59 protein-coding genes and 4 pseudogenes (2 of these 63 only partly in view) are annotated in these 57,671 nt (G+C 40.9%); 48 read left to right on the top strand and 15 right to left on the bottom strand.

Translation table 11 applies throughout. The features are described from left to right. The 5 genes from CHJ_RS17850 to CHJ_RS17870 form a co-directional block, all read left to right on the top strand. Nucleotides 1–227, top strand: the end of a protein-coding gene (locus tag CHJ_RS17850; RefSeq protein ID WP_317918482.1) for a carbohydrate ABC transporter permease. It extends 937 nt beyond the left edge of the window; 227 of the gene's 1,164 nt are visible here — the last part of the coding sequence; the start codon falls outside the window, past its left edge; the stop codon is at nt 225–227. A 57-nt stretch (nt 228–284) separates the two neighbouring features. Continuing rightward, the gene (locus tag CHJ_RS17855) at nt 285–1,376 is read left to right on the top strand and encodes an ABC transporter ATP-binding protein (protein ID WP_317918483.1); all 1,092 of its coding nucleotides are present in this window, start codon (nt 285–287) and stop codon (nt 1,374–1,376) included. Nucleotides 1,377–1,409: 33 nt separating this feature from the next. Then, nucleotides 1,410–1,550 (top strand): hypothetical protein, encoded by a 141-nt coding sequence (locus CHJ_RS17860; protein ID WP_171753399.1) that lies wholly within the window; start codon nt 1,410–1,412, stop codon nt 1,548–1,550. After that, on the top strand, nt 1,551–1,949 hold the full coding sequence (locus CHJ_RS17865; protein ID WP_317918484.1) for an OsmC family protein: 399 nt from the start codon (nt 1,551–1,553) through the stop codon (nt 1,947–1,949). 151 nt (nt 1,950–2,100) lie between these two features. After that, nucleotides 2,101–2,610, top strand: a complete 510-nt coding sequence (locus tag CHJ_RS17870; protein WP_171753401.1) for a DUF2850 domain-containing protein — start codon at nt 2,101–2,103, stop codon at nt 2,608–2,610. Between the two features lie 20 nt (nt 2,611–2,630). Here the strand turns inward: CHJ_RS17870 and CHJ_RS17875 are convergent, their stop codons facing one another. Both CHJ_RS17875 and CHJ_RS17880 read right to left on the bottom strand, forming a co-directional pair. Then, nucleotides 2,631–3,524, bottom strand: a complete 894-nt coding sequence (locus CHJ_RS17875; RefSeq protein ID WP_317918485.1) for a cation diffusion facilitator family transporter — start codon at nt 3,522–3,524, stop codon at nt 2,631–2,633. 172 nt (nt 3,525–3,696) lie between these two features. Continuing rightward, nucleotides 3,697–4,575, bottom strand: a complete 879-nt coding sequence (locus CHJ_RS17880; protein ID WP_317919208.1) for a LysR family transcriptional regulator — start codon at nt 4,573–4,575, stop codon at nt 3,697–3,699. 459 nt (nt 4,576–5,034) lie between these two features. On the opposite strand from CHJ_RS17880, the gene CHJ_RS17885 reads away from it, so the two are divergent. Continuing rightward, entirely contained in the window at nt 5,035–6,222 is a 1,188-nt protein-coding gene (locus CHJ_RS17885; RefSeq protein ID WP_317918486.1) for a tyrosine-type recombinase/integrase, read from the top strand. A 128-nt stretch (nt 6,223–6,350) separates the two neighbouring features. On the opposite strand, the gene CHJ_RS17890 is transcribed toward CHJ_RS17885, so the two are convergent. Beyond that, nucleotides 6,351–6,926 carry an outer membrane beta-barrel protein gene (locus CHJ_RS17890; protein ID WP_317918487.1) on the bottom strand — a complete coding sequence of 192 codons (576 nt, stop codon included), beginning with the start codon at nt 6,924–6,926 and terminating at the stop codon, nt 6,351–6,353. A 115-nt stretch (nt 6,927–7,041) separates the two neighbouring features. Further along, nucleotides 7,042–7,650, bottom strand: coding sequence for a hypothetical protein (locus tag CHJ_RS17895; RefSeq protein WP_317918488.1), 609 nt, complete (start codon nt 7,648–7,650; stop codon nt 7,042–7,044). A gap of 325 nt (nt 7,651–7,975) precedes the next feature. On the opposite strand from CHJ_RS17895, the gene CHJ_RS17900 reads away from it, so the two are divergent. The 7 genes from CHJ_RS17900 (at nt 7,976) to CHJ_RS17930 (ending at nt 13,106) form a co-directional block, all read left to right on the top strand. After that, nucleotides 7,976–8,458: a tetratricopeptide repeat protein gene (locus tag CHJ_RS17900; protein ID WP_317918489.1), complete on the top strand. Its 483-nt coding sequence runs from the start codon at nt 7,976–7,978 to the stop codon at nt 8,456–8,458. Between the two features lie 137 nt (nt 8,459–8,595). After that, nucleotides 8,596–8,751 (top strand): hypothetical protein, encoded by a 156-nt coding sequence (locus tag CHJ_RS17905; protein ID WP_317918490.1) that lies wholly within the window; start codon nt 8,596–8,598, stop codon nt 8,749–8,751. A 17-nt stretch (nt 8,752–8,768) separates the two neighbouring features. After that, nucleotides 8,769–8,993 (top strand): hypothetical protein, encoded by a 225-nt coding sequence (locus CHJ_RS17910; RefSeq protein WP_317918491.1) that lies wholly within the window; start codon nt 8,769–8,771, stop codon nt 8,991–8,993. 625 nt (nt 8,994–9,618) lie between these two features. After that, a complete protein-coding gene (locus tag CHJ_RS17915; RefSeq protein WP_317918492.1) occupies nt 9,619–11,271 on the top strand; it encodes an SgrR family transcriptional regulator in 1,653 nt (550 codons plus the stop codon). A gap of 73 nt (nt 11,272–11,344) precedes the next feature. After that, the gene (locus CHJ_RS17920) at nt 11,345–11,971 is read left to right on the top strand and encodes a LysE family translocator (RefSeq protein ID WP_317918493.1); all 627 of its coding nucleotides are present in this window, start codon (nt 11,345–11,347) and stop codon (nt 11,969–11,971) included. 215 nt (nt 11,972–12,186) lie between these two features. Continuing rightward, entirely contained in the window at nt 12,187–12,675 is a 489-nt protein-coding gene (locus tag CHJ_RS17925; protein WP_317918494.1) for a GNAT family N-acetyltransferase, read from the top strand. A gap of 65 nt (nt 12,676–12,740) precedes the next feature. Next, nucleotides 12,741–13,106, top strand: a complete 366-nt coding sequence (locus CHJ_RS17930) for a hypothetical protein (protein WP_317918495.1) — start codon at nt 12,741–12,743, stop codon at nt 13,104–13,106. Nucleotides 13,107–13,153: 47 nt separating this feature from the next. Here the strand turns inward: CHJ_RS17930 and CHJ_RS24150 are convergent. The 10 genes and pseudogenes from CHJ_RS24150 to CHJ_RS17975 form a co-directional block, all read right to left on the bottom strand. Further along, nucleotides 13,154–13,219 (bottom strand): annotated as a pseudogene (locus tag CHJ_RS24150) (RNA-directed DNA polymerase); the annotation flags it as partial. 813 nt (nt 13,220–14,032) lie between these two features. Beyond that, entirely contained in the window at nt 14,033–14,257 is a 225-nt protein-coding gene (locus CHJ_RS17935) for a hypothetical protein (protein ID WP_317918496.1), read from the bottom strand. A 71-nt stretch (nt 14,258–14,328) separates the two neighbouring features. Further along, nucleotides 14,329–14,535, bottom strand: a complete 207-nt coding sequence (locus CHJ_RS17940) for a hypothetical protein (protein WP_317918497.1) — start codon at nt 14,533–14,535, stop codon at nt 14,329–14,331. 313 nt (nt 14,536–14,848) lie between these two features. Beyond that, on the bottom strand, nt 14,849–15,139 hold the full coding sequence (locus CHJ_RS17945; RefSeq protein ID WP_317918498.1) for a hypothetical protein: 291 nt from the start codon (nt 15,137–15,139) through the stop codon (nt 14,849–14,851). Nucleotides 15,140–15,212: 73 nt separating this feature from the next. Beyond that, complete coding sequence (gene yejK / locus CHJ_RS17950; protein ID WP_317918499.1) at nt 15,213–16,214, bottom strand: nucleoid-associated protein YejK; 1,002 nt, start codon at nt 16,212–16,214, stop codon at nt 15,213–15,215. A 238-nt stretch (nt 16,215–16,452) separates the two neighbouring features. After that, a complete protein-coding gene (locus tag CHJ_RS17955) occupies nt 16,453–16,710 on the bottom strand; it encodes a hypothetical protein (protein ID WP_317918500.1) in 258 nt (85 codons plus the stop codon). Further along, nucleotides 16,694–17,347 (bottom strand): AAA family ATPase, encoded by a 654-nt coding sequence (locus CHJ_RS17960; protein WP_317918501.1) that lies wholly within the window; start codon nt 17,345–17,347, stop codon nt 16,694–16,696. Before CHJ_RS17960 ends, CHJ_RS17955 begins: the two co-directional genes overlap by 17 nt. Then, complete coding sequence (locus tag CHJ_RS17965; protein ID WP_317918502.1) at nt 17,344–17,862, bottom strand: PadR family transcriptional regulator; 519 nt, start codon at nt 17,860–17,862, stop codon at nt 17,344–17,346. Before CHJ_RS17965 ends, CHJ_RS17960 begins: the two co-directional genes overlap by 4 nt. 94 nt (nt 17,863–17,956) lie before the next feature. Next, on the bottom strand, nt 17,957–18,466 hold the full coding sequence (locus CHJ_RS17970) for a hypothetical protein (RefSeq protein WP_317918503.1): 510 nt from the start codon (nt 18,464–18,466) through the stop codon (nt 17,957–17,959). A gap of 303 nt (nt 18,467–18,769) precedes the next feature. Beyond that, nucleotides 18,770–19,480, bottom strand: a complete 711-nt coding sequence (locus CHJ_RS17975) for a LexA family protein (RefSeq protein ID WP_171753417.1) — start codon at nt 19,478–19,480, stop codon at nt 18,770–18,772. Nucleotides 19,481–19,621: 141 nt separating this feature from the next. Here CHJ_RS17975 and CHJ_RS17980 point away from each other — a divergent pair, with 141 nt between their 5' ends. The 15 genes and pseudogenes from CHJ_RS17980 to CHJ_RS18050 all read left to right on the top strand — a co-directional run bounded on the left by CHJ_RS17980 (nt 19,622) and on the right by CHJ_RS18050 (nt 35,683). Next, on the top strand, nt 19,622–19,864 hold the full coding sequence (locus CHJ_RS17980; protein ID WP_317918504.1) for a YdaS family helix-turn-helix protein: 243 nt from the start codon (nt 19,622–19,624) through the stop codon (nt 19,862–19,864). A gap of 407 nt (nt 19,865–20,271) precedes the next feature. Further along, nucleotides 20,272–21,267: a helix-turn-helix domain-containing protein gene (locus CHJ_RS17985; RefSeq protein WP_317918505.1), complete on the top strand. Its 996-nt coding sequence runs from the start codon at nt 20,272–20,274 to the stop codon at nt 21,265–21,267. A gap of 117 nt (nt 21,268–21,384) precedes the next feature. Then, nucleotides 21,385–21,747, top strand: coding sequence for a hypothetical protein (locus CHJ_RS17990; RefSeq protein ID WP_317918506.1), 363 nt, complete (start codon nt 21,385–21,387; stop codon nt 21,745–21,747). A 9-nt stretch (nt 21,748–21,756) separates the two neighbouring features. Then, a complete protein-coding gene (locus tag CHJ_RS17995) occupies nt 21,757–22,782 on the top strand; it encodes a DUF968 domain-containing protein (RefSeq protein WP_317918507.1) in 1,026 nt (341 codons plus the stop codon). Then, entirely contained in the window at nt 22,779–23,249 is a 471-nt protein-coding gene (locus CHJ_RS18000; protein ID WP_317918508.1) for a VRR-NUC domain-containing protein, read from the top strand. The genes CHJ_RS17995 and CHJ_RS18000 overlap by 4 nt, the downstream gene beginning before the upstream one ends. Before the next feature lie 680 nt (nt 23,250–23,929). Further along, nucleotides 23,930–24,982 carry a spermidine/putrescine ABC transporter substrate-binding protein gene (locus CHJ_RS18005; RefSeq protein ID WP_317918509.1) on the top strand — a complete coding sequence of 351 codons (1,053 nt, stop codon included), beginning with the start codon at nt 23,930–23,932 and terminating at the stop codon, nt 24,980–24,982. Then, a pseudogene (locus CHJ_RS18010) lies at nt 24,979–26,565 on the top strand (diguanylate cyclase domain-containing protein); the annotation flags it as partial. The gene CHJ_RS18005 and the pseudogene CHJ_RS18010, both read left to right, overlap by 4 nt. Nucleotides 26,566–26,786: 221 nt before the next feature. Further along, nucleotides 26,787–27,581, top strand: coding sequence for a TIGR02642 family protein (locus CHJ_RS18015; protein ID WP_317918510.1), 795 nt, complete (start codon nt 26,787–26,789; stop codon nt 27,579–27,581). A 329-nt stretch (nt 27,582–27,910) separates the two neighbouring features. Continuing rightward, a complete protein-coding gene (locus tag CHJ_RS18020) occupies nt 27,911–29,578 on the top strand; it encodes a methyl-accepting chemotaxis protein (protein ID WP_317918511.1) in 1,668 nt (555 codons plus the stop codon). 181 nt (nt 29,579–29,759) lie between these two features. Continuing rightward, nucleotides 29,760–29,972: an HP1 family phage holin gene (locus CHJ_RS18025; protein WP_171753431.1), complete on the top strand. Its 213-nt coding sequence runs from the start codon at nt 29,760–29,762 to the stop codon at nt 29,970–29,972. After that, a complete protein-coding gene (locus CHJ_RS18030; RefSeq protein ID WP_317918512.1) occupies nt 29,953–30,486 on the top strand; it encodes a lysozyme in 534 nt (177 codons plus the stop codon). The genes CHJ_RS18025 and CHJ_RS18030 overlap by 20 nt, the downstream gene beginning before the upstream one ends. Then, nucleotides 30,486–30,890, top strand: coding sequence for a hypothetical protein (locus CHJ_RS18035; protein WP_317918513.1), 405 nt, complete (start codon nt 30,486–30,488; stop codon nt 30,888–30,890). Before CHJ_RS18030 ends, CHJ_RS18035 begins: the two co-directional genes overlap by 1 nt. 216 nt (nt 30,891–31,106) lie before the next feature. After that, on the top strand, nt 31,107–31,865 hold the full coding sequence (locus tag CHJ_RS18040) for a hypothetical protein (RefSeq protein WP_317918514.1): 759 nt from the start codon (nt 31,107–31,109) through the stop codon (nt 31,863–31,865). Nucleotides 31,866–32,056: 191 nt separating this feature from the next. Then, nucleotides 32,057–33,466 carry a TerL gene (locus CHJ_RS18045; protein ID WP_317918515.1) on the top strand — a complete coding sequence of 470 codons (1,410 nt, stop codon included), beginning with the start codon at nt 32,057–32,059 and terminating at the stop codon, nt 33,464–33,466. A 3-nt stretch (nt 33,467–33,469) separates the two neighbouring features. Next, on the top strand, nt 33,470–35,683 hold the full coding sequence (locus CHJ_RS18050) for a hypothetical protein (RefSeq protein WP_317918516.1): 2,214 nt from the start codon (nt 33,470–33,472) through the stop codon (nt 35,681–35,683). Between the two features lie 125 nt (nt 35,684–35,808). On the opposite strand, the gene CHJ_RS18055 is transcribed toward CHJ_RS18050, so the two are convergent. Further along, entirely contained in the window at nt 35,809–36,180 is a 372-nt protein-coding gene (locus tag CHJ_RS18055) for a hypothetical protein (RefSeq protein WP_171753436.1), read from the bottom strand. Nucleotides 36,181–36,360: 180 nt separating this feature from the next. Here CHJ_RS18055 and CHJ_RS18060 point away from each other — a divergent pair, with 180 nt between their 5' ends. The 20 genes and pseudogenes from CHJ_RS18060 to CHJ_RS18155 all read left to right on the top strand — a co-directional run. Next, entirely contained in the window at nt 36,361–36,606 is a 246-nt protein-coding gene (locus CHJ_RS18060; RefSeq protein WP_317918517.1) for a hypothetical protein, read from the top strand. Nucleotides 36,607–36,785: 179 nt separating this feature from the next. Continuing rightward, nucleotides 36,786–38,654: a methyl-accepting chemotaxis protein gene (locus CHJ_RS18065; RefSeq protein ID WP_317918518.1), complete on the top strand. Its 1,869-nt coding sequence runs from the start codon at nt 36,786–36,788 to the stop codon at nt 38,652–38,654. A gap of 144 nt (nt 38,655–38,798) precedes the next feature. Further along, entirely contained in the window at nt 38,799–39,257 is a 459-nt protein-coding gene (locus CHJ_RS18070) for an MW1434 family type I TA system toxin (RefSeq protein WP_317918519.1), read from the top strand. Next, nucleotides 39,254–39,466 carry a hypothetical protein gene (locus CHJ_RS18075; RefSeq protein ID WP_317918520.1) on the top strand — a complete coding sequence of 71 codons (213 nt, stop codon included), beginning with the start codon at nt 39,254–39,256 and terminating at the stop codon, nt 39,464–39,466. The genes CHJ_RS18070 and CHJ_RS18075 overlap by 4 nt, the downstream gene beginning before the upstream one ends. Next, nucleotides 39,457–39,624: a hypothetical protein gene (locus CHJ_RS18080; protein WP_317918521.1), complete on the top strand. Its 168-nt coding sequence runs from the start codon at nt 39,457–39,459 to the stop codon at nt 39,622–39,624. Before CHJ_RS18075 ends, CHJ_RS18080 begins: the two co-directional genes overlap by 10 nt. Before the next feature lie 117 nt (nt 39,625–39,741). Then, the gene (locus CHJ_RS18085) at nt 39,742–40,614 is read left to right on the top strand and encodes a hypothetical protein (protein WP_317918522.1); all 873 of its coding nucleotides are present in this window, start codon (nt 39,742–39,744) and stop codon (nt 40,612–40,614) included. 21 nt (nt 40,615–40,635) lie between these two features. Further along, a complete protein-coding gene (locus tag CHJ_RS18090) occupies nt 40,636–41,637 on the top strand; it encodes a N4-gp56 family major capsid protein (RefSeq protein ID WP_317918523.1) in 1,002 nt (333 codons plus the stop codon). Nucleotides 41,638–41,706: 69 nt separating this feature from the next. Next, nucleotides 41,707–42,225 carry a hypothetical protein gene (locus CHJ_RS18095; RefSeq protein WP_171753446.1) on the top strand — a complete coding sequence of 173 codons (519 nt, stop codon included), beginning with the start codon at nt 41,707–41,709 and terminating at the stop codon, nt 42,223–42,225. A 6-nt stretch (nt 42,226–42,231) separates the two neighbouring features. Next, nucleotides 42,232–42,675 (top strand): hypothetical protein, encoded by a 444-nt coding sequence (locus CHJ_RS18100; protein ID WP_317918524.1) that lies wholly within the window; start codon nt 42,232–42,234, stop codon nt 42,673–42,675. After that, entirely contained in the window at nt 42,672–44,687 is a 2,016-nt protein-coding gene (locus CHJ_RS18105) for a hypothetical protein (protein ID WP_317918525.1), read from the top strand. Before CHJ_RS18100 ends, CHJ_RS18105 begins: the two co-directional genes overlap by 4 nt. Next, nucleotides 44,680–46,008, top strand: a complete 1,329-nt coding sequence (locus CHJ_RS18110; protein WP_317918526.1) for a phage tail protein — start codon at nt 44,680–44,682, stop codon at nt 46,006–46,008. Before CHJ_RS18105 ends, CHJ_RS18110 begins: the two co-directional genes overlap by 8 nt. Nucleotide 46,009: 1 nt before the next feature. Beyond that, complete coding sequence (locus tag CHJ_RS18115; RefSeq protein ID WP_317918527.1) at nt 46,010–47,047, top strand: DUF4376 domain-containing protein; 1,038 nt, start codon at nt 46,010–46,012, stop codon at nt 47,045–47,047. Between the two features lie 56 nt (nt 47,048–47,103). Beyond that, nucleotides 47,104–47,709 carry a hypothetical protein gene (locus CHJ_RS18120; RefSeq protein WP_317918528.1) on the top strand — a complete coding sequence of 202 codons (606 nt, stop codon included), beginning with the start codon at nt 47,104–47,106 and terminating at the stop codon, nt 47,707–47,709. Between the two features lie 10 nt (nt 47,710–47,719). Then, the gene (locus CHJ_RS18125) at nt 47,720–48,046 is read left to right on the top strand and encodes a hypothetical protein (RefSeq protein ID WP_317918529.1); all 327 of its coding nucleotides are present in this window, start codon (nt 47,720–47,722) and stop codon (nt 48,044–48,046) included. 1 nt (nt 48,047) lies between these two features. Beyond that, nucleotides 48,048–49,070 carry a hypothetical protein gene (locus tag CHJ_RS18130; protein WP_317918530.1) on the top strand — a complete coding sequence of 341 codons (1,023 nt, stop codon included), beginning with the start codon at nt 48,048–48,050 and terminating at the stop codon, nt 49,068–49,070. After that, nucleotides 49,071–49,514: a hypothetical protein gene (locus tag CHJ_RS18135; protein WP_317918531.1), complete on the top strand. Its 444-nt coding sequence runs from the start codon at nt 49,071–49,073 to the stop codon at nt 49,512–49,514. A 2-nt stretch (nt 49,515–49,516) separates the two neighbouring features. Continuing rightward, on the top strand, nt 49,517–50,287 hold the full coding sequence (locus tag CHJ_RS18140) for a hypothetical protein (protein ID WP_317918532.1): 771 nt from the start codon (nt 49,517–49,519) through the stop codon (nt 50,285–50,287). 42 nt (nt 50,288–50,329) lie between these two features. Continuing rightward, a complete protein-coding gene (locus tag CHJ_RS18145) occupies nt 50,330–50,530 on the top strand; it encodes a hypothetical protein (protein WP_171753455.1) in 201 nt (66 codons plus the stop codon). 3,255 nt (nt 50,531–53,785) lie between these two features. Continuing rightward, nucleotides 53,786–56,116, top strand: a pseudogene (locus CHJ_RS18150) (LPD5 domain-containing protein); the annotation flags it as partial. A 216-nt stretch (nt 56,117–56,332) separates the two neighbouring features. Beyond that, nucleotides 56,333–57,671, top strand: a pseudogene (locus CHJ_RS18155) (PLxRFG domain-containing protein); its annotated part runs 1,460 nt beyond the window's last position; the annotation flags it as partial.

A 57,671-nucleotide genomic window follows, 5' to 3' on the forward strand; every position in this document is an offset into this window, starting at 1 on the left:
AGTTCCTTTGGGTTTGGAATGATTTATTGGTGGCAACCGTGTTCTTAGGTAATGGTGAAAGCGAGTTGGTGCTTACCGGACGACTTAGAGAACTGCTTGGTTCTCGAGGAGGAAACTGGGAGATATTGACGGCCTCAGCGTTTGTCTCTATTGCCGTTCCGCTAGGGGTATTTTTTAGCCTTCAACGTTATTTAGTGCGTGGATTGCTTTCTGGCTCAGTTAAGTAAGCGGGTTGAGTTAAGTAATCTGGTGCAATGAAACAATTTGATAAAGAGAAGAATTCGATGACTGGTTTAAAATTAACAAATATTAAAAAAGCCTACGGCGACACTGAAGTACTGCATGGTATTGATTTAGATATCGATATTGGTGAGTTTATTGTTTTTGTTGGTCCGTCAGGTTGCGGAAAATCGACTCTGCTTCGTATGATCGCAGGGTTAGAAGATATCACCAGTGGGGAGTTAGAAATTGAAGGGGCAGTCGTTAACGATATGCCTGCCGCCATGCGTGGTATTGCTATGGTGTTCCAAACTTACGCGCTATACCCGCATATGACCGTATATGACAATATGGCCTTTGCTATGCGCATTGCAAAGGAATCAAAAGAAGAGATCGACAAACGGGTAACACAGGCGGCAGAGATGCTGCAATTGACGCCTTATCTTGGTCGGTTACCTAAAGCACTCTCTGGTGGACAACGTCAACGTGTGGCCATTGGTCGAGCCATTGTCCGGGATCCTAAAGTATTCTTGTTTGATGAGCCATTGTCTAATTTGGATGCGGCTCTTCGAGTGCAGACCCGAATAGAAATTGCCAACTTGAAAGAGAAGATGGATAAGACCACCATGATATATGTTACCCATGATCAGGTGGAAGCGATGACATTGGCGGACAGAATTGTGGTGTTGTCGGCGGGTAAAATTGAGCAAGTAGGTTCGCCATTGGAGCTATATACCAACCCGGCAAACATATTTGTGGCGAGATTCATCGGCTCGCCAGCAATGAATATTTTGCCTGCGGAGTTAGTCGCTGCAGGAGAGAGTGGCACGGTTAAATTTAGTAATGGTAACCATGCTGTCTTCCCGCATTCGTGTCCAGAGACGTTATTGAATCAGCAATTACAGGTGGGTATTCGCCCTGAAGATTTTGAACTGGCAACAGAAGAAGAGTCGTTCGTTACAGGTCAGGTGCTGTTTGTGGAGTCGCTTGGTGAAGTAACGCTATTGCATATTGAAGTTGAGGGGCAGGAAGAACCTATCGTCGCGAAGTTGCCGGGTATTATCAACCAAAGTAAAGGACAGACCATTCATCTTAAAGCATCGTCAGACACGCTTCACTTGTTTGATAACAATGATATTTCAGTCAAGCACTTGTAATTAATCGTTAAAGTTATTTCGGCGGGAGGCATTATGCCTCCCTTTTTTATGCCAGTATTGACCAGTTACTCAATGGAAATATTTACCGTACAGGTAGGTTATGCCATAGTGGGTTACGATTTGAGCAAAAACAGAAGATGCTTGAACTTAATGACAGAATTTAAAGGTAAATAGATGCAAGCTGAAGTGAAATGGGTTGAAGAGTTTAAATTTGTTGGACATTCACAGTCGGGACATCAAGTTGCGATGGATGGTAATGGTGGTGAAACTGCACCAAGTCCTATGGAAATGGTATTGATCGCCGCTGGCGGTTGTAGCTCGGTGGATGTAGTTGACGGACTGAAAGAGCAAGGCCAAAAGGTAACGAGTTGCACTGCTAAACTAACGACCGAAAGACGAGAAACCGCGCCACGATTTTTTACCGCCATCAACATTCATTTTGAAGTGTCTGGCGAAGATCTTGATCAGGATTTGGTTGAAAAGGTTACTGCAGATTCGTTAGAAAAATATTGTTCAGTCTGTTTGATGCTAGCAAAAGGGGTAAAAATGACCCATAGCTTGGCTATAATTTAACCATAACTATGTGTGGTTTGTTCAAGAATGAAGCCAAAGGTCATAGAGTATCGACCAACAGTATGTATGATAAAACGCGTTTTATGACGGCACAGTATATGTGACGGTAAAATATGTAATTGACCTCAACAAACAGGATTGAGAGACGTTTATGGCACGATTAGTTAACAACAGACAAGCCGTTAACAGTAACCAATCAATGAATATGGGATTGGCCTCTAAATGCCGAGGAATGTCGACGGTCATGACGGTGTGGTTATCATTTGTGGTGGTGGTGGCCATTTTGGCCGGATATGTAGGTTTTGTTACTTATCAGCAGCATATCGACCCGAATCGAGTCTATGGTAAATGGACTGAAATTGGTGGTCCAGAATGGGCGGCGGATCAGTTCTATCTAAGTGAAAATGGTGTTAAGAAAAACAATCGCTATTTGGCGACGTTTTTCTTGTTTGATGGAAAGATCGTGACCTATCAGAGTGGCGACAAAACCGTAGAGTTACAGATTTTTGGTAAAAGTGATGAGAGACTACGCCGTATTACGGGCGGTGGTCATGCGACCTCATTTATCAAAGAAGGCTTTGAACATACCTTACCTAAACAAGATAACGTGGGGCCAGCACGTAGAGTCTCATTAGCGGAGCATTTTCAAAGTAAGAAGTGACCAAGCGTAGCCGAGAGAGGCTAAGCTAGTTTCAAGTTTAACCGAAGATCCAGTGGTAAATCTGCCAAATGACCAGCCAAAGCGCAGCGTGTGTGTTCTATCTCTTTAGGTAGAATCGCTGTGTTTGGTCGGGTTTTAATCGTGACATCTACCCGTAGTTCTCTACCAATTTTGGTTAAACCTATCAGTTCAATATCGTGCTCTCTGACTCTAGATACCGCACGCATACCTTCATCAACCTTAGTGCAGATCTCTTCGCTAGGCCTCATCATAAGCAGTTCACGTAGCGCATCTTTTAACATCAGCAGAGGTACTTTAATAAAGTAAACAGATATCAAGCACATCATGACAGGGTCGGCGTAGACAGCGTACTGAGATGAAGAAGAGTGGCTTATTATCCATGCAACAATAAAACCTAATGTGACTGCGATACTTAATACGGTATCCATTTTCCATTGTTTTACTTCAGCATCTATCAACCCACAGGCTAAACGTTGGTTTTTCTTTTGTAGATACCACCAAGTAAAGCCACAACCGATAACGTTAATAACGCCAAAAAGTACGGCAATGGTGGACTCTATTGCTCTGCCACCATTAAAAAGATCAATCGTTGCATTGTAAAGTGAGACGGCAACTACAGAGAGTATTACCATACCTTTAATCGCAATGACTGCCGGCTCTAACATTGCTTTACCAAAGGGAAAACTGGATTTTGAAGGCTGTTGGATATATCTGGCGACCGCCAGTGATAAGAGCGTTAAAAGTAGACTGATTAACGAGTAAAAACCGTCAAAAAGAATCACTAAAGAGTCTGCAATAAGCCCTAATACCAGCCCCCCTAGAGCGAATGCTGACGCAAATAGAGCGGAAAGTATCAGTACTCTGTTCTGTTGATTGGTTGATAAAAATGACATTGCTACTCTCGGTTAAAAACCTGTCATTAATATTGACAATCTAACGGAAAGTTACAATGAGTGATTAAAACTCCCACATCGAATAATGAAAGGGGTGATAATTACTTGAATAAAAACAGTAAGATAGGTGGTTATTTGCCTGTCAAATAAACTGACACTCACTGCTGTGCGGTTAAAAATCAAATAAGAAGTCGCTGAGTTTGTCGGTTAACCAAAGCATACCAGGATCGTCTCCCATACCTGCGGCAGTAAACATGCAGTAATCTTCTTGGGTTAACCCGTAGGTGTGTTTAATGACGGCCAACTGCTCTTGGCGTAAATGGTGTCGTATAAGAGGTTCAGGAAGTACTCCCCACGCCTCTTCAGACAATATGGTGTTCAACATATAATCAAAACTGGAAAAACCAATGTAGCGTAGAGAGAATGGCTGTAATTCTGGGTTATCTTTCTCGTTCAGATAGGCCATGGATGCTTGCATATGCTTTCTTAGCTCGTCGTCAGAAACACGGCGCATTTTGCTAAGGGGATGCTCTTTTTTACACACCGACATCATACGGATCTTTCCCAATGGCTGGTAAATGACTCGTGGGTCATCATTTCGCTCATAATCCACACCAAATGCAAAGTCCACTTGCTTTGTCTCAACCAGATTTGCCAAGTCGCCACTGGATGCGAGTACAATATTGAAGGATGTCGCGGGAAAGTTGTTGTTGAGTTGGTGAGCGAGATCTTGCCACAAGTCATCTGGTAATGCGTCATCACGAGCAATCCATACTTCTGCGCTAAACTCGGCAGATGCATGGCTACAAGTTTGTTTAATTCGGGCATAGGTAATAAGCAAATTTTCACAATCTTTGTAGATCGCTTTACCAGCTTCTGATAACTCTACGTGATTGCCGCTACGAGTAAATAATGAAACATCGAGATCTTTTTCCAATGCTTTGATTGCCATACTAAGCTTAGTTCTATTGCAGTTTAATTGTCGTGCCGCTTCAGAAACAGATCCTAGATCGGCGACTTTGCAAAATGCTTCAATATGTGACAAATTCATCATTACTCCTTGATTGCCAGCTAAACGGATGACTTACAATGCGTAAATGTGCATTCGATAGCTTTTGAGTGAGTCAAGGGTAACTAATTTGCTTCACTTTTCCCACGTATTAGGTGAACAATGTTGCTTCTATTGAAAAAAAGTAAAAAAGATCGACATTTTGGCGTGAAGCGAATAAGTAATTTGTTTACCATACGTAAGCAGATCTAAAGGATGTATACGGAGGCCAAATGGCTCATAACTGGGATAGTTGAGTATAACCCTTTCTCCATTAATCATCGTTTTCTTTTTATGTTCCCATATCTTTATTTCAACTCAATCAAAACAATGGATTGAATTGATTTCGTATTGTATCTTATCTTTGGATTTTATGTTTTTTCTTACTTTTACATTTGAATTTGCGTCCAATTATGCGTCCAAATTTTAATGTAAGTGCGTCCAATTATAAGAGATCTTATTGTGAGTATTACCGACAAGCAGCTAAAAGCAATTGTTAGATATGACACCTATACTGGGCCATCAGAACTAAGTGACGGTGAAGGTTTTATTGCCAGAGTGTCACCTAAGGCAAGAATTATATTTCAATATAGGTGCCGGTTCAATGGTAAGAATCAGCGATTTAAGATAGGTAAATATCCGATAGTTAGCCTTAAAGAGGCAAGGCAAATTCATAAAAGAATGCTAGAGCATAAAGAAGCGGGACGAAGTCCTGAAATAGCATTAACTTGTGAAACCGAATTTATTACTTTGGATGACTGCCTGAATTATTGGTTTGAAAATAAAGTATCTACTTTGAAAGAAGGTACTCAGGTTCTATATAAATCGGTTGCCGATAATCATTTCTATGGTGAGTTCCCTGAAATAAATGTAGCAAGTATTACCGCTCGAGAATGGGTGGTATGGTTGGATAAAATCGCAGAGAAGAATCCCAAAGTGGCAAACTCAGCGTTTGCTAGGATGAGAGCGTGTTTAAATTTTTGTAAAAGTAAGTTCCTTATTGATGGTACTCATCTTGATAAGATTAGACAGCAAGATATAGGTGCTCCCTCAGATGTTGGAGATAGAGTACTTACTTGGAGTGAATTGGCAAAAATCTGGATAGCGATAGAGCGAAGCCAAGCGGCCACTCCGACGAAGAACCTTCATCTTATTACATTGCTATGGGGAAACCGGATATCAGAGCTTAGATTAGCAAGGCGAGAACATTTTGATATGAAGGCGGGGATATGGACGGTACCTGCAGAGTTGAGCAAAACTAAAAAGCCAATTCGACGTCCAATACCGGAGAAGGTAAGACCTATCTTAGAGAGAGAAATGCAAATTTATGATGATGTGCTTTTCCCTGGCGCTAAATTAGATATTCCACTATCTATTGCTTCTGCAAATCGATACATTCGTAGGTTAAGAGCTGGTATCGATATTCCAATCTGGAGAACTCATGATTTTAGGCGTTCAATATCAACGGGAGCCTCTGAGCTTGGTGTCATGCCGCATGTGGTTGAAAAGATGTTAGGGCATGAACTAGGTGGTGTTTTGGCTATCTATAACAAACATGATTGGTTGGACGAACAACTGGTGGCTTATAACTTGTATGCAAATAAGATCTTAGAACATGTTGCACAATTGCGATGTTATTTATTAAGTTAGTTTTATATTTTTAAGTGACAAGGTTTCTGTGTCTATGAAATTTATTTTTAACAAGTATTTCTATAGTGGCATAGATAAACATATATGCCGATACTTAGATAAAGTACTTTAGTATCGGCATATGTATTTTAGAAGTTAAATGCAAGCCCTGCGAACAAAGTATTTGTGTCAGATTCAATGACTCTATATCCTCCTTTTATCGAAAGCTGGTCGGTAATTAACATGCCGAGCTCTCCACCAAAGGTGAACCCTGAATCCACTTTATCGGCGAGATTGGAGCTCGTTGTGTTGCCGTTAACAGTATAGCTTGCTTTACCTGAAGCAGATAAATTGGCATACCCCACTTGTCCTCCAATGAAAAAACGGCCTAAGTAGAACCTCGGTTTGTAACTTAGGTTTATTGCTGTTAATTCCAGTTCTCCAGAACCTTTGATACCAAGTGCTGTGTCATCAAAATTATATTTTGCAGTTCCTAGGTTTATGTATTCAACTTCAAATGCATTGGTCCAGCTACTAGATGATGGAAGTTGATAACCAAGCTGTATTGCATACCCTGAACCGTCTTTCTTAGAGGCTGATGGGATTTCTGGAAAATTAGAATGTACATAATCGAGTCCAACATAAAAATTGGACTGGTCATTAGCCGCCAAGGCAGAACCAGAAGTGAAAACTGCGATGGATAGTATAGTGAATAATTTATTCATATGATATTTGTCTAAATTTAACATTTTTTAGTGGATTAAAAAGACTGCTTACGAGAGTGCAGGCTAAATAATCGTTCTAATTCATTGGTATAAAAAAGTTTTTTTTGAAGATCAATTAGTGAAAAGAAAATTGAATACCTAGGTTTATTCCAATTTCTCTTTCTTCTCTTTTTGCGAACTCAAGACCAGCAATTAGCCCAAATGTGGAGCCAAACTGAAATACATTCTTTACTTCTATAGCATCGCGAGCTGTGCCAAGAAAGTCCCGCTGATAGGAGATATGGGCCATCCAGTGATTAGCAATTTGACTCTTTATGCCTCCTTTACAATATAATCCTTCTTCAGTATTATTTTCGGCATAATCACTTTCTGTTCTGAAATTAACAACACCACAAGAAAAAGGTGTTGAAAATATAGGGTTTCTAAAAGCAATATAACCAGCTCCTGCCTCCCACTTATCAACGTCAGTACTAAATCGAGTATTAAAGGCAGAGTAACCTTCAATAAAAAAATCGCCCACAATGTTCGCACTTAAATCTAGATATAAACCACCCAGTGTCTTATCTTCTTTATTCTCATATTTGTCGTTCGTATAAGGCTTTAATGCACCAGAACTATATTTAATACTAGTGTAACCAAAACCGAGATGAGAGTAATTTTCTGCAATATTACTATCCGCAATAGCTGGTAGAGAAAGTAGGGCTAAAAGGAGTGTTTTTCTCATTGTAATTTCCTTCATTATAACTTAACGCAACTCGTCTTTACATTTTTGTAACTTAACGGGGATCTATTTTACATTTTGATGGGTAAACTAAAGATATTAGTTAACATGTTTATATTATTTATTTGTATTTTGCAATTGGTATATTGATTTTATGAATGCATCTAACATATTCAATGTGCATGACATTAATGCGTTCTATTGAGTTTATAGTACTATAGCTGTTAGGTACGAGTTGGTTATAGATTTAAGTACGATCGGTGGGTGAAGAGTATAATACGAGCCTACGGGTCTAAGATGATCTTTGTTATAAACTTGGAGAAGAAAAGTGGAAACTGTTATTAATCAAGCGATTGTATTGAGGAAAGAGGAAAAATACCAAGAGTCTAGGGCTTTGTTAACAACGTTATTAGATGATAATAGTTATTCAGCGATAGCTCATTTACATATAGCGTGGTCATATGACAATGAAGGTAAGGAACAAAAAGCTATTGAACACTACCTATCATCTTTATCAGGCATACTTCCTTCGATAGAGAGGTTTGATGCTTTGTTTGGTTTGGCGAGTACTTATCGAAGTCTTGGGAAATACTCCGAGGCACTAAACTATTTTGAGCAAGTTATAAATGAGTATCCTAGTTTTATCGAAGTTCAGCCTTTTTATGCTATGTGTCTCTACAACTTAGGCCGCAACAAAGAAGCAACTTCGTTGTTGCTTAATCTTATAGTGTCAACAACAAATAGTGATGCAATTAAAGAGTACCAGCGAGCCATTTCATTATACGCACAAGATTTAGATAGAACTTGGTAAAGTGGAGTGTATTTGGCTACTTGATAACAAGCTTTGCGGTACAGGAAACAACAGGTGGTATATTAATCTTCTCATATTATGTAACTTTCTATATTAAAATACACTTTGTATTTTTATGGGCTTTTAAAGGATTCTATATGAATATAAGACCAATAATTTTGATTATCGTTATTGCTATTTTTTCATTTTGGTTGGGGCTTCTAGCTAATGAGTTTTATTATGATGATATATGCTTAGATTTAGGCGGTGGAAAGAACCCAGGAGACTATCCTATTTGTATCATTGAAAAATAAAAAATTAAGGGATTTCTATGAAAGACAAATTATTTATTGTTAGTACAATCATGCTAGTTTCATCTGCGCTGTTTGGATTGTTAGAGACTAGATTTTATGGTGATATTGGTCCTGATGGTGTGCTCCAAGAAAGCTTGTTCCTTCCTTTGGCATTTATTTTCTTTGCACTGGCAATAGTTCTTTATCTTTTATTACTAATACAGTGGATAATAACAAAGATAAGAGTTAATAAAATTAACTAAAATCTTATTTATAGAATAAAAATGATTTTATTAAAATTAAGTGTTAGGTTTGTTATTATAGAGTAACTGAAAGGATTCGGAGTCATGTGTTCCTAATGATAATTTTAGGAGCCTAATGAGGGCTACAAATGGCGTATTAGGCATGAGGGTAGACAACAACGAAGGAAAATTTTCTAGCAGCTGTCACCATGCTTGGTCAAAATTTATTCAAGCATAGTTGGGTATTGGGAAAATTATGAGGGATTTCTCAGAGCAAAGCGACGAATTCAAGATACGAATTAAAAGATGAACTATTTATTTTAAAGAGAACATTATTACTTCCGGTTTGTTCCTTGATAATCCCCTATAGAGTCATTGCTATGGGAATCAAAATGAATCCACTCGATTACACTTTCTACACTCTAAATGCAAAGCGCTACTTAGTTGAACCAGAACAACCAATGGCCGTCGTACGAAATAGGTCTTATACAAAAGTATATGGGGTGTTTTTCTTGGTTGGCTTTCTGGTCGGTCAGATTGTCCATTTTTAGCAAACTTACTAAGTAATCTCAAAACGATAATTTAAGCTTAAAGGTATAATTTTGAAAGAGTCAGCGTATTTAATGAACATAACTCTGAGGTAAACATGGTAGGTTTTCAGTCGATATCCACTGGTCATTTGCAACGTTTAAAGCAGTTGGAGAAACACTTTTCTCTCAATGAAACTTATGATGTTGATATTGCGGTTCTTGCTGACATTCTGGTTTGCTCTGAAAGGTATGTTAGCAAGTTAATGGCTTCTTTTGACAGTTTTGGAATTATTCGTTGGGCTTCAGGTAAGGGACGCGGCCATCGTTCGAAATTGACGCTTCTTCAAGGCTTTGAACCATCATTGCTTACACAGTTAGAGCGAATGGTTTGCTCTGGCAATATTAATCAGGCATATCGAATTGCTACTCAGTTTGGTGAGGTTCGTCTATTCCAAGACCACTTGCCTCATTGGCTAGGGGAAGTGCAGCAAGAGTTGAAAAAACAAAATACTTTGATGTACTTAGTGCCTTATTTATTACCGGAATGGCGACCATTTATGGCGCAGTCCTCGCGCTCAATTTTATTGATTGATAGCATTTTTGAAACGCTACTTAGATATCAACCGGAACAACAGAAAATTATTCCTCACCTTGCACATCAGTTCCATTACAGTGGCAAGCAAGTTCGCTTGAGAATCCGCAATGATGTAGTGATGCACAATGGTGAACTCCTTACTCCGGAGCTTATCAAATCAAATATCGAGATGCGCCGCGATACACCGCATCCATATCAGGTTTTGTTTCGCCATATAGAACATATTGAGATAGATAAACAGTGGGTCATTATTTATATGGGTCAGTGTGATCCGGTATTTTTGCACTTGTTAGCCGATTCTCACAGTGCGATCTTTGACTATAAGTTATCAACGCCGATTGGGTGCGGGGCTTATCAAGTGAAAAAGCTAGAACAACAGTGTTGGAGTCTAGTTCGCAATAGCCGCTACTTTGGTTTGGGAGGACATATTGAACGCGTAGAGTTTTGGAGCAGTGATGCCGAACCTCAAGCTTCTATGCACGTGGTGGAACAACTCTATTCTGAGTCCCAACTAAGTCTGCCCCAACAAATCGACCATAGTGGGTGTACTGTTCTACAGTTCCACCATCATGAGAAAGGTCTATCAGCACAAGAAAGAGCTTGGATCGTACATCATAGCCGACAATTCACACATGGCAGCTCAAAAGAACTGGCAAATAGTGTGATTAACTGCCATCAAGATAAAGGGTTTCACTTATTCAATAACGAAATGAAAGCACCAGCTCGTCCCGTAAGAATTGAAGTGGCAGAGAGTCATATTGCAGAGTTAAAGCCTTTGCTTGATGCGTTGTCTAAAAAAGGGGTCGTTTGGCGGGTAAGTACCCGAGGGGAACCTAATGTCACCTCTGATGTATCTTATGATTGTTACGTATTTGGCGACGATCTTGCTTATCAGTATTATGAATGGATGCTTTGTGGTAATGTTTTCAGGCAATGTTTACCTGATAGAGGAAAGCAGAGCTTGTTGACATTTATTGACATGTTAATGCAGGAAAGCAACAACAGTCAGGAGTTTCTGAATAAGCTGTATCGAGCGGAAGATTGGCTGATTCAGAACTACTATTATTGCCCACTATGGTGGAATCACTTTACTGTTACTCGTGCGGACAATCTGTACGGAACGGAAACAAATAATATGGGCGTAATGTCGCTAGTGAACATGTGGTTTGAGTGATCGTCTCATTTGAGAACGATAGAGAACATCGGAAAGTTAGTATAAGTCAGTGATGGTATATTGAGGATAAACAATGGAATTGCACGTTTGGTTTGGCTTTGTTATAGCATCACTAATTCTTACTGCTACACCTGGACCTAGCGTGTTTTTAGGTATTACACATGCGCTAATGTATGGTCATAAACGCGTGTTCTACACGGCACTTGGTGATATTTCTGCTAACTTGATTCAAATGTTATTGGTTGCTTTGGGTTTAGGAGTGATTATCACGAGTTCGGAATTTGCATTTAACCTCATCAAGGTTTTTGGCGTTGTTACATTATGTTATATGGGGATAAAAATGTTACTAGCCTCTCCCAAGCAGGTAAGTTGCTCTACGTCGAATGAACAGAACTTGCGTGCTTCTAACGTGAAACTGTTCTGCTCGGGCTTTTTAGTAGCAGCCGGCAACCCTAAGGCGATCATTTTCTTTTCCGCGTTTCTCCCACAATTTATTCGTGTGGATTCGCCTGTTCTACCTCAATTAATGATTATGTGCCCAACTATGGCGTTTCTGGATTTCAGTTTAGTTATGCTCTATGCGTTTTCTGCTAGACGAATTGTCGATGCAAGCAGTATATCTCTTGCATTGGTAAACAAAGGAAGTGGTATCTTGATGCTAGGAGCCGCTGGTATTCTAGCTTTGAAGAGTCAAAAGTAACATTAATATATGACCTTTGGTTTAATCAGTCGAGTTTGAAAAGCATAGGAAATATTAATTTACGCTTATCGCTAGCAAATAATAATCTTTTGCTCACTTACTGCATTCTAAAGCAAATGTGATACATAAGGCGTACAGTAGAATGCTGCTTAAGGGGCTGCGCTCTATATGTGCTTTTGGATAGATTAACGGATCGATAATAAAGAGTAACACTAATGATTATAAAAAAAGCGACAACAAAAGAAGCAGACTTATTGGTTCACTTTATTAAGAAGTTAGCTGACTATGAGCAGTTCCCATATGACGTAACGGTTACTAGTGATGATCTTCGGGAAAACTTATTATCTGCGTCCTCGACGGCGGAGGCGATACTTTTATATGAAGAAGGTCAACCATGTGGTTTTGCTGTTTATTATTATACATTCTCGACTACAACCGGAAAGAAAGGTATGCACCTAGATGATTTGTTTATCGAGCCAAAATATCACGGACAGGGGTTTGGTAAGCAGGTTCTTGCGTATTTGTCGAAATTAGCACGAAAAAATAATTGTGCACGCTTTGAGTGGTGGGCTTTAAAAACTAATATATCGGCAATACAATTCTATGAACGAGTTGGTGCATGCCAGTTGGAAGAATTGGTTATTTTTCGACTGAATGAAAAAGAAATTTCGGATCTAGTTAATATTGAGCTGCTAGTTTCTTGAGGCTAATAACTATGAAATACAATGGGCTAAAGATAAAGTTTAAGCACTTCGTAATAGCAATGTGTATGAGCTCGAAATTATTTGCTTCACCTCAATACAAAATAGAAGTGTCGGTTGAAAGCAATCACCAGACTTTATATTTTGAGCCGTTTTATGTTTCTGAAGGATTTTGGGGTAAGACAGAAGCTCGTTATTGCGTATATCGTGGGCAAATTACTCAGCAAGATAGTGGTCTACTGCTTGAAAGTAAAATGGATTGCCGTGAGGGTACGAGCCAATCTCACTATGAAATGCCTATCTTTGTTGTAGAACAATCAGGTGGTGATGTTAGTATTACTTATGAAGATGAAGATGAAGATGAAGATGAAGATGAAGATGAAGATGGAGATGGGTTTTGGAAGTATTCGGCGAAGATTCTTACAACAGAATAGGGCCTCGTGCTACTAAATAAAGTTAAAAACTTGAAATTTTATTAATTGGCTTGATACGCTTTTCTGCTCAATTGATTGACTGCTTTCATGCGGTGCGTATCCGTGTTCCGTATGTCGCGCAATGTCAGTTTAGATGCCCGCTATAGGGCGGAGAGTTCAACGATTACGAAAGAGCATGGGGCAATCTTTTTCCGACTCTCGTGCTTTTTGGCTACAGTGTATTAACCACTTCCGCTGCTCATCGATTAACGCACCTTACGCGGATTCACTTATGTCCATCATGCTGACTATCTAGCACTTACCCAATTTTGTAGTTATCAGGAGGATCGTTTTCTCACGATTTAGATCCCGATTGGTGCATGACCAATCTTCGTTACATTGTCAGACTCGCTACTATATTCAGAGTCCTAGGTTCATCTGGTGATACAGATGGTTCACTCGTTGGGCGGTGAACAGCGCTTCATACGACTTCACGTCGTACGCCCCATTTCAATTCAGGATATTTTTCCATCAAACTTTACGAAAGGTCTTTTGACCTATGTTTTCTAATCAGTGTGATGTCTACGCTTTTGGGATCCTACTAATTTTGAGAACACTGTTTTAAGATTCAGTTGTTGGATTCGCGGTTGCCGAAAAACAAAACTGCATATTATGTGGAACCAAAGCAAAAAAAGGCTCTGAAGATAATTAATTTCAAAGCCTTTTATTATATGTGAGGCTAGTAGCTATAGCGTCCCGGGATCTAGGGCAAACAATCTAAACGTATCACCGACAGATCCTTTACATATTTCAGCCGCTCTTAGATCGCTTGTGTTGGCACCTCAAAAACCCTCCCAAGGAGTCGTTAGAGTATCTGAATAATGGTTAATATTGCACTCAAAAGAACTACCAGTCCCAAATTTGTATGCATATGCGGCAACACAAAGTTAGTCATTCTCACACGCTGCTTGGCACTCATTGCCTAATGTTGCAGAAAAGTCAAACTGACGAACTACAAATGAATCTTTGATACTCCAATATGCAAAGTTACCATCTATTCGAATTGCAACTAAATCGCTTTGAGTTGACTCTAATTGACTTGGGTCATTATTAATGTCTGCAAAATTCTCACCAGACTTCCAGTAGGCAGTGAGGGTGCAGCGGAAGGACACCCATCGGGGTATTGCCCAACATTTGCGAATGCGTCACAAAAACTTTTGAAGTTGAAGCTAGCCTCTGGGTGCTATACAACACTTACGGTAGGGGTGTTTGACTGACAGTCATCGACAGAAAAAATCCCATCTCTATTTGTGTTCTTATTAGGGTTATTTATGCCATTTTGGTTTGTATCCCAACAGTTAATACCCGCTGCTCTTTCTGTACCATCTGAGGGGCATCCTGTTAAGGCAACCACGGATAAAAAGATAATGGCTGCTATTTTCAATTTCATAAATTCATCCTTGAACTAAAGTTACATCTCATTAACAAACTATCAGGCATCTAAAAAGTGTCAAGCACTATTTTTTTGTTAATTAATTCATTAGATTGAGTTTATTTTCCATATTTGTACGAGAGTTTAAATTTTTGATACAACAAACAATTTTTCCATAACTTGGGTAACTACTCTAAGAAGCTTTTGTCCAAAAGTGAGCTAGCAGTATCTGATTCCAATTGTGATTCCAATTTTTTCTACAAATCACTACAGCCGACATTCCCGCAACAAGAGAGCCTTACTATCTGAGATAGTTAGTCACAGCGCCAAATTAATTAACATTAAACCCACCCACATGCACCTGCCAAGCATTGATGCTTTCACGAAGAAAGCGCTGTGGATTACTAGATATAGGGTTAGGAAAGTTGCGATGGTGACGCCAACTGATTATTGCACCGCGCTTAACACCAAAAGTATCCATTACTTCCTGAAGGCACATGAGATTGTTTGAGGAGTCAGGATATTTTTCTGCGTCATATAGAATACTAGTGGGGTGAGCCTTCTCTTCTTTCGGCTCTAGGAATGCTGGTGGAGTGTAGTTAAAGCTGTTTATATGTTGCATGGTGGCACCTGTAAATAACAGGCTATTACCGTAATAGCGTATTAAGGTAATAGCCTAATAGAATATTAACTTATTACTTTACTCGAATAAGCTGATCTTTAAGGTTCGGCGGTGTGCCTTTAACGGTAAGCGTATCGGTTTCGGGGTCATAGAAAACACGTTCCCCAAGCAGCGTTGAATCAAAGCTGATGTTTAAGCCTCCTCCTGTCCCCACGTACTTAGTCAGTTTTCTAATAACTGTGCGATCTGCTGGAAAGCTTTCTTCAAGTTCGTAACTTTTATCCTGTGTGTAGTTGTAAAGGCTGGTACCGTCTTCGCTTAAAGGGACTTCTGATGAAAGCTCTTTAACCACAATTTCTTCGTTTGAATTGAGCTGTTCATTACAATAATCATGGACCTGTTTTTTGTAGCTGGTGGTTTCTTCCTTATCTAATTGGCCATCGCTACAGAAATCTTCGACTGCCTGCATCAGTACCTGGTTTTGTTGCTTAGTATCAAAACCAGTATCGACTTGCAAAAAATCCAAAAAGAAATCGGAAACTTTTCGACCAACACGGCCTTTCAAGAAACTGACATAACGATTGCTGTCCTTGTCGAACTCCATCGTTGTGAGATCAATACGAGCAGCAACAGTCATGCCGGTGACATTGAGGTGATCTGTTGCGCCTACATCAAGGTGGCTATCTACTTTAAGGCTCTCTATGGAAGGAAGAATGGCAATAAAGAGGTAATCAGTAGCTAGGCTTTGGTACTGAGCAAATATAAGAACGCCAGTATCAGCGAATGGATACTTCGTTAATTCGTTTTTCAGCCGTTCTGCTGAACGTTTAGAAAACTCGTAGTATTCGATATCTTTGCTTTTCTGTTTGGCAAGCCAGGTACTAAACTCGCTGTGCTCTAGAAAGCTACCGAATCCTTTACCTGCCTTTGCGTTATATACTCGATGTAGTTCTGCAACAAGTTGGTAGGCCGAAGCATTAAGATCGAGTAGGTTATCTCGGTAATTGACGACTAATTCATCCTGGTCATTCATCTCTAACTGATGAAGGGCGATGTGAGAAATGGTTAGGCTCATAATTGTGCTTCCGTATTGGGTTAAGGATGGCAAATAGCCGGAGAAGTGTTGTGGTAACCAAATGTTCTGCAGTAGTCATGCACCTGCGATTTCGGCACAGTTTTCAGAAATTTGCGCAAGAGCTCGTAACTCGCTATAGTTAGGTCGTTCATAACTATTCCTTATGTTGGTAGGTTGTGAAACAAAGACCCTGAACGTTGGTAGCGGAGCAGGGTCTTTTGCTATCTGGAGTATGCCTTTATAGGCGTTTTTTCTTTGCTAACTTAGCCATATCATCAATGCTGTTTTGCTTAAAAAACTGAGCAAGAGCCATTTCAACAACTTCAGAAACAGAAGCATCTTTAATACGGTGGCTAAATGTCAGTTCATCGACCCAGTGGTTAAGTTTGTCTATCTGTTCGATTGGTAGGCTGACACTTTGGCCCTTCTTTTTTGCCTTACTAGGCTTGGTGAATGAGGGGGAGGTAATAGCATCTTTGCTAACCGGCATCTTCATATCCCAGCACCTCTTTTAGTTCATGAAACAGTTCTAAGAAGTTATCTCGAGCTTTCTTACCTTTATCGCCCATTTCCAGAACACTTAGGCCGTGGGGAACGGAGCCAGAGAATGCTTTGTTGATGTAAATACGCGTATCAAGTAAATCTACATCGTCAAAATGCTTCAGTGTCTCTGCAGTGCCAATGGCATCATCCATATTATAAAGTGGCTGGCACCGGCTAAGGAAGAAACGGGATTTAAGCTCTTTATTGGACCATCTGGCTTTTTCAATAATCTTAAGAAAGTCGGGTAGGGTATTTACATCAAGCTGGCTTGGTTCCATAGGGCAAAGAACGAGGTCGGCAACTTCTAATGAAGAAAGCAGCTCCTGAGTAATGCCGCCCTCAAGGTCTACAATCACGTAATGGTATTTACTGTCTAGGTTACGAAGCCCTTGGCCAATGTCTCCCCTTAAGGAATAGCAATGAATGTCAGGTTTAGTTTCTCTTAGGTAGTTCCATTTGGTGACAGACTGCAGGTCATCAGCATCAACCAACACAACGTCATAGCCTTTTTGCATCAATGCCACTGTTAGGTTAAATGCAGTGGTACTTTTGCCTGGTCCACCTTTAGCCGTTCCTATGGGGATAATCATGAAGCCTCCGCAATACTGAGAGTATCGAGCGCTTCTTTTGCCCAGTTAATATCTGCTTCCACTTTGAAGAGTTGCTTTTTGATAATCAGGCCGTAAATTTTGCTGACACCTGAATCCACTGACTCCGCGAGTAGTGCCGCTTGTTTTGCTTCACATTGCGTTAGAAAAGCATGAATTTTGTCTGAGGCGACTTCATCGCTATTGGAGGCAAACAGGAGAACCGCTAATTTGTCTCGAGTCACTTCCAACTGCAGTTCTTCATGCCGAAGTTCTGCTAGGTGTTTTTTGCCTGCAGGTGTCAGTGAATATTTAATGCGGTCGGGCTTTCCTGATTGAGGCTCTATTTGAGTGGTAGCAAAACCAATTTGCTCAAGTTTGCTTAAATCTCGATATACCTGCTGATGGCTAGCGGACCAAAACGAGTGCCATTTTTCCTTTATCATTTTGGTAATGTCATAGCCAGTTAGACCGTCGTTCTCTTCAATAGCGGCAAGGATAAGTGTTGGTAGGTTCATAGGTTATTTCTCTATTCGGTTAATAAGGTAATTGGGTGTTAGGCTAATAGCGTAATAAAGTAATACGTTGGTAGCGGAGTAAGGTATTACGCTATTAGCGTATTGGGGTAATACACTCAGAGTGCGCTTGAGAAGCGGTAGCTAAAAGAATCTTTTTAACTCGGCTAAACACTTGCTTGGTAAAAGGTTGGTCAGTGATTTTGGAAACCGCGCCAAGCTTGAGTACTTTATCCAACGTTTCAAGGTGTGTATCTCTGGCTTCGATAATCATGGATATCAGTAATTCATCCATACTTTCAGCACGAAAAGGTCGTTGGATAGATTTAGAGAACCTGGCGCTGCTTAACTCAATACCAATCTTCTCGAAGAACAGACTATCAACCAGTGAGAGGGGTTCTTTTCTGGTTTCGGATAGCTCCATGAGCAGTGTTGTATCGTCCTGGTACTTTTGCATCTCAGTAGAAAAGTCATCTTCAAAGGACTCAACAACGATGCTGCGGTATTGTTTAAATAGGTTTATGTAAAACTCGGCTGGTAGCCTCAACTGTTTATTTGCAACATAGGCGCAGAGCTTATCGGTTGAGCGTTCATAGATTTTTTCCATAACAGTTCCTTGTAATCAAAACTCACTGGATCAGTAAGCTTTGATAAAAGCTGTATTCCTGTTCGTGTCCGTAACAGTCATCGCCCAGCTTTGGCGATTCGATTTTTGGGTTAACCTGCCCGGGCGCTTCTTCGCCCTTTCAGTAATGTTGGGTAACGGATAAGTATTACCCGATGCATATTAGCTTACTTATTAGTAACGCTTCGTGTCAATTACTTTTTGGTAACGCATGCTTTTGGGGTACAAAAAAACCGCTCGAATAAGCGGTTTTGGGAGGTGTTGGTTTGTTTGGTGTTTGAGGAGTTACCTTAGCTTCCACTTTGCATCGATAACAACGCCAACTATTTTACAATCACCATTAATAGGGATTGGCTTATACATTGGATCTGGATTGAGAGGTTTCAGAAACTTTTGCCCAACATCAATAACGAGCTGTTTAAATGTTGCCTCATTCACACTTTTTAGCTTTGCGACCACATAGCTTTGATTGATTGCTTCAACTTCTGGGTCGATCAGGATGTACATCCCATCAGGAAAGCTGATTCCGGATAGTGTGGACATAGAGTCCCCTACAACTTTGAGCCAAAATGCATTATCACTCGCTTTTTCTGTTGTAAGTAAATACTCATCTATTTCATGACGTTGGTATGGTTCCACCGCTTCAGCCCAAGTACCTGCGGTTACGGCACTGATTACGGGGTACTTGTTTTTGATTTCTATTGATTCAGGTACTTCAGATACATTGCTAAAATCGAATTCAGGTGGAGGTGCGATACTGTTTGGATCAAAATCTGGATGATCAAATGCTCCTTGCGGTAATCTAAAACCAGTATTAATAAGCTCTACCATTTTCTCTGAAATAGGTTTTTTCCCTGGATTACCAGCAGACATAAGCATTCGTGAAACATACGATGGGCTGCGATCAATTCTTCTTGCTACTTCTGCAATTTTCCCACCACATAACTCATCTTTTAATTTAATTAGATTTAATCTACGAACTTCATATCTATCCATAACTACCTGTTTTAATTCGGCTTATCTTTTATGTACTTGATAATTTTACCACTTATTACCAATAGGTAAATGTTCTAAGGGGAACGTTAATGGTTGATTTAATGCTTACCAATAAGTAACATCAAATGAGAGGTAACGATTATGATTGCATTAAGAAACTACTTAAAAACACTACCATCAGATGAAAAACATGAATTTAGTGACAAATGCGGAACAACAACTAACTACTTGAGAAAGGCTGTTTCTATTAATCAGCTTCTTAATCCGATCGTTTGCTCTCTAATAGAAACCCACTCATGTGGGGCGGTAACAAGAGAGCAGTTACGGCCTGATGACTGGCATATTATTTGGCCAGAACTTAAGGGCCGAACATCGATTAATTAATTCAGTTACTTAAAAGATAGCTGCACTGATTATGCAGTGCAATTGATTTGCTAGGTAATTTTGATCAATGAGGGCGTGTTGCACCCACGCGAAACAATAACCTGCGAGCACCTGGAGAACGAATGATGATTACGTAAATGCTGGTAGATAACGGTACATTTTGGAGACAAGAAAAAACCGCACCCGAGGGCGCGGCCAGTCTCGCTCGTCCAAAAAAAACTGTTAGCACCAGTTTTGGACTGACGACCTCAATTCATCCGTTTAAGCGGGAGGGCGCTTTGCGTCCTGAGAACCGAGGTTATTCACTAAGGAACCCTGTAAGTATATGCATTACTGGGGTAGGAGACAAATTATGATGAAAATTATCGCTGGTGGAGGTGGTTTTTGCTTAACCATAAGGAGGCCGCATGAGCAGAGTTGCAAATGACTGGGCGTGGGGCATCAATATTAAGCCAGCAAGTCTCAAGTTGCTCCTTTTAGCTATGGCTGATAGGGCTGATGAATACCATTGCTGTTATCCCAGTATAAAGCGATTAGAAGTGGATACAGGCTTAGATAAGAAAACGATCGCTTCTCATATTTCTAAGCTTGTAGAGCAAGGAATCATTGCTGATACGGGAGAGCGAAAAGGCATTACAAAGCGGGTAAAAGTGTATCGCCTAGTTGGTATTAGTTCAGGTATTGATGAAATAGATATTCGGTCAAGTTCGAATGTACCCGAAAACGGGGGTATTAGTAATACACCCAAAAACGGGGCTGTTGATAACTTATCTAATAGATCCGAAAACGGATCATTGAATACACCCAAAAACGGATCATTGAATAGATCCGAAAACGGATCACAGAACCAGTCATTAGAACCACCCATAGAACCAAGTAATAAAAAATATATAAAAAAGGATTTCGACAAAGATTATCTCGAGCGGGCTTATCTGACATTTTGGCAGGCAGGGTTAAACCAAACCAATACGGTTCAAGCCGAAAAACTGTTCCATCAACTTTGGCAAGATTTGGATAAAGAACCAATGGAGTTTGCTCAGTTTCTCAGAGAGGACATCGAGAAGCGGCTTAGTCTAAATCAATATGGTTTTGAACGGCTTCACCCTGCAACGTATCTCAAGAACAAACGTTGGCTTGATGAGTACATAGTATTTCGAAAGGGGCGAAAGGTGAGCCTGACACCGCTTCAGCTTCAGATTGATTCTACGCAAGAGCGCCTTTGTCAGTTGCAAGCCAGGCGTAAATCGGAACAACAGAGTTTGGAGCTCCATGAGCGAGGAGGTACAGCATCGCTGGTGGCTTTGGATTCTTTTCGAAACAGCATCAAAAACATTGATAACCAGATTGTTGGTATCGAGCAGCAGTTGAGTCGTTTGAGAACCGACAGTGGAGGTGGCTCATGAATTCACTAGATTTTAATCGAATATTTGACTTTGTGCTGGTGGATCATTTTTTTGAAGTGGCCGCTGCGCTGTTGATTATCGTAGGTATTTGGTGGTGGTGATATGGGAGTATCAGGTATGACAAGAACAGAACAATTAATTGAAACGCTGGAAGCGAATTTTCCAGAAGGCTCCCCACGTAGAACTGTTGGGCGAATCTTGATAACCAGTGACAAGCGAGTATCTATTAGAAACATGGTTGATATTACAGGTTTATCGACAGGGTCAGTAACCAGTGCTGTAGAGGCTCTACGGCGTATATTTGTTGTCAGTACGGTAGTCGTTGATAAGTTACAGCACCATACTATCCCGACATCGGACAGTGCGGATTCAATTGATATTCCAGATTTAGTAAATAAATCCCTAATGTCTAGTACACCGGATGGGTACAACCCTAACGGTTATTTCAAGGGCATTGGTTATGGTTCAATTCAGTTGTAGGTGATGGGTTTGTTAATCGCTAAAGCGCAACCGCTAATTGACATGGGAGTGACTGTTCTACAGACAGGCCCTAATACCCGAAAGACGCATGAGCTGGTGAAAGAAGGCCGTGTATTACTGCAGGTAATTCCAGATGATTTAAATGATGTACCGGATGGATTTCTTACTAACGTTCAGATTGATAGGCCGAAGGTAAAACATCCACTGAAGGCTGACTTGTCGTTGGTACCGTTCTTTAGCCATGCGGATGTTGCTAGCAAGTTTGGTGATATAGAACATTTGGTTAGTTTTGTTGGTCGGTGCCAGGCTCATGATGGGGACTATTGCCACCAGCAGTTAGTCACAACCAAAGTAGGAATAAGCGCAGTTCGTCTTTGTTGGCATCATGACAACAAGCTCAAACCAGAGCAGTTGGAAAAGACGGCGAATAAAAATCTTGTCGCAATTAGGGTAGGGATAATTGGTAGTCAGTTGGGCTTTGATAAGAATCACGCACTCACCTATGCAGAGCTTTGCTGGTGGGCGGTTAGAAATGATGTTTACCAGCACTTGCCTAGCTCTATTCTTGATGCACAGTTTGGAGTGGAAGAAACCAGAAAAAGAAATGGCGTTAATGGCCATAAAGAAACGAACGCCAGATACAGCAATGCGGACCCACTGGAAGAGCTTAAGCGATTATCTAAGCCGGTATTAAAACTGGAAGTGAATGATGACCCTCCATTGGCGTATATGCGTAGCCCAAAACCAATGACCTGGCATTGTGAGAAGTACTTAGCATTTGTTAGGACGCTACCGTGTGTTGTAACTGGAGAGAAAACATCTGAAATGGTCACAGTATGTGCTCATCACCTAATAGGTCATGGTGAAGGTAAAATGGCAGGCAAGGCCCATGATTTGTTTGTATTTCCAATTAGAACTGATGAGCACACAAAACTACATGACAACCCTAAGCAATGGGAACGTAGATACGGCAGTCAGCTGCTGCACGTTAAAAATACGATTAGTAAGGCTTTAATGTTGGGGGCAATTGAATGAGTTCAGTTTTTGATTCTGCGTTAGATGCACTGATACAAAGTAAATCGTCCAAAAGAGGGCTGAAGTACAGTAAAGCGGATTCTTCACCAACAAGAGTAGAACGTGAAGCTCCTGAGCAAAAAGCGCTGGTGGATTGGGCCAATGTCACCACAATCGCGGGTTATCGGATAGGTGAGTACCTTACCCATGTTCCCAACGAAGGAAAGCGAGGTCCATTAGCTCAAAAGCAGTTCAAAGAATTAGGAGGCAAGGCAGGTTATCCAGACCTAATACTTGATATACCAACAGAGAGGTATCACGGCCTACGTATTGAGATGAAGCCACCACGTCAATACCGAAGCAAGTTATCGCCAGCTCAAAAAGAATGGCAGGAACGCTTGAATAAAGTTGGGTACCTGGTTGTGGTTTGTTATGGGTTTGAGGAGGCTAGGTGTGTGATAGGAGACTACATATTACATAGGTTCTAGTAGTAAACCCTTCGAATTAATATTGAACATTATTGTAAATTATGTGATTTTCATGTTTGGTATTGAATTCTGTGGAAAGGAGGAGCTTGAAGCTTTCGTCAAGGAAGCAGCCAAAGGAATTAAAAAAACTGAAAACTTAATTTAGTTCATCCAAATGTTTAGGAAAACTATTGTAGAGGTTGTACTTAATGTGGGAATTTATGAACATCTTGGCTATGAAAGATATCAACTCGCTAAGTTGAATAATAGTCATAATGGAAAGAGCAGTAAACGTGTAAAACTGAAGATGGAGAATTTAGCTCGATGCTACTCAGGATCGTCTTGGCTGGTTTGACCCCAAGTTAGTAAACTGAACCCCAATCACGATTTACCTCTATGGATGACAATATCTTGTGATTCAATGCTCAAGGAATGAGTATACGCGACATTGCGGTTTCTTTCTTTTCCATATGGATCACATTTAGTTTTTTTGAGCTAATATGAAAAGTTCAACTTGGCGACGTTTTACATTTTCAACTATTTATATAGGTAGAGGTTTTCATAAATCAATTATTTTCCCTAAATTCAATATAAATCTCAGCACAATATCGAATAAGGAGGTAAAATCTAGTTTATAATTAATAAAAATAAAATTAACGTCATGGGTAAACTTCATCAAATTCATTAATAATAGGTATCTGATGCGTTTTTTAACTTGTTTTTCTTTAACTTGTTCCATTTTTTTCTCAACACAAAGTATTGCTGAATCGCTCAAAATTTTCATTTGGGAAGACTATATCTCGGATACTCTGATAGAGGAGTTTGAAGAGCAGTATGGCCATACCGTTTCTCAGGTTTATTTTGAAAGTGAAGAGCTGCGTAGTCTGGTGGTGTACTCTGGTAAAGCCTTAAACTATGATTTATTTATCATTGATGGGTTAACGCTCGATGAACTGGGAACTGAAGGCCTTTTAGGGGATTTATCCAATACTTTAGAGGATCGTAATTCAAGCTTCACCGATGTATCTCGCAGAGTATGTGAACCATATGGCATCCCGTATGCCAATGGTACCATGGGTGTCGCATTTCGCTCTTCAAAGGTCACTGAAGGCATAACCTCTTGGATGGACGTTTTCGACTACGCATTAGAACACCCTTTGACCGTTGTGATTCCTGATGATGATGTGGATACTGTTGCAATCGCATTATTGGCGTTAGGGTTTGATCCCATGACTGAAAATGAAGCTGAACTAGCACAAGCATACAAACTATTGATGAAGGTCCGAGAGCAGTTATTAGTAATAAGAATGGGTGTTAGTTATGCTAGAGATAAAAAATTAGGTTCTAAAATGGAAGTTGCTGTTATCTACTCAGGAGAAAAAGAACAAATAGCGTCGTATACAGAACAAGATGATTGGACTTACACAATTCCTCAAGAAGGCACCTTGATGTGGCATGAATGCTTTAGTGTCAATAGAGAGAAGCCTATTAGCAAGGCGTCAATTGAGTTTCTTAACTTTATTAACACTCCTGAGAGATCGGTAATAAATGCTGAAGAGATGTGGTTCGCAAGCTCGAACAAACACGTATTGAATATCGCAAGTGATGATTATCTGCTAGATGATGAGTTGTTTCCAATGGGATTAGATAGTAATTTATCGTTTAACTATAAGAGATTGAGTAAAGAAGCTTTAGATTTGAGAAGCCGAATACTTACTGTTATTCATAACAAAAAAGAAAAGACAGAAAAATGAAACTGTCGCTAAAGATTAATTATATTCTGCTTCCTGTTATGATTGTGATCTTCTCCATCGCCGGAGTGTTTTTGTATTTCAGTCAAAAAATGCAACTGAACTTGTCGTTATCGGGAAAAATACAAAATGAACTTAGTTATATCTCTAATGACCTTAATGAAGGACTTAGAGAGTTAGATTCTGCTATCAGAATGAGTCTAGATAGCTATCATATTAAAAAGCATTTCATTGAAATAAATGATGACACATTTCAGTATTACATGAAGAATGAAATAGAAAGGTATATTAATCAATTACAGCTTAATCACAGTATGATCGAGAGTTTTGCTCTGGTGGATATTAACGGCGAAGAGCTTATTTACTTAGACATGTCGGAGCCATTAACAAAATACGTTGCTGATACGGTTGTGACAGATCACCTTGCTGCGATTCAACTAGCATTAGATGTGAAAGGTGTGGCTCGCGTAAACTCCTCTACCTACAAACTAGACGATGGCGTTAAAGACCCTGAATTTCTAGTCGTAAAGACATTTACATTTGAGCAGAGTTACACTGTCTCAACCTTTTCTCGTGGGCAGATGCTATTAACTGCAGTGGTTCGCTCTAAACTTAAGCACTACGATAAATTTCAAAAGTCGATAAAAAGTAAGCTTGGTCTGGATGCTCAATTGATGCTTAGACCTAATGCAACCTCGCATTCGCTGTCGAACGAAGAACAATTAGAAAAAATTACCCTGCCAGACCATGAATTTGGTTTTCAGTTGATGCATGACATTTGGTTTATCAAGATTTGTTTCTCTGAAGAGTACCTCAATGAATTGTATAAACCCTTTCAGCTTCTTAATATTATTATTGTTTTGTTAGTAACTTCGGTCACTTTTTTACTATTAAAGTGGCTTATAGTAAAACAGGTTATTAAGCCAGTAGAGAGGCTTACTGAGCAAGTAGAGTCCGTAAATTATGATGATTTAATCTACTTAGAACGTTCGAAAAGTAACGACGAAATCTCCATCCTTAACAATAAATACATTGATTTGGTCACTGAACTTGATGATCTGGCAAAAAGAGACATTCTTACGGGCTTACCAAATAGGAAAAAATTCAACCTAGATATCACGCGCATCATGGATAACTGCACCCAAAAAGATAAAAAATGCGCCGTTATCTACTTTGATATCGATAACTTTAAACATGTGAATGACAATTATGGACATCATGTTGGAGACCACTTACTCGAAGTATTTGCAAAACGCCTTGTCGAGAGTTTTGTAGATTATGAGTGGGAAACTCTAATTGTCTCTGAGTTTGAATTCTTCAGATTATCTGGTGATGAATTTGCAATCATAGTGGGAGAGTTGGACGATTTAGATATACTTAACGAGTTTTCTCATCGAATTCTTTCTCTCTTCGAGGACGGTTTCGAAATGGATGATATTCAATTTGATATTGGGGTTAGCGTGGGTATTTCTGTTTACCCTGATGATGCTAAATCTGTTACCGAATTGGTCCACAACGCTGATTTAGCGATGTATGCCTGTAAAAATATCGCGGGAAGAAATCATTATCAGTTCTATTCAAAGGAGACTTTGGGTGATAGCTTTGAATAGAGGTTTATTCGTAAACAGTAATTGGCTATAGCTATAAATGGCTACCACTCTTGTCACATTTTCCTTAATTTCAATTCTGTAGCATCTGGTTTCTACATGAAATCGGGTGCTCGCAATTACTCATTTCATTAAGTCTACCTGTGCAAGGGTAGGCTCTTCCTTTAAGCGATACTCTTGAATACGTAAGGAAAACGGAAATGGGGATTTCGATAGAGCTTCTTACTCGTTTGCATTCAGCAAAAAACGTCAACTGGGAAAGTGTTTCTGGCCGCAGTAGTTTAACTGCCGATGTAATAAACGGAGCCATTGCATTAGCTGAGAAGAACAACACGATTGGTTCTTATATTGTTAAAGCCAAATATCTAGATGATATTCAGGCATTGCAAAAACTTAATGCGATATTAAATAAGCTGGTGGACTATGAAACCATTCCACCTAGAATCCGTCCTGCACTGTCTGATTTGATTTATCGTGTACTTTTGGAGAAGCCGTTAAAGCCACAGTATCGCCGAGTAATTTCAGCTTGGAGTCGATATGGTAATCGCGCTAATCGCTCTCAGAAAATCATCTCTGATTATCAAAAAGCAATTAAGTCACTAAAAAATGCCAAGAAGATTAAGGCAACAGAAAAAGAGCGCGAACAAGTACAGGTACAGATTGATTTACTAAAAAGAAGAGCTGATTCAGAGCGAAATCAATTGAGAAAATACGCTGAAGAAAAAGCACTGTCGACGATTGCTTGCCCTAGATGTCGAGCGGTAGGTTCTCATCGTGGTGGAAGATGCGGTACTTGTGATGGAAAAGGAATGTTCAAACAAACATCAGAACATATGTTTAATCATTTCCGTCATTGTGATGTCAGAGTGTCCAAGTCTCAATTTATTGAAGATGTTTACCCTATGATTGAGCGTACGCTGAATGAGTTGTTTAGCCTAGAGTCCGATTTAATCAAAGCAATTGATAATAACTTAGCAGTTGAAAGAGTGATTTAGTATGAGTATAAATAGATGTCTAATACGTAATTAATTAATAAAAGACTCAAGCAGCTAGATTTCACGCTTCCATATAACTGATTGTTATATGTGTCCTTTGGTTGTTTTTTTAAGCAGAAAAAGTGAAAGCTATAAGAATTTACTATTTAAATTAACAATAGCTAATGTTTTTTTCCGCATTCTGTTGACCTATAATCTAATTATGTCATATTTGTGGTATATGATGTTAGCGTTTATATAGAAATTTCGTTAAGCTTTCATCTATAAATTAACATAATAATAACAATTTTTTTGCGTCTGATTGGTTTCTTATTTTAAAGGAGCTGACTATGTCTACATTATCAATTAAAACTCGCCTATATTTATTATCAATTATTCCGCTGTTATTTCTAGCCGCAGGCATGATGACTGAAACTTATCTAAAGATGACAGAGTTAAATGACTCCCAGATAAAGATGGTTCGTACGCACATGCTGGAAATGCAAAGAAATACCCTTCATGCATACGTTGAGATAGTCGATTCTACAATTTCTCCTCTTAAGGAAAAAGGAGCATCAGTAGATGAAGTCGTAGAGGCATTATCTAAAGTAAAGTACGGAAAATCAGGATATTTTTTTGGTTATACTAGTGATGGAATTAGAGTCTTTAGTGGAGAAAGTTCAAACGGAGTTGGAGATTCATTTTGGAGCAGCCAAGACTCTAATGGAAATCGGTTTGTACAAAGTATAATAAAAGATGCAAAAAGTGGTAAAGGCTTTACCTCTTATTATTTTCCAAAGGCAGGACAAACTACACCGCTAGAAAAAATGAGTTTTTCGGTGTATGAATCTCAATGGGATCTTATTATAGGAACAGGTTTTTATCTTGATGACGTAGATGAAACTGTAGGTAAAATGAGTGCCATGACAAAAGCTCAGACTGAAGACGGTTTTACAACAATAGTTATAATTGGTGTCTTGACGGTATTTTTGTCAGCAATTTTAGCGTTTTTGGTTTCAAGAACCATTCTAAAGCCTCTCCATCAATTTGATTCGTCAATTGCTGATTTTGCAAATGGGCAGGGCGACTTAACTGCTCGTATAGATCAATTTAGCGTTCCAGAATTTGCTAAGTTAAGTGATAACTTCAATATATTTGTATCAAACCTTCAATCCATTATAAAGAATGTAACTCATGTGAGTGTTGATATTGGCGAAGAGACAACGAATATGAGAGGGCGAGCAGATAGAGTCGATTCCTTATCTGCTCAGCAGAGAGAAGAGACGGAGCAAGTTGCTACTGCTATGACAGAGATGACATCGACAGCTCAAGAAATTTCTAGTAACGCTGTTAGCGCGGCAGAAGCAGCTCATATCGCAGATGATAAAGCACAAGAAGCCGTCTCAACGGTTGATACTGCGGTTGTATCTGTTGAGTCTTTAGCAAAACTTATTACAGACGCTGCTATTTCTATGGGGAAATTGGAAAGTAATGTAGAAAATATCTCTACTTCTCTTAATGTCATTGAAGAGATCGCCGAGCAAACAAATTTATTAGCGTTGAACGCTGCGATTGAAGCTGCAAGAGCAGGTGAGCAAGGAAGAGGGTTTGCTGTGGTTGCAGATGAAGTCAGACAGCTAGCGAGTAGAACGCAGCAGAGTACTCGGGATATAAGTGATGTTATTGATGTACTGAAAGTATCAACAACAGAAGCAGTTAAAGCGATGAACAATAGTAACAGCCAAAGTGAGGTCACAGTTGAGCAGGCCACGCAAGCTGGTAGTGCATTGCAAGAAATATTGGCTGCTGTATCTACAATAATGGATATGAACGCCTTAATAGCGACAGCTACTGAAGAGCAAAGTCAAGTAGGTATGGAGATTTCAGAAAGAGTCGTCATTATTTCTGATACTAGTAGTGAAACTGCAGATGTTGCTAACATGAATAGAAAAGCAAGTGGCGAACTAAATTCGAAAGCAAAAGATTTAAGCTCATTAGTAAGTCAATTTGTAGTGTGATTAAGTATAGAAACACTACATCTGGGATCTTTTTTTTGTGTTCTAGTCTTGAGTGATGCATTTGCGATAATCCCATAACTGGGGTAAATTTACCTCAAGATGGAAAGCTGACTTTAACGAGTCGGCTTTTTTTGTGCCTCACCTTTTTAGGTGGGGCTTTTTCGTTTTAGGGGTAATAACAATGCCAGACAAGGCTAACTCATATTTATCTTATTCAAGTGCTTGGATATTTACCGGGTTTGGTGCGCTGACTTTACAAGATTGGGTAAGCATTATCGGCCTGATATTTGTGGGGCTCACGTATTTCAATAATCGGCAACATAAAAAGAAAGTATTGAAAGAGTTAAAGAGACAAGGCTTAGCGGAAGAGAACTATGAAAAAATTAGCAGTTAAAACTGTATGTTCAGTGGCCGCAGTACTGGCCGTTGTATTTGGTATGAATGCTGACGTTGTTACTAGTCAGCGTGGGTTAGAGCATATCGCCAACCTAGAAGGGTGCAGAACACAAGCTTATCAGTGCAGTGCTAATAAATGGACCAATGGACTGGGCCATACTTCAGGCGTTTCAGAGGGTGATACGGTAACCATTGAAGAGGTAGCAACTAACTATGTAGAGGATGTGAAAGCTGCTGAACAGGTTGTGATATCCAATCTTAAGGTAGATGTCACCAATGCTCAGTTTGATGTACTAGTAAGCTTTGTTTTTAATCTTGGCCAGGGGAACTTTAAACGTTCTACATTGCTGAAGAAGTTTAATAATGGCGATGCTACCGGCGCTTGTCAGGAGTTTACTCGTTGGGTGTACGTTAATGGCAAAGATTGTCGCATCGACACGAGTAATTGTTCAGGAATAGTAAAACGTCGAGCAATAGAGCTGGATGTCTGTTTGAACGGGTGGCCACAGTAATGATGTTTCTAAGTAAGATAAAAACATTCTTTGTCATCGGCTTTATTGTCCTACTCGGCATTAGTTTGCTTGGGAACTGGTACGTTGTTGGCCAACTAGAAACGGAGAAGAAAAGGAGCGCGACTCTTTCTGCTGATCTACTAACTGCTAATACTGCAGCAACAAATCTTGCATCAACAATTGAAACGTTAGAGAAGGAAAAAATAGCGGCTCAAAATAGAGCTGACGACTTTGCGCGTATGCGAAGTGAAAATGAAAAAGCGCAAGCTAATGTGATTACTGTATTTAAAGATAGGATTCAATATGAACCGTGTGCTAATACTCCTTTGCCTGATGATATTGACTGGTTGTGGAACAACTCCGAAACAAACGACGATAGTTCAGTATCAAGACCGCGAGATTAAACCATCTGCATCTCTACTTACTGAATGCCAACGCCCTTTTGACTCAAAACCCTTAACCTATGGTGAAGCAGCAAGTCGTGATCAAGTATGGTTGTGTGCTTGGGAACGCTGCGCCTGGCGAATAATGACATTAAGAAAGCAGTACGGTTATTCCGTGGACTATCAACCTCTTTGTGTTCTAGAGTCTGAGCAGACTAAGTAGTATCCGGTTAATACATGTCAAAACGAAAAGTGTATGACTGGGTGGCTCTTCAACAGGAGTATATTCAGGCATTCAATGAAACATCAATAACTCTCTCAAAGTGGTGTCGTCAAAAAGGCATCAACCCTAACTCGGCAAGAAAACACATCCGATCCCAAAAAAACGAAACTGATCCGAAATGTGATCCGAAAGTAGCGGGAGGCGAGAGAGAGCAAGGCGTTGAGGCGGATAGAACGTGTTCGGATCGGGTGGTGGAAAATGTTCCTATGATGGCTGTTGGTGATGGGGCAATTGTTACTCCTTTTGTGGTTGGGAATAAGTACGCTGAGAAGCATGGTGGGTACAGTGAGATTATCGATGCACAGCATTTTGCTAAGGCGTTGGATATACCGGTTAATAGTCTAGAAGCTGAGATTGTTTTTATGCGGTCGAAGTTGTTTCAAATATTTGAAAGTAAAGTATCGGTTCAGAAACGATTAGCTGAGGTTATTGGCACTGACAAAACCGATGCTCTTGAGTCGTTGATGAATATGCAAACTGCTTTGGATGAATCTGAAGAACGAATTACCGCTCGCATAGAGTCATTACAAAGAACGGCAAAGAACAATGAGTCTATGACGATGTTGGACCCACTTAAGGCAGTCAAACTACAAACTTCAGCTGAGAAAGATAAAGCTCAGACAGATGCGGCCAAAGTAATGATTCGTGAGAAGAGTCAACGACTGGATATCCAAGAGAAAGGAGGGCAGGTTGTTTATGAAATTAATTGGTAGTAGCCAATTAGTCGATATTGCCGTGTCTAATTTTCTCTTAAGTATATAGATTCATCATGCGAATAAAATACTTAGCCTCACCAACATTTAAGACAAAGGTGCATAGGCTTAGACCACTTGTGACTGCAATTCGTGGTCCTATTGGCTCTGGCAAATCTGTAGGGTGCGTAATGCACATGAAGAGGATTGCCATGGAACAGGAGCCAAATGAGGATGGTGTTCGTAAAACTCGTTGGGTGTGTATTCGTAATACCTACCCTGACTTAAAAGGTACGGTGATTAAAACCTTTCAGGATTGGTTGCCGCAAAGTATCTGCCCCATTGTCTACGATGCCCCCATACGGGCCATGTGGAAACAACATCACCCAGACGGAAAGACTCGCATTGAATGCGAGTTTTTCTTTTTGAGCCTAGATAAACCTAAAGACATTTCAAAACTCATGTCCTTGGAATGTACCGGTGTTTGGATTAACGAAGCGCAGTTTATGCCTAAGGCTATTGTGCTTGAAGCGTTATCTAGAGCAGGACGTTATCCATCTATGCGAGATGGTGGCCCTACCTGGTATGGCATGATTATGGATACCAACTCACCTGATGATGATCATTGGTGGTATGACTTTGAAGAAGGTATCGATGAAGAAACAGGTAAGCGATTATGTCCCGATAACTGGGAGTTTGTTGTTCAGCCTGCAGGTATTACGGAGATATCTGGTATACCCGAAGGGGCGTTGTCAAAAGACCAACGAGAAATGATTCGAAAAGGATTGTTTGTTGACTATCTAGGTAAACGATTTGTCGCCAATCCTGATGCTGAGAATGTCGCTAACCATAAGAACGGTTTTGGTTATTGGTTAGAGAAGGTTCAAGGGCAGACGCTTAACTGGATTCGGTCACGGATGTGCAATGTATTTGCGACAGTCGCGGATGGAAAGCCAGTGTTTGGGGACTCCTTTAACCGTGAGATTCATGTTTCAGCAAATAAGCTGCTTCCGGTTAAAGGGTGGACCACATTAGTCGGTCTAGATTTTGGTTTAACACCTGCAGCTACATTCATTCAAATATCTCCTGTCGGGCAAGTTCGAGTTATTGACGAAGTTGTATCTGAGTCTATGGGTATTGAACGCTTTGCCGAAGAGCAGTTAAAACCGTTGATTGCGTCTAAATATCACGGTTGTGATGTTAAGTTCTTTGGTGATCCTGCTGGTGTTCAACGAGCTCAAACCAATGAGACTACCTGCTTTGAGATATTGGAGGAGGCAGGGTTCGATGTGCAGCCAGCTCATAGCAATGTTATTACCGCTCGCCTTGAAGCTGTTCGTTATTTCCTCCACCGGCTTATTGGTCGTGGGCAACCTCAGATAGTTATTAGCCCACATTGTCGTCAACTTATTAAAGGTATGGAGACTGGCTATCAATACAAACGGATGAATGTATCTGGCCAGGAGAAGTACAGCGATAAGCCAGACAAAAACATGTATTCACATCTTAACGATTCATTTCAGTACGTTTGTCTTGCTGCAATGCCTCAATTGCACCGTGAAAACGTCATTAAACAAGCATCCACTGGGCATAAAGCTCTCAATACAACCACAGGTTACTAATTCATGGAACAGCAATCAGAAGACAATTCCCTCGTTTCTGCGATGGAAGGGTTCGGTAATACGTTATTAAGACTACTTCAAACCCAGCTAGATGAACGACGACCAATAGAAGAGCGTTGGGTAGAAGAAATGCGCCGGTACAAAAGTAAATACGAAGACCAGGTGTATACCAATGCCAAAGAGCAAAAGCTGTCATCTGTGTTCGTTGGCTACACCCGCAGTAAAACGGATTCTTGGGTTGCCCAGATGACCGACATGCTCTATCCCGCTGATGATAAGAACTACGGGATACTGCCTACACCAGTACCAGAGCTGGATAAAGAACTAGAACAAGATCCTGATTTGCAAGGTGATGCCGCTGCTCTAGCAAAAGCAGAAAAAGATGAAGCGGTCGCCATTGCGAACGCTATGGAAACACAGATAGATGACCAATTACTGGAATGTGATTTTGCGACTGAAGGCCGTTGGATGCTGCATTATTCTGGTGTGCTGGGTACCGGCATTATTCGAGCTCCCGAAGTACAAGTAAAGTCAGAGGCTAAGTGGGCACCAGTTGAACATACTCAAAGTGGAGAGTGGGCCGCTCAAATTGGCTATAAGCAAATACCCGTAGCACGATGTGTTATGCCGTGGGACTTTGTGCCTGATATGAGTGCGACAAACCTAGATGATGCAGAGTTTGTGTTTGAGCGTTCTTATGTAAATAAGAAATCGTTACGGACAATGCTCAATGATGAGTCCAAAGAAAAAACCAATATCGTTAAGCTACTGAAGCAGGAACCAAAATCTACTCATGCACATACTGGTGATGTGTTGGGTTATGTAAATCAGCTTCGTATGATGACAGGGCTGCAGCCAACGTATAAAGAATCTCGATATGAGATGTGGGTGTATCACGGTCCAATTCCTCATATGGTGCTGGTTGAAGCAGGATTATTAGAACCAGATGAACTGTCGGATGTAATGGAAATGGATGGTGTGGTCCATTTCGCAGGTGACGGGACGGTGGTTTCAGTAAACCTCAATCCATTTGATACTGAAGACTGGCCATATTCAGTTTATTGTTGTGAGCCAGATGTATCGTGCATATTTGGCTATGGTATCCCTCATCTTTGTAAAGATTCTCAAGACATTCTTAATACCGCCTGGCGCTCAATGTTAGATAACGGTGTAACGACAGTAGGTGATCAAATTGTAGTAAATAAATCAGTACTGCAACCTGCCGATGGTAACTGGGAGTTTTCACCTAGAAAGGTATGGCAAACCACCGAGTCCACTAAAAATATGGCGACTTTTGAAGCGCAAAAAGCGTTTGGGGTATTTAGCTTTCAATCACGACAACAAGAGTTTGCTAACGTGATATCCATGGCTAAATCGTTTATGGATGAAGAGTCTGGTCTTCCTATGATTTCGCAAGGCGAACAAGGACAAGTAACGCCAACATTAGGCGGAATGTCTATGTTGATGAATGCTGCAAATGCTGTACGTCGTCGACAGGTTAAAGAGTTTGATGATGCCGTAACGAAACCATTAATCAGTCGATTTTATGCCTGGAACATGCAGTTCAATCCAAGACCTGAAATTAAAGGAGATATGAACGTAGTAGCCAGAGGTACCAGTGCGTTGTTGGTTAAAGAGATGCAAACCGCTCAGATAATCGAAATGTTTGATAGGTTCTCAGCACATTCTAATTTGGCACCAGCGTTTGACTGGTATAAGGGCGTCGAGTCGCTGGTTAAATCAATGAGTCTTGGTGTTCAGACAATGCTAAAACCCAAATCAGAATATGATCAGGTGATTAAGCAGCAACAAGAGCAGGCGCAGAATCAGCCGCAAGACCCAACCATTGTTAAGGCGCAAATGGACCTGGAGTTACAGCAACTTAAACACCAGCAGTCTATGGAGCTTGAGCGACTGAAATCAGAAATGGATATGCAGGTTGAACAGTTGAAGATGCAAGGTAATGTTCAAACTCAAGAGCAGCGAAACCAAGAGATTATTATGAAGTATGAGCTGGAGCTGGCGAAACTAACCCAGCAGAAAGAAATCAAGCTTTATGAGCTATCTCAGCAAGACAAATGGAACACAGAAAAACTGGTGACAGAACTTAGGAAGCTGCGCTCTCAGCAAGAACTGGATATGAATAAATTTATTAGTGAACTGAAGCTTAAGCAGGTGCCTGTTTCCAATCCGACGAGCAATTATGGGTTGGAGTAGTGCTTTATATGTTTCACAATCGATTAACTAAATTCAAGCCAGATCCAGATTTAATTTGACTTGAATTTAGATTTATTAGCTAATGATAAACTTGATAGACGAAGAGTATTACCTTCTAGAGAAAACTATAAGCCCATTAAGCATTCACCATAATATTGTGATGGAATTAGCTTACCAAAACTGACAGTATTTCGACTATGAACTGATTCTCCCGAATCGATCACTATTGTTGTGGACATTACGTTTTTAACGCCAGTAACTTCCAAGAATGTTAGTTGCTCATCTGTACCGGTAGATATAACTTCTGCACTACCATTATTACCTAGTATATATGATTGGCCTGTTTTCTTATCGATGAGAAACTTTAAGTTGAAGTTTGACTCTGTTTTATGTAAACCGTCTGGTTGTGCGAATTCAGTATAAGTGCAGTCTATAGTAATAGTATCAGCGAGAGCTAATGAGGGGAGGAGTGCTAACAAAGCGATTAACTTTTTCATTTTTTACCTTAAAAACAACTCATATTTAAAGGCCAAGAATGTACATTATGTTCATGGTATGAAAATGTGATGAACGTTAAGGTATACAAAAATAGAGATGGTGATATTTCGTGGGTGTAGAAATAGAAGACCTATAAAACGCTTTGAATGCGAACCAGTGATGAAGGAATATACCGTTATATGAATTGGATAATTAAGATAGTACTGCTAGCTATGATGATGATTTGTTTTAATTTTGGGTACAATGAGTATAAAAAGCGAAGCTATTGTATTGCTCTTTCTGAGAGCCAAGACTTTCCTAGAAAGTCAGTATTACCAAGATATATTTATGAGGTTTCTGGAAAACTTGAACTTCCTGAAGAGCTAAAGAATCAATTGGATATTGAAAGAGAGCTTGTTTATAAAAAATGTTTGGTTGTACATTAGACTTCATAGTGGAGTTTCTTTAGTTTATGGATTGTATATTAAAAGCTTTATTGTGCAGGAATAAATCGCGATGACAAAACAGATGGCGTATTTACAATTGTTAACATATTAAATACTTGTTGATTTGCTTGTTGATTCGGAGTAAAAATACACCAAAAATCACTATTCAAAGAGTTGCAATGAAATTTAGCCACAAAATAGCATTAGTGTCTTCTATTCTATTATTGTTAACGGTGAGCCTCTTATCCGTAAAACAATATTTGACAGTGAGTGCTACCATTGAAGAAAGGACAATAAGTAGCGTTAATGACATTATGGACGGCGTCAAAAATAATATTGCTGCTGACATAGAAGGTCGTGTTAGGTTAGCAGAATATTCTACCAGTCTTATTAATAATGATCTGAGCAAAGAAGCTATTGCTAAAGTTATTAACCAGCGACCACTAAAGGAAGCGTTTCCAATGGTTGGTGGTGGCTTCGAAGTAGATGGTAAAGCATTTTCTAATGATGCGAACTGGGTACCAGCATCGACCTATGATGCAAGGATTCGTTCTTGGTATATGGAAGCAAAAGCAAAAGACGGTCTTATTATCACAGAGCCTTATGCTGACGCTGTTAGCCAAACTATACTCGTCTCTATCGGTTTACCTATGAAAGATAAAGGTCGATTCGTTGGGGCCACTTTTTATGATGTTAGCTTAGCCGGCCTAGCAGATATTGTTAATAAAGTAGATCTGTTTGGTGCAGGTATATTGTTTATTGTTGATAAAGACGGAACTACGATTGCCCACCCAAATGAAGGGAATAACGGTAAACCATTATCTACTTACTTGCCAAATGTTCGCATAAGCGAGCAAGCTGAATTCCAAGAAATCGATGGTATTCGGTATGGCTTTCATTTTGTGAAAGTTCCAAATGTAGATTGGTATGTTGGCGTTCAAATCAATGAAGATATTGCTTTAAATGTGGTTAGTGAACTTCGAAATAACTCTATTGTTTATGCGCTTATTGCTCTGATTATGTCGGTGGCCATACTAGTATTTGTGATTAACAAATTGATGGCCCCTCTTGGTACTCTTGACAATGCTATTCAAGATGTTGCTTCTGGGCAGGGAGATCTAACGCATCGTCTCAGCACAAATACAGATCCAGAATTTGCCCGATTAGCTGATGGTTTCAATCGATTCATTGAATCTCTTCAAGGGCAGATCACTCAATTGAAAGGAATTAGTGGTGAAGTTAAACAAGGCATCACTCATACTATTGATGTTTCGGGAGAAGCTGCCAGCGCGATTACTACGCAGTTGCAAGAACTAGAACAGTTAGCTACTGCGATGAATGAAATGGCTGCTACTGCGAATGATGTGGCTGGTAATGCACAAGGAGCAGCTGCGACTACTCAGAAAGCTGATAATGCAGCAGAAAATGGGGTTGAAGCGGTTAATGCGACTACGGCGTCTATTCATCATTTATCAGAACGAATAGACCAAGCAGTCATAGAGGTTAAGGCATTAGAAACAGCGACTGGAAATATTGAACAAGTTCTACAGGTTATCAATGATATTGCTGATCAGACTAATTTACTTGCATTAAACGCAGCGATTGAAGCAGCTCGAGCAGGAGAACAAGGAAGAGGCTTTGCTGTAGTTGCTGATGAAGTACGCTCTTTAGCACAAAGGACGCAAACGTCTACAACAGAGATTCGAACAATGATCGAACAGCTTCAGGCTGGTGCAAGCTCAGTAGCTTTGGTTATGGGTCAAAGTAAAGAGGGTGCAGAAGACACAGTTATTAAAGCTCAAGAAGCAAATAAAGCTCTTGATATAATTCGTGATGCTATTCGTAATATTACAGATATGACTTTGCAAATTGCCTCTGCAGCTGAAGAGCAGAGCTTGGTTGCGGAAGAAATTAATGGCAACACAATGAATATAAAAGATCTCTCGCTTCAAGTAGCAGAAGGGGCAAAAGCTTCGGCGAATGATATGCAAGCTCAAGGAGAGAATATAAATGAACAGAATCAGATTCTTGACAAGTTTATTGTTTAGCTTCACTTGAGTAATCCCCATAACTGATGTAAATTTACCCAAAGATGGAAAGCTGACTTTAATGAGTCGGCTTTTTTTATATCCAAAATTTAGCCCTGCCATTGAGCGGGGCTTTTTTGATCTGCGGTCTAAGGAAATGAATTTATGGAACTCTATCTTGGATTAAAGCTGGTTAAAGCTTCCTTGATGACAAGAGAAGCATATAACCAGTATCGAGGTTGGGCATTGCCAGAGGACGAGAAACACTTGGCAAAAGAACAAGGCTATTTGGTGGAGTATCTTGATGGTGGGACAGCCAATCATCCTGATCATAAAGGTTATATTTCGTGGTCACCAATGAATGTGTTTTCTGTAGCTTATAAGCGCAGTGGGTTTCTTAATTTCTCTCATGCCTTAGAGCTAACTAAACAAGGTTATCGTGTTTGTCGTCCTCACTGGGGCAATAAATTTCTGTTTATGATGGATAACGTTGAACGGGTTCGTGGTCGTTTGGGTCTTGAACCGAAAAACTATTTAGCCATATCAGGCAAGAATACAAGCAATCGACGATGGGACATTAATCAAGAAGATGTGATGGCTAATGACTGGGAGATAGTGCAATGAGTAATGGATTGCTGCAAAAGCCAATAGCAAGCTTGATTCAGGTAGCGCTTCATGAGCGCATGGGAGAGCAGTTCTTGGTGTTATGTAACCCATTTAAAGAGTACTCAGATGTGCGGGAGAAAATAACCGCTCGTCAACGTATGGCCCAGCTCTGTATTGCGATGAAATTTAAAGGGACACGTGAATTAGAAAGAGCCGTATGCAGCTAAATGAATCGGTTAAGCGAGAGCTAAAAACGGCCCTTGATGCTGAAGTGAGTGCACTAAAAGACTCACTTTCTTTACCACAAAGTGAATTGGATACCGCGATGTTACGTGGAAGGATTCAAGCATTAGAAGAGTTTAAAAATAAGATTGACGCGTCTTAACTTGCGTCAATTATCCAATCAAAGCCTCAGTATTTGCTGAGGCTTTTTCTTGACCGCTAACAACTAGCCGTCTTAATCATCTACTGCCGCCTTTAAAGGCCGCAAGGAGAACAGTCTATGTCGACTGAAACTGACCGCCAAGATGAACTCAATGAAACCGCCGCTTTTGAAGCCGCAGTATCAGAAGTTGAAGGCGGATCATCTGATGGACTTTCAGCCATCGTAAATGAGCCTCTTACTCAGGAAGAAAGCAACGACAATAAACCACATACAAGTGATGATGCTTTAGACGATGGCCACGTCGAACATGCGAGTAGTGTTGAAGTACTTCCAAAAGACGCTGATGACAATGAGCTAGAAAAACTGCAATCAGAAAACCGACGCTTAAATCACTCCTTATCTAGCCAGATAGGAAGAACAAAAGCCGCCGAAGGGCGATGGAAGAAGGCACAAGAACAGCTAGGCAAGTTAAAAGAAGCCGGCGCAGATATGGACAGCTTATCTTTGGTTGATGAAGAGTTTGCTGAAGATTATCCAGATCTTGCTGAAGTCATGGGCAAGACCATGACCAAAAGTCTTGGCGCAGTTCAAGAGCAGCTTAATTCCATCACCGAACCGCTGCAAACCATAGTAGATGGTCAGGTGGAGTCTATTGAAGAAACTAGAGATGCACAAAACCAGGAAGCGGTACTCGATGCCATTCCTAATGCATTCGAAATCGTTAATAACCCCGCATTTGATGATTGGCTATCTAAGCAGCCATCAGGAGTACAAAACATGGCTGGTGGCGATGATCCACAAGATGCCATTTATGTGCTTAATCAGTTTAACGCCCAATCTCCAGATAACTCTATTCGTAAGAAGCGAGACAATCAACTTAATGCCTTGACCAGTCTGCCAGCTGGTCGAGGTGGTCCTCGTAATACCGAATTATCAGCAGACGATGAAGATGCATTGTTTGCTGCAGCTGTTAAGGAGATTGAAGGGTAGTTTATTTAAAGGATTCATTACATGTCTACGACTGTATATGGTGATATCTCACCTCGCGTTGGTATTGTCTCCAAAGCGAAATTTTTAAAACACGCAGAGCCAATATTGGTTTTGTCTAAATTTGGTCAGACTGAACCGGTACCGAAGAACCGCGGTCAGATAATCAAATTTCGTCGTCCTGTACCTTTTGCGCCAGCGACCACACCTATCACTGAAGGTGTTCGTCCAGCATCGCAAAAAATGCAGTTCCAAGATGTTACTGGCAACTTAAAGCAGTACGGTTCCTGGGCTGAAATCACAGATATTATTCAAGATCTCCATGAAGACCCAATCTTGAATACCCATGTTCAACTTAGCGGCGAGCAAGCGGCAGAAACTGCTGAGATATTACTATGGGGAGTTTTACAAGGCGGTACTGCCGTAGTATATGCCAATGGTGTGGCTCGAAGTGAAGTGAATAAGAAATTATCACTGACTAAGCTTCGCCAAGCGACTCGTACTCTTAATAAGAATCGGGCTCGCAAGAAAACCTCCATGGTATCGTCTAGTGCTAATTACGGAACTGTGTCGATTGAAGCGGCCTATATTGCCGTGTGTCATACAGACCTTGAGCCTGATATTCGCGATTTGCCAGGCTTTAAGTCAGTGGCTGATTATGGTTCTCGTAAAGTGTTGTGTCCTGAAGAGTTTGGTACTGTGGAAAATGTTCGATTCATTACCACTCCTTTATTGGATCCTGTTATTGATGCCGGTGGTACTGCGGCGACACACGCAACATTATCTACCACGGGTACCAAGTCAGATGTCTATCCGATTATTGTCTTTGGACAGGACTCATATGCCAACTGTCCTTTAAAAGGCAAGAACTCTCATGATCTTCTTGTTCGTAACCCGGGTAAACCTGAAAAAGGGGATGAACTGGGTCAAACCGGTTCAGTGGGTTGGAAAATGTACTGGCTGGCCATGCGTCTTAACGAAGCATGGATGATTCGTATAGAAGTTGCGGCAAGCAATCTTGCCTAATGAACTCCTGCCTGGACCGTAGGAACATTTGCCCCGTGTAATGCGGGGCTTTTTTATTGGAGACAAACCATGTCCAAATACAAGTTTATAGATTTAGATAAGTCTCAAGAAGCAACATTAAAAAAGCACCTTAAAGAAGCATGCGGTGTTGAACCTGCAGCTGATGCGACTAGAGAAGCATTAGTAGAAGCGATAATGGTATTTGAAGAGAATAATGAGTTGCTTCGTCCTCAAGAGTTGTTGCCAAAAGAGATGAGAACCGACCTGGTTGAAAGTGCTGAAGCCACTATCAATACAGAAGAGGTTCATGTGCCGATTGCAGCAAGACCTAAAGTCCGAGTGATTATTACGGTAAATGGAGAAGCACATAAGAAAACTCAAGAGTATTTTATGCTTAACGAGTGGAACGCCATTATTAAATTTGGTGAAGAAGTGGATATTCCTAAGCCTGTTTACGACATGATCCGTCAGGCCAAAGAAGTCCATTATGACCAAGAAAAAGATGGCACCATTACACCGAGAAAAGTAAATAGTTACCACATGGATTATATCGGGTTAGTGTCAGAACTTGACGCTAATGATGCGTAATTTATTGTGAACTTTTTAGAGCTTAGTCAGCGCCTGCATCGAGAAATGCGAGATTCAGGCACTGGCATGACATCGGTAGAAAATCAGCGGGGCCGATATTTAGAAATGGTTGAAGCGGTACAAGAAGCTTGGACTGAATTGCAGGGAAGTAAAGCGTGGGATACGACATTTTATGCGAATAAGCCCGATATCACCCCTGTGACTCAGTACTCCCAATACGACCCGCAGATCTTAACGAAAAGTCTAGATGTCCCTTATCTTCCTGAGCAGTATCATTTGGTGATTGTATGGAAAGCCATGATTGGTCCAGCGATTCGGATGAACGCTCCAGAGTTACTTCAAAAAGCGCAGCTAAAGCACGATGAATTAATGATGCAACTTTGTAATCGTTATATTGGTGTTGGCTTTGGCGCTCAGCTGAAGCCTGGCATAGAGAGCATTCCTAAATGAATGGGCTTAAGAGTCAACATATCTCACTAAACGGTACTATCGATCTTGTTACACCACCTATCGCTAAGAAGTCAGGAAACGCCATTGTTGCCGATAATGTTCAGCCTAAATGGGGCGGTGGTTTTGGTCGCATAGAAGGGGTAGAGCCAATTGATGGTGCTTCTCCTGCGAGTGATTACAGTTACTATCGTGTGGTGCTTAAAGGTGATGTATCTATTGACTGGGTTGGTCGCACATTCACTTTAAATGGTAAGTCAGGTGTTATTACCGGTGTTGAATTAGATTCGCGATCGCTTCGTGTTGCGGCAATATCATTTGAACTAATTGGTGAAGCTCTGGCGAGTATTTCTCCTGATATCTCTGTTACTGCTACTCGCATTGCGCCATTTGGGTTTGGCAGCAATGCTGAAGAGCAAGCTAGATATCTGGCTGAAGCACATAAAGTCATTATGGATAAGGTAACCCCACCGCTAGGTAGTGGTGTGTTAAGAGGGGTGGTAGAGCTAGATAACACACCACTTATTGCCTTTCGTGATAATGGTGAGAGGTGTGCGGTCAGTATTGCTCAAGAGGATCATACTTGGCAGGCTGCACCGGCGACTTATAAATTAATGCTTGGTGAGGTAAGTAACCCTGCTCTGTTTTTGGAAGGAGCGACGATTGTCATTGGGGCAACAAGTCGAGTTTTGATTGCCAGTGCTTTTTCTGCAGATGGTCAATCTGGTCATCTGATACTTGATGGTGAAGTGGCAGATGTAATTGGAAGTGATGTAAAAATTGATAACCAGCTGTTAGCCAAGTCTACGAGTGTTAGCACTGAAAATACGTTAACCAGTGGACGAAGTTGGACGTTTATCTATCATAACTTTTACGCCAGCAGTACCACTCGCTATGCCTACGGCACCAATGGAAAAGAAGTCATTGAAGTGCGTCCAAATGGTGTGATTGTACCGATAATGATTAATGATAGCCGAGAAATAACGGATATTGAGGAGCATAAAAACCATCTCTTTTTGTCCTTTGTCGGTGGGCAATATGGTCATTGTGTGGTGGGCGAGCCGCTTAATTGGCAGGTACTTTTGGGGGCTGAGCAATTTGGAACAGGGGATGAGATAACCGCTTTACAATCACTTGTAGGGAATTACCTGCTGGTTGGTTGTAAGCATGCCATCTACCTTTTAAGTGGCACAACGAAAGATGATTGGAAAATGAGTGCGCTTAACACTCGAATTGGTGTTACTGCAGGGACATTAACATCAACGTTTATTCCTATTGCTCATTCTCGCTATGGCTTTATTAATGTTCAGCAAACACAGGCATACGGCGATTTTGTAGCTAGCGAGTTAAGTGCGAACGAGCTGTTAGGGGATGCTGCGTTAAAAGAAGGGCTGACACAGTTCTTTGCTCATTCCCACAATCGAGATAATAACCAGGTGCGTTTTTATCAAAAAGGCGCAAATAAGCATGTGGTTATTCAACTGCTCAAAGATGGTAAAACTCGAGCGACATTTTTCAAATACCATAAAGTCATCAGTGACGTATGGGATACCGTTAATAACACCTATCTTGCGTTTGATGATGGTCGAATTTACAGGCAAACCACAAAGGTACATTCATTCGCAGGGAGTGATATTTTCTGGGCGATTCGCTTTGCATATATTCATTGTGGTAGTCCTAAAGACATTAAGTCATGGGAAGACTTAGAGCTTCATATGTCGTCAGAAGGTTCATTAACTCTTAAATACACTCACTCTCTAGATTACGGCAGTCCAAATCAGGCGCAATCAAATAGTACGGTTGGTGTGGCATTTGGTGGTGGCGGTCGTTGGAATGAGTCAACGTGGAATGATTTCTACTGGTCTAGCCCTGATTACATCACCCCAGCTGCATACCTTGATGGACATAGCAAAAACATTTCTATTCTGTTGTCTGGAAAGAGTAATTTTGAAGCCAATTTTCAATTAGACGGTTACTCGATTTCGTATATCCCAAGGAGGCGTTTCCGTGTCTAAAACAAATGAATTCTATGAACGACAGAATGAGTTTGATCCATTCACTATTGCTCGTGGTGATGCAGTAGAAAATGAGCTTGATGCCATTCAGGTGGGTTTTGATAAATTACCGGAGCCAAGAAAAGATGGAAAGAAGGGTTTTGTTACGGCTTTTACGGTGGTAGAGCCCACAAGCGATGAAGAACCAGCACAAAAACAACAGCTTGATGCAGAGCATGAAAAGAATACTCAGCAAGATGGCAGGCTTGATCAAGTTGAAAATACATTAAGTGGAATCGGGCCATTAGATAAACGTTTTACTACTCTTCGTTATGTGGCAGCGCAAGGACAAGTGAGCATTGTTTTACCTGCTCAATTTAACTCATTGGCTGCTGTTTATAAGAATGGAGACCGACAATTTCAAACTGTTGATTTTAACTATCTAGCAAATAGTAAATCATTGAGCTTTACCTCGTCACTTTCAGTTAATGATGTTGTGCTTGTGGATGTAGGCTTTGTACCGGATACGGTCATGGTTAATCTAATAGCACTGCAGGCATCGTGTAATACTAGCGAGATAGAGGCCAAAAATGCCGCTCAAGCGGCTAAGCAAGATGCTAATCAAGTCAGACATGATAAAGATACGGTAGTAGAAAAAGCACGAGATGTAGAAGCCGCTAGGTCACAGGTCGAAAGTAATCGCCAGCAGGTCGCCTCTGACAAGCAATTGGTCGCGCAAGACAAATTATCAGTAGCTGGTAACAGAACCGCAGCAGAAGAGGCGTTGGCACTGGCTATTCAAGAAGCCATTCGAGCTCAGGCTTATGCGAATAGTATCCCGTTTCCTGCAGGAATCCCTTTGCCGTGGCCAACTGATATTGCTCCGGCAGGTTATGCCATCATGAAGAATCAGGCTTTTGATAAAACAGTTTTTCCTGAACTGGCAAAATTATATCCAAGTGGCATCATTCCAGATATGCGAGGGCTAGCCATTGTCGGTAAGGAAGATGATGAAGAAGTATTACAGTACGAAGCAGATTATGTGAAAAGCCATCTTCATACAGGAAGTGTTGAAAATACGGATTTGGGTAGGAAACATACTAATACCACGGGTAGCCATACCCACCAATTTAGTGTTTATAGCACAAGCAATATAACTAACCGTCCTAGTAGCTATGGCGTTAGTTCTTATCGAGGTAAGTTTTCTACGGATGCTGCAGGAGAACATAGCCATTATGTTGATATTGGCTCTCATGCTCACACGTTAATTATTGATGCGTTTGGCGCAGCAAAAAATACCATAAGAAACCGAAAATATAACTGGATTGTAAGGATGATGTAGCATGAAGCATTCATTTCAACGTAAAGATGTCCTGCTGAATGTTTCTCGTTTTGATGCTGAAGGCTGGTGGACGGGCAACTTTAATGAGCATGTTGTCAAAAGTACCGCGCTTGGAAGTGAGTTCACAGAGACGATTTATGTGCCGTCAAGAGAAGGAATGATAGGTCGATATGACAAAGAAAATGATGTGTGGACTGAGTTTAAGAACAACGCCTTGTTAGAGTTTTGGGATGAATCGGGTAAAGGATATGTTGTTGGGAAACCAAATGGAGAGCGACCAGAGCATGCGGTTATCGATCCTCCACCTGAATATGACAAATCGAAACAAACGGTTGTATATAGAGATGGCAAGTGGACAGTGTTTCCTATTCTATTAGGAAGACCTTATTGGGATAGTGATGCTAACCCATTTGTGGTCTCCGAATTGAATTTTGATTTACCGAGTAAATGCACTTGGAGGAAACCACCCAAGCCTCACTCTGTTCACCATGTTGTTCGTCTTGATTCTGGAGATTGGATTCAGGTGGAAAACTACATCGGTAAACAGGTTTATAACAAGCAAGATAAGTCGGCAAAAACAGTGATGGAGTTGGGGCCAGTACCGGAAGGTTATACGTTAGATGAACCAACAGAAGTCCAACGGTGGTTTAACGGCAAGTGGGTGACTCAGTTAGATTTAGTCGTTAAAAAAGCACACTCATTAATATCGCTATGGCGTGATGCAGAAGAGTTATCTCCTATAAGTACTGTAGAGGTCAATGGGATTTTATGGAACTCGAATCCAAATTCAAGAAAGAGAATTGAGTCTGACTTGCTATCAAATTATGCTCCTCCTTATTGGACAGATGCAAACAACGTTGATCAGACTCCATTTACTTTAGACATGCTAAAAGCGATTCATCAAGCGATATTAAAGCAAGGCTTCAAGATTCATGATCGTCAAAGAGTGATGAAGAAAGAGGTGGAAGAAATAGCTTCTACTGCTTTAGATGATGCTGACGCTATTCAACAAATAGAAGCCTATCAGATAGGTTGGTAGTACCACTCCTATAAACCAGCTTTTGCTGGTTTTTCTTTTATAAATAAAGGGTAATTATGAGCATCATATCCAGCATGCAATCTGGAGTGAAAGGTGTTGCTACGTCACCTCAAACTCAGAATTCACAAGTAAATAATGCCATTCCCACTCCAAACACTCCGTCACAAAGCCCCTCTAAAACACTGAATGTTGCCGATGAGGTTGCAGCAATCACAGGAAAGAACTCATTGGCAATGCGCAGTGCACAGGCGAACGGTCTACGTACTGCAGCAAGTAGAGGCCTACAAAACTCGACGATTGGCTCTGAAGCTGCCCAGCGAGCAATGGTAGATGCGGCATTACCAATGGCACAGCAAAATGTACAACAGAGGCAACAAACGACCTTACAAGATGATCAACAACGTCATCAGCAGAAAATGCAAGAAGACAGTGTTCGAGCTAATACGGTCGGGGAATATCTCAAGTTGGTGGGTAACATGAGTACAGGGTTTATGGATGCCTACAAAGATATACAGGCATCTGAGATTCCAGCAGACCAAAAGAAAAATGCCATAACGGATTTGGTCAAAAAACGCGATGAACAATTAAGCAGTATTAAAGATATGTTCAGCAATCTAAACACCACCAAGCAAGATTGGACAAGCTTTCCCGATTTGATCTAATGAGGCAACTATGAGTTTTACAAGCATGTTTAACGGAACAATGGATTGGTTTAAGAGTAACCCTGAAACCAGCAAGTTATTTGGTGGGGTTGCTGTTGGTGTCGGCAGTTATATGGCTCAATCTGCATTGCAGGATAGAAAGTACTCGCAAGATGTGGACCTAGAAAAATTGAGACAGAAAAACCGCTTAGAATTTTCGGATCATCAGCAAGATGTCAAAGATAAACGTACCGGATGGGCCACTGACATTGATACTCGCTTTGATGCCAATATCGGTGGTGAAAAAGGCGCATTAACTGGTGGTGGGTTGCTCGCTAGATTAAAAACAAGGGGGTAGCATGAGCTATGGACCGATAGGTGGCGCAAGTTCTTACGGTATGTCACGTGAGAGTTTTGACAATTCAATTGGTAAAAAGCGACACGAAAGTCGTAGTGAGAGTGATCGCAATCGCAGAGAAAGTAATTACGTATCAAGACAAGAAACAAGAAGGCGTCGAGAGGCTGAGAAGCGAGCGCGAGAAGCAAAGGAAAAAGCCGAACGTAAAGAGCGAGCAAAAGCCAGAAAACTTGCTCAAGAAGAGGACGATGCAAAAAAGGCGTTGGATAAACAGTCCGCTGAGAATGAGACAACTCTCGCCAGCGGCGGCGTGTTGGACAAAATGAAACATCGCGACTTTAGCAACTATGGGTCTATTCATTTTAGGCCACCTACTAAAGAAGAAGCCAAACTTGGCTATACCCCTAATGATGCATTCTCCGCAAGACCAAGTTACCAAAAAGGCGAACAGGATATCGCTAATTATGCAAAAGAAGCCATTGATGAGAAACACACTGATATTGCAGCCGATGCAGTAGGAAGCATGATCAGTGCCGCATCGGGTGTGCCCTTTGGAGGCGCTGTAGCGAAGAAGGGTGTCGAAGTCGTTAGAGAATGGACTTCTGATGATACTGACTGGGAAAAACAGCTTAAAAGTAATATGAAGAGCCAAATGGAAGGCGATGGTTTGATTTCAACTGGTAAAACAGTTGCTGGAGCAGGCGCAGCCTACTCTGCCGCGAGAGGAAGCGCTGGTGCGGCATCTATTTCAAATGCGCTTAATACGCCTACGGTTGGGATTGGCCTTGGTATGGTAGACGATGTAGTTGGTTTGGAAAGCTATAAGAACCAGAACCGTGATTATTTGGCGAGTAAAGGGATTGATATCACGTCTGTACCGAGAGAGCCATCTTCTGGCGATAGTGGCAGACGTTCGTCGGGTATTTTGCCTGCTATGAAAATGCCTAATCTTTATCCTTCTCAAATACCCTCAAAGCCACAATTTGCGTGGATATCAGATATTGATACCAGTTGGAGTTTATAAATGATCAACCAAATGAAACAACAAGGCCAGCAACAAATGCAGCAGCAATTTGACGGATTGGCTCAGCGAAGTATGCAGCAATCTGGGACATCACCTGATCCAGAAAATCCAGCACATACCATTGGAACGATGGTGGCGGGGTCGATATTTGCCACGCTGTCTTCTGCTAAAGAGAATGGTAAGTCTGTTCCTCCTCAAGTTGTGTTGCAAAGCGCAATGAACCTTACTCAACAATTGCTTGAACAGTACGGGTTAAATGAACAACAGTTGGATCAAGCGATGAGCTCCGTTTTTCTAGTGGCTATGCAGCTCATTTTGGATATGGGCCAAGGTGTATTGTCAGAAGATGAAATTAAAGCCTTCCAGATGTTTTTGCAAAAGCTAACTCAGGATATGAAAGGGCAATCTCAACCAATGGCTGAACCTCAAGCGCAGGAAATGTAGTTATGTCTTTAAGTGGTATTTTAGGTGCTTTAGTCGCAGGTGGTGGCAAAGCCATTAATGAAAATGCAGATGGTGTCATTGATGAACGCAAACGCCAGGCTGATATCGATGAAGCCAACGCGACCTGGCAAACAAGAAGAGAGGAAGTAAAAGCAGATCAAGATGAGCTGTATACAAAGCAGCGAGCTGATCAGGTTAGTGATAGAGAAGATGAGCAAGCATTTCGGTTAGCACTAGCCAAAGAAAATGGTAAGAAAACATCAGGTACTCAAATGGCAAAACTAGTGAGTGATTTTGATGCGAATGCTACTGACATAGTTAAGCAAATAGATAAAATCAATTCAGATACTATGGCTACACGTGAAGATAAATTGTTAATGCTTAAACCTTTATATGCTCGGTTAGATGATTATATGTCTAATAATTCTGAGGTGCTTAAATTGAGTACGCTTGGGGGTGTGTTAACAAATATCCGTAAGCAAGGTTTCGATCTATTTGCAGACAAAATTAATATAGAAACAACTCCTTCAGAAAAGGTACGCGAGGATACCGAAACGGCTTTTATTTCTCCTAGACGTCGGAATAATACGCCAATGGGTACCAGTACAATGGATGGAAGAGATGATGGACAGGTTACGTCGCTAATGACTCATGAGTACAAGGCTCGAACGCCAGGTATATTGAATCGAATGGCAGAGTCGTTTCGTTCTCCCGTTGGACAAAGCCAAAAAACGGCAGATTATAGCGGCTTAACAGTAAGACCATTTAACTAGCTTTGCTATACTAATGCTATTGCCCATGGTGTTATAAGTTCTATGTCTTTGCTTTATAAATGGTATCAACAGCCTCTGTATTGGATCAGCCTTATTTTTATCTCTTTTATGCTTTCTAAAGGAGTATTGATTGCATTTGCACCAGAGTATAGAGCATTAGTGGAGTATACCGGTGGTGGTTGGCCAGCTGTTGTCGAAATGTATGAATCATTAAAACTGGCCATAGTGTTATGGGGCAATTGACTAATCTTGTGACTGGGATTAATTAGCCCAAAGATGCCAAGCTGACTTTTATGAGTCGGCTTTTTTTATACCTAAATTTTATGCCCTGCCTTAGTGCGGGGCTTTTTTTTGCATGTAAGGAAAACTCATATGTATCGCAGTCCATTACACGATGTAGAAGTCGGAGTGACTACTGAAGGAAATGATCAAGGGGTGTTGGGTGATTTTATTGATAGTGTTCAACGTGGATGGTATCAGGGGATAGCGGGTGATGCTGAAACCATCAATCAGTTAACCGGATCGGGTGAAGGTGTCAGAAATTTTTTGATGGATAGAGCCAATAGCCAAATCAATGAAATGTCAGAAGAGGGCCAGAACTCACTGACTCAGGGAATTTTTAGTCAAGATGAAAATGGCAGTTTAACTCTGGGGGAAGGGGCTGGGAATATTCGTACTTGGGTAAACTACATGGGGCAGGGTGTAGGAACGGTTGCTTCTTTTCTAACGACAGGGCTTGGTGTCGGTAGTATCGCCAAAGTAGGTGTCAAAACGGGTGTTAAAATGCTTGGTAAGCAGGTGTCAAAAGAAGCCTTAGAAGCCAGTGCAAAAAGAAAGGCGGCAGAGCTTGGGTTTAAAGGTCGAGCAAAGAATGCGGTTGCCAATGCGGGTATTAGTGTTGCGATGGGCAACGGCATGGTGGCTAACGGAGAGCGTGAGAAATACCAAAACCTTGATTGGAACACATTGAAAGACTCTCCGGCCTTTAGTGAGCTCTATTGGAACATGCGTGATGACCCAGAAAATGAGCATATAACAGACGTCGAATTGGGTGAAAAGGCTCGGTTCATGTTGGCTGAAAAAGCGGCAGAAAATGCATTCTTTAGTCCAAAATTAACAACAGCGAATGCGCTAAGCGGAATAACTGGTGCATTAGGCGGCCGAGGTTTTGGTATTACTGGCAATGTATTGGAACCTGGTAAAACACTAAAGTCTGGATTATTAAAAGGCTTCTTAACCGAAGGTGCTCAAGAAGCCGGTCAAGGTGGCATGGAGCAGTTTGTTTCCAATGAAAATTATAAAAATCTTATCAATCAAAATCATGACCTTTGGGATGGAGTAACAGCAAGTGCTGCAAATGAAGCCATTATTGGTGGTGTATTAGGAGCCGCCAGTGGTGGTGTAGAAGGGTATCGACACAAACCTATTGAAGCGTTACCTCAATCAACCGCAGAGCAACTTCAGCCGCAGGAGCAAACACAGCCGATTCCTTCAGCTGAAGAAAGAGCTGTTGAACAGCCAATCACTGGAAATAGCCCTGTAGATACAGAGCTTAATCACCTCGATGATACCAAGGCCAGCTTTGCACAAGCATTGGCAGAGCAAGATGCTGTTGCTTTCAATAATCATCAAGAGAAAATCACAACAGACCTTTTGGCTGAAGCTGCAAAAAGACAAAGTGAACAGGTATTGGTAGAGCCTACCCAGTCTGTTGAACAGACGGGTAATGCGATTAGTACTGCAGAGCCAATGAGTGAACGAATAACGTTAACTCGTAGTGCATTAGTCAATAAGGGTGTGCTGCCAGAGAGAAATCAAGACCAGGAGATTATTGAGTACGCCAGGGCGTTCAATCCGCAACGCGCAAAAGAAATTGAGACCATACTGATGGATACAACGGTTTCAGAAGAAGATGCAATGCAGTTGGAGAGCGAGTATACCGCTTTAGCGGAGCAGGCTAGGTCATTGTCCATAGACCCATTTCAAACCGCCATTAAAGATACTCAGCTGCGAAATAAAGAAAACATGGCTGCTCGGGATAACCCAGCGCGAAAACAGGCTCGTTCAGTAGAGCGCTATGACTTAAGTCATGCCAACGGTGCAGCTAAGAAACGAAAGCAAATACGAGAACAAGTTATTGCGCGACTGCTTCCTGAAGATCAGGGTAATAAAGTATTAATAGATCGCTTGGTAGAAAATGAATACCGTCGGTTAATGGACGATGGAGCTTTGCCAAAGAACGATGAATATCAAGCGGAGCCTTATGATGATAAAGGCAGAGAGTTTAATAAAGCAGACTCTGACCAAGCTTTATCGGTGAAAGAACAAGAAGCTAAAAACGCAGCACTACTGGCTAAAGCGCAAGCCGAGCGTAATGCCCGGGAGCCAGAGCCGCAAGCAAATCCAAATTGGAAAGATGAAGTTGAGGGAAAGCCGGTAACGAAAAGTTTTGCCTATGATAAAGCTCATCAACAATCTGAAATGCGTAATGAAAAAGTGCAAGGGATCCAGAATCGAATAGATACTCCTGTATCTAGTTACTCCAACCGACCTAATTCAATGAAGTTACGTGAAGAAGGTATAAAACCAATCAAAGACTTTTCAGGAATTACTGCAAAAACGAAAGGAATGTCTAAACGTTTAAGACGCAAAATACAAAGAGCAAAAGGTTTTAATACTGATGCTGTGCTTAGTGAGTTTCAAAACAGTGAGAAACGTCTTCAGGCTTATGAGAAGCAAGTAAAGCAGCAAGCTCGAAGAGAAGCACATAACCCAGATAACATTCAAAGGCGGCAGTCAGCTGAGAAATTATTTGAAGACTATATGCAATCTGCCGAATCGAAACAATTTATTGAGAATGAAATTACGCAGACCATTAAGGCCGTAAATGAGCAGCTTGAAGCGTCTGCCGGTACCGTTCTTGAGATAGATGAAAAAACAGTCTCTTTGCCAGAAGTGAAAAAAAGCTTTGAGCATAGTATCCGTAACCTAGCAAACAAGTTTTCAACAAAAACCGCTTCACTTAATGAGCAGATACAACAGAAAAAATTAAGCAGTGAGCAGACGAAGAAGCAAGCTGAGAATGAAAATGATCAATCATTTCCAGATAAGAAAGCTCCTGGAACAAAGATAGAAGACTTTGGTGAGGAGTTAGCCGGTGCGCGTAAACACAACTGGGGGAAATTTGGCGATGTTATTCATGAGCAGATTGAGGCTCATGAACTAAAAGGAAAGTCATTATCAGAGTTGGTGCCTAAACCTAATTATGAAAAACTGCATGAGCTAGGTGTATCAAAATCTAACCTAGTGTTGATGAGTCTTATTAGAGGAAGTATCCCAGCAAAGGGTCGATATGGCATACGGTTACAAAAATGGGTACAGGCGGTTCAACATGCCAGAGTCGTGTTTAAAACTGTACTGGATAACCCAGAGAGCGATATAGATCTATCGACTATGGCCACACCTACAGGAAAGATGCTGGTTGATCTTGCTGAAGATATGACATTTAAGGAAATAGATGCTCTGCCTCACTTCTCATTGGGTAAAAGTCCCTTCAATAACAACTATATATTTAGTTTCAAGAAACAGTATCGAAACAAGCTAGAAGTAAGCTCTGAAAAAGAGTTTAAAGAAAAGGCTTTGGCGTTCATTCGAGAGAATGTACCGGCAGAAAAAGAAGCCAAATCAAAATCTAAAACCAATCTGGGTATCTACACCAATCGATACGATCGCAGTAAAGTGATCATAGGTACCAAAGTCGGAAGTCGAGTTGTCGATATTCAAACGGGTTTTAGTCGTTACTCAGAAGCTGCAGATTTTTTAAAAGAAAACCTATCGATGCTTGAAGGTAAAGTTGTTGCGGTACGTAAAGAGCTGAGTCGAGAACTGAGAACAGATAAAAACCGAATTCGCCAGGGAGAAAATGGACGAACCGTTGATGTTACACCAGAAATGTTTGCCAACAAGTTTCAGTTTAGAGGCGTCCAATTTGGTAACTGGGTGGAAGGTAAGCGCAGACAAAAAGATCTGAATGATGCGTATGATTCGCTGGTGGATTTAGCCAAATTGATAGGGGTTCCCACTCAGGCACTGTCGCTAAATGGTGAACTAGGGCTTGCATTTGGGGCGAGAGGAATAGGTGGCAGAAACCCTGCTGCAGCGCACTATGAACCTAAGCAGGTTGTTATTAACCTAACCAAGAAAAGTGGCATGGGATCACTAGCTCATGAATGGTTTCATGCATTGGATAACTATTTTGGTAAGCAAAATGGTCATTATAGTGATTGGATAACGGAGAATCCCAGAGTTGAACAGGTACAAATCCGTGAAGAGTTAGCGCAAGCTTTTCTCGATTTGAGAAAAGCAGTTGATGCAACCAAAGTGGATGAGCGATCTTCTGAGCGGGACAAATTTCGCAGTCAGCCATACTGGGATACGACTATTGAAAAGCTGGCGCGTTCATTTGAGGCGTGGGTAATAGAGCAAAATAGTATCAATGGCATTACCAATGACTATCTGGCAAATGTTATTCCTGAAGATAAAGCCGATCTTGAAACCTATCCTTACCCAACTAAAGAAGAGTTGGATAATGGACTCTCGTATGCGTTTTCTAACTTGTTTGAAAAGATGTACAGCAGCATCGATGAAGAAACGGGTCGACATGTTCTTTATTCTTTAGAGTCGCTATCAGAGAAAACGCCTGGTAAGGGTATGGGGAAAAAACAAGCTGAGCTCTTTGTTAATGGCTGGAAGAAACGTCATAACCTTAATGAAGTACCAATCAATGTATTTGCGACACAAAGAGATGCAGAGGTATTTCTTGGCTTCAAACATGATGACCAAATAAATGCGTTCTATGGAGATGCAGAGGTGTATTTGGTGGCAGAAAACCTCAAAGATACTCAAGATCTAAAACGTAAATTAAGACATGAAGTACTAACACATTACAAGTTAGATCAACTGATGTCGGATGAAGAGTCTTATGAGCTGCTTAATCTAGTTCACCAGACGAAAAACAGTAAGCATCTTCAAGGGATCTGGGAGCATGTTGAAAAGGTATACGGTGATGAATCTGACTATATAAAGGCAGAAGAAGCAATAGCTTATGCTAATGAACACATCTCTGATTCAAGAGTAAAAGCGTGGTTAGATAGAGCGATTGCCATCATCGCTAAAGTGTTGCGGCGTATTGGGCTAATGAGTCAGCAAGATATAACCCAAGCCGAACTAAACAATATTGCCCGAACCATTGCCAATAAGAGTGCCGGTGAGCCTGTCTATATCCCGATAAATGTGGAGGTAAGTTATTCAGGCGGCTCTGACGGCGAACAGTTTATACAGGGCTTGCTTCCTGCCTACTCTCGTGAAGTGAATAACCAGTACTTTGGGCGAGGAGATTTCAAGGCTGATTTGTACCGGTATATCAACAATAAGATGAGTCGGCCTAAACCTTTGAAGGTGATGGATACGCCCGATGTTCTAAAGGCGATAGGTGTAGATAGCAGCGATATTGTCATTTCCAAAGATAAGATTTTAAAGGTGACTAATGGTGTAAAGCATGATGTCCCTTTAAGTGTTATTGAGCAGCTTCCAGAGTTAATCAATGATCCTGTTGCTGTATTTGACCCAGACCCAGCAACAAACAAAGCTCAGTATGATAATGGTGATAAGAATATCTTGGTGGAAGCTATTGAAGGAAACGATCGAGTCATGGTTGCTCTTCAAGTTAACACTAAAGAAGAACGTGCATTATCTGTTCATTCAATAAAAAGCGTGTATGGAAAATCAGACAGAAAATACCAAAGGTGGATAGATAAGGGACTAGCTAGATATTTGAAAAGTAAAAACCCCGATTGGTTACGGCTGCGAGGGCTCCAATTGCCCAAGGGCGGTAATCAAGGCTTGTGGACCAAAGGTAATACGCCTAAGGGAGACAAACCCAATCGAGGTTCTATTGAAAATATACTGACTCAGGAAGATATTGTCAAAGACGATACGCCAGGGACTACGGACTCAGAAGTTAAATATTCAAAAGATAAATTGCCTTCTGCTGACAAGTTGTTAGCAGCAAAGCAGGGCAGTTTGATGAAGAAAATTAAAGAGGCATTAATGAGTGTGCCGGTTATTGGTCAGCCAATTGATGCAGTCGCTCGAAACAAATACGCCTTATTAACGCTTCGACAGATAGGCGAAGTCGCAGGCTATATTCATAAACCACTCGGCACAATGATTGATGAATATCAAAAAGAAATTAATTCCATGATAGTGACGCAAAATACGCTGGCCGAAGAAGCGGCTACGGTATCTGAAGAGCTTTCCAATTGGGCAAAGGAAAATAGAGAGCAAGCCGATAAATTGTTTGAGTTTGCCCACGATGCGACATTAGCGGATGTTGATCCAAGTGAAGCGTTTCAATCTAGAGAATTGGAGCTCAAAGAGAGTATCGCTCAAAAACAAAATATGATTAAAGAATATGGTGGTGCGAATACAGAACGAGGAATCACTTTATTTAAAGAGCTAAAAGAAGAGCGGGACTTATTGAAACAAGAGCCAAGCAGACGTAAAGCTCATACTATGATGAAGCCGAAATGGGCTCGGCTATCTAAAGAGCAAAAGCAACGATTTATTCAAATGCGTGACCACTATCGTGATCAATCAGCGAGGATGAACAAAGCACTGGAAGAGAATATTACTCGAGCGGTTCAAGACAATAAGACTCGCAAAGAGATGATCACAAAACTAAGACAGCGACAAGAACGTGCTGCTAAAGGACTTTACTTTCCATTGGCTAGAATGGGGGATTATTGGCTAGATTTTGCAGATGAGAATGGTGAACGTCAGTACATGATGTTTGAGACAAAATCTGCAATGGAGTCTGCTAAAGAACGCTTGGTTGGGGGTGGTTATCACGTGGAATCAGGAATGAAGGCACAATTGGCTGGTGGCGAGAAAGTAACGTTGCCCTTTGTTGCCGATGTAATAAGTGAAATTCGTAAAACTAAAATGAATAAGGAGACTGCAGATACTCTTTCCGACCAGATCTACCAGATGTATTTAAACACCCTGCCTGCACGTTCTCTAAGAAAGAACTTTATCCACCGTAAAGGGGTAGCAGGTTTTAGCCAGGATGCTATCAGGGTTTTAGCTGACAATGGTTTTAAACAGTCTCGCCAGCAAGCAAGACTGGATCATATGGATATTTTGGATAATCACCTTGAAGGGATAAAAAAGTACGCTGAGCAGCTGCCTAATCATGTCGAGGTGGACCGAATGACAGAAGAGTTAGGTAAACGTCATGAGTGGGTAAATAACCCTCAGCGGTCATCGTGGGCTCAAAAACTCACAGGGTTAGGTTTCACCTGGATGTTGGGTCTTACACCTGCAG

The organism is Vibrio sp. MACH09 (assembly GCF_033238805.1).
GTDB lineage: Bacteria > Pseudomonadota > Gammaproteobacteria > Enterobacterales > Vibrionaceae > Vibrio.

Bases quoted from the DNA above. Each gene is read 5' to 3' on its own strand.
- CHJ_RS18040 (WP_317918514.1), top strand. From the start codon at position 31,107: ATGTCAAAACGAAAAGTGTATGACTGGGTGGCTCTTCAACAGGAGTAT.
- CHJ_RS17890 (WP_317918487.1), bottom strand. From the start codon at position 6,926: ATGAATAAATTATTCACTATACTATCCATCGCAGTTTTCACTTCTGGT.
- CHJ_RS18060 (WP_317918517.1), top strand. From the start codon at position 36,361: ATGAATTGGATAATTAAGATAGTACTGCTAGCTATGATGATGATTTGT.
- CHJ_RS18095 (WP_171753446.1), top strand. From the start codon at position 41,707: ATGTCCAAATACAAGTTTATAGATTTAGATAAGTCTCAAGAAGCAACA.
- CHJ_RS18105 (WP_317918525.1), top strand. From the start codon at position 42,672: ATGAATGGGCTTAAGAGTCAACATATCTCACTAAACGGTACTATCGAT.
- CHJ_RS17960 (WP_317918501.1), bottom strand. From the start codon at position 17,347: ATGATTATCCCCATAGGAACGGCTAAAGGTGGACCAGGCAAAAGTACC.
- CHJ_RS18080 (WP_317918521.1), top strand. From the start codon at position 39,457: ATGCAGCTAAATGAATCGGTTAAGCGAGAGCTAAAAACGGCCCTTGAT.
- CHJ_RS17855 (WP_317918483.1), top strand. From the start codon at position 285: ATGACTGGTTTAAAATTAACAAATATTAAAAAAGCCTACGGCGACACT.
- CHJ_RS18120 (WP_317918528.1), top strand. From the start codon at position 47,104: ATGAGCATCATATCCAGCATGCAATCTGGAGTGAAAGGTGTTGCTACG.
- CHJ_RS17930 (WP_317918495.1), top strand. From the start codon at position 12,741: ATGAGCTCGAAATTATTTGCTTCACCTCAATACAAAATAGAAGTGTCG.
- CHJ_RS17895 (WP_317918488.1), bottom strand. From the start codon at position 7,650: ATGAGAAAAACACTCCTTTTAGCCCTACTTTCTCTACCAGCTATTGCG.
- CHJ_RS18115 (WP_317918527.1), top strand. From the start codon at position 46,010: ATGAAGCATTCATTTCAACGTAAAGATGTCCTGCTGAATGTTTCTCGT.
- CHJ_RS18065 (WP_317918518.1), top strand. From the start codon at position 36,786: ATGAAATTTAGCCACAAAATAGCATTAGTGTCTTCTATTCTATTATTG.
- CHJ_RS18000 (WP_317918508.1), top strand. From the start codon at position 22,779: ATGAGTTCAGTTTTTGATTCTGCGTTAGATGCACTGATACAAAGTAAA.
- CHJ_RS18145 (WP_171753455.1), top strand. From the start codon at position 50,330: ATGTCTTTGCTTTATAAATGGTATCAACAGCCTCTGTATTGGATCAGC.
- CHJ_RS18050 (WP_317918516.1), top strand. From the start codon at position 33,470: ATGGAACAGCAATCAGAAGACAATTCCCTCGTTTCTGCGATGGAAGGG.
- CHJ_RS18090 (WP_317918523.1), top strand. From the start codon at position 40,636: ATGTCTACGACTGTATATGGTGATATCTCACCTCGCGTTGGTATTGTC.
- CHJ_RS17860 (WP_171753399.1), top strand. From the start codon at position 1,410: ATGCCTCCCTTTTTTATGCCAGTATTGACCAGTTACTCAATGGAAATA.
- CHJ_RS18055 (WP_171753436.1), bottom strand. From the start codon at position 36,180: ATGAAAAAGTTAATCGCTTTGTTAGCACTCCTCCCCTCATTAGCTCTC.
- CHJ_RS18015 (WP_317918510.1), top strand. From the start codon at position 26,787: ATGGGGATTTCGATAGAGCTTCTTACTCGTTTGCATTCAGCAAAAAAC.
- CHJ_RS17875 (WP_317918485.1), bottom strand. From the start codon at position 3,524: ATGTCATTTTTATCAACCAATCAACAGAACAGAGTACTGATACTTTCC.
- CHJ_RS18130 (WP_317918530.1), top strand. From the start codon at position 48,048: ATGAGCTATGGACCGATAGGTGGCGCAAGTTCTTACGGTATGTCACGT.
- CHJ_RS18025 (WP_171753431.1), top strand. From the start codon at position 29,760: ATGCCAGACAAGGCTAACTCATATTTATCTTATTCAAGTGCTTGGATA.
- CHJ_RS18085 (WP_317918522.1), top strand. From the start codon at position 39,742: ATGTCGACTGAAACTGACCGCCAAGATGAACTCAATGAAACCGCCGCT.
- CHJ_RS17920 (WP_317918493.1), top strand. From the start codon at position 11,345: ATGGAATTGCACGTTTGGTTTGGCTTTGTTATAGCATCACTAATTCTT.
- CHJ_RS17910 (WP_317918491.1), top strand. From the start codon at position 8,769: ATGAAAGACAAATTATTTATTGTTAGTACAATCATGCTAGTTTCATCT.
- CHJ_RS17945 (WP_317918498.1), bottom strand. From the start codon at position 15,139: ATGCAACATATAAACAGCTTTAACTACACTCCACCAGCATTCCTAGAG.
- CHJ_RS17975 (WP_171753417.1), bottom strand. From the start codon at position 19,480: ATGGATAGATATGAAGTTCGTAGATTAAATCTAATTAAATTAAAAGAT.
- CHJ_RS17970 (WP_317918503.1), bottom strand. From the start codon at position 18,466: ATGGAAAAAATCTATGAACGCTCAACCGATAAGCTCTGCGCCTATGTT.
- CHJ_RS17990 (WP_317918506.1), top strand. From the start codon at position 21,385: ATGACAAGAACAGAACAATTAATTGAAACGCTGGAAGCGAATTTTCCA.
- CHJ_RS18045 (WP_317918515.1), top strand. From the start codon at position 32,057: ATGGAACAGGAGCCAAATGAGGATGGTGTTCGTAAAACTCGTTGGGTG.
- CHJ_RS18135 (WP_317918531.1), top strand. From the start codon at position 49,071: ATGATCAACCAAATGAAACAACAAGGCCAGCAACAAATGCAGCAGCAA.
- CHJ_RS18125 (WP_317918529.1), top strand. From the start codon at position 47,720: ATGAGTTTTACAAGCATGTTTAACGGAACAATGGATTGGTTTAAGAGT.
- CHJ_RS17905 (WP_317918490.1), top strand. From the start codon at position 8,596: ATGAATATAAGACCAATAATTTTGATTATCGTTATTGCTATTTTTTCA.
- CHJ_RS18020 (WP_317918511.1), top strand. From the start codon at position 27,911: ATGTCTACATTATCAATTAAAACTCGCCTATATTTATTATCAATTATT.
- CHJ_RS17925 (WP_317918494.1), top strand. From the start codon at position 12,187: ATGATTATAAAAAAAGCGACAACAAAAGAAGCAGACTTATTGGTTCAC.
- CHJ_RS17955 (WP_317918500.1), bottom strand. From the start codon at position 16,710: ATGAAGATGCCGGTTAGCAAAGATGCTATTACCTCCCCCTCATTCACC.
- CHJ_RS17870 (WP_171753401.1), top strand. From the start codon at position 2,101: ATGGCACGATTAGTTAACAACAGACAAGCCGTTAACAGTAACCAATCA.
- CHJ_RS18030 (WP_317918512.1), top strand. From the start codon at position 29,953: ATGAAAAAATTAGCAGTTAAAACTGTATGTTCAGTGGCCGCAGTACTG.
- CHJ_RS18075 (WP_317918520.1), top strand. From the start codon at position 39,254: ATGAGTAATGGATTGCTGCAAAAGCCAATAGCAAGCTTGATTCAGGTA.
- CHJ_RS17965 (WP_317918502.1), bottom strand. From the start codon at position 17,862: ATGAACCTACCAACACTTATCCTTGCCGCTATTGAAGAGAACGACGGT.
- CHJ_RS17865 (WP_317918484.1), top strand. From the start codon at position 1,551: ATGCAAGCTGAAGTGAAATGGGTTGAAGAGTTTAAATTTGTTGGACAT.
- CHJ_RS17940 (WP_317918497.1), bottom strand. From the start codon at position 14,535: ATGAAATTGAAAATAGCAGCCATTATCTTTTTATCCGTGGTTGCCTTA.
- yejK (WP_317918499.1), bottom strand. From the start codon at position 16,214: ATGAGCCTAACCATTTCTCACATCGCCCTTCATCAGTTAGAGATGAAT.
- CHJ_RS17915 (WP_317918492.1), top strand. From the start codon at position 9,619: ATGGTAGGTTTTCAGTCGATATCCACTGGTCATTTGCAACGTTTAAAG.
- CHJ_RS18140 (WP_317918532.1), top strand. From the start codon at position 49,517: ATGTCTTTAAGTGGTATTTTAGGTGCTTTAGTCGCAGGTGGTGGCAAA.
- CHJ_RS17980 (WP_317918504.1), top strand. From the start codon at position 19,622: ATGATTGCATTAAGAAACTACTTAAAAACACTACCATCAGATGAAAAA.
- CHJ_RS18005 (WP_317918509.1), top strand. From the start codon at position 23,930: ATGCGTTTTTTAACTTGTTTTTCTTTAACTTGTTCCATTTTTTTCTCA.
- CHJ_RS17985 (WP_317918505.1), top strand. From the start codon at position 20,272: ATGAGCAGAGTTGCAAATGACTGGGCGTGGGGCATCAATATTAAGCCA.
- CHJ_RS18070 (WP_317918519.1), top strand. From the start codon at position 38,799: ATGGAACTCTATCTTGGATTAAAGCTGGTTAAAGCTTCCTTGATGACA.
- CHJ_RS18035 (WP_317918513.1), top strand. From the start codon at position 30,486: ATGATGTTTCTAAGTAAGATAAAAACATTCTTTGTCATCGGCTTTATT.
- CHJ_RS17880 (WP_317919208.1), bottom strand. From the start codon at position 4,575: ATGAATTTGTCACATATTGAAGCATTTTGCAAAGTCGCCGATCTAGGA.